The following is a 57,671-nucleotide window of genomic DNA, read 5'->3' on the forward strand; positions in this document are numbered from 1 at the left end:
AGAACATGTTCTGGAACAGCAGCGGTTAATTGAGCATGCCGCCAATTAATTACTTCCAGCGTCTCTTTTTCTGTATTATTTGCAATAAGATGTCCTCCATAATGGAGATTTCGTTCTTCAAATGGAATACCCCTATTTTTTACCCATATAAGCATATCTTTATAAGCATCAATTTGCTGACGTCTTAATGTGTCTCCATCAGAGCGTACATCATGACCATCAGCCTCCAGGATAGCCATAGTCTTCGCCGCCCCAAGTTGAAACAGTGAGGAGTGTTCAACCACTGGTCTAATTTGTCCGTTATGCTGAACATCATAGCAACCCGGTAGGGCTTCTACTTCAACTTTTGTTTCAGCATGAAATTTAGGAATGAACGCATCCCATCCAGCGGACCCTAAACCTTTTTCGTGTAAGGTCAGATGAGCTTGTTTAACTAAATCACAATCACTCAGATCATGAACCATATTCGCTGTAATTAAATTGCCGCCAATTGCTGTAGACCAACGAAAATTACGCGGGACCAGCTCGTGCAAATCTACAGTAATACGAACTCGCGCTCTTAACTCAGGGGTTGCTTGAATTTTTTTAATTGCTAATAAGACAGAAAAACAGCCATGTGAATGCGCAATAAAATTAATTTGGATATTTTCTGTACTATCCAAAGATTCAATTTCTTTTTTTAAGTCGGTGATAAATGCATCAGCCTGACTTTGTATTCCAATCGCAAATAGTCCTCCGTGACTCTGGCAGCCATCATAAGCCAGTAAGGTTGTCTTACTTACATTAACGTTAGAACGAAGGCTCTCATAGAGCTTATCATTTTTGCGAATATAATCCGTACCACAAAAAAAACCGATTATTATTTTCGTCATAAATAATGCTACCGTGCTGGAAATCTATATCCGTTTTAATCAAGGTAGCGTATGCTAACCTTTACGCGATAAATTTTCACCTTTCTTTAATACATTCATGGAATTAATAGGTCTGTTCCATTCTAATATCACCCAAAATGATTTTGTTTTTCTCGTTTTGTCCCCCGAACAGTCCAACTGAAACACTTTATGTCACTGCACAAAATCCCACATTTGGTATGAAGATAATAATTTGTCAATCAATAACGAGATAAGAACAAAAACAGGAAAAAATTCTGGTTGCAACTTCAATGCGATTGGGTATAGTTAGTACATTTACAAAAATTATAGGAAGTCACCTATGTATACTGGGCCAAACTACCAATTAGGCGAAACGTATGATCTTTTACGCGACAGCGTTCGTCAATTTGCACGTACTGAAATAGCTCCCTTAGCTGCAGAAATCGATGCAAGTAATACTTTTCCTAATCATTTATGGCGAAAATTAGGTGATATGGGCTTATTGGGTATTACTGTCGGTGAAGAGTTCGACGGCGCCAATATGGGCTACCTTGCTCATGCCATTGCCATGGAAGAAATTTCTCGCGCCTCAGCCTCAGTCGGCTTAAGTTATGGTGCTCACTCCAATTTATGTGTCAATCAGATTTATTTAAACGGCAATACTACGCAAAAAGAGAAATATTTGCCTAAACTTATTAGCGGGGAATTTGTTGGCGCTCTAGCAATGAGTGAATCCAATTCAGGCTCTGATGTAGTCAGTATGCAATTACACGCTCAAGCTTCCGGCGACAAATTCATTCTCAATGGTACCAAGATGTGGATTACCAATGGCCCTGATGCCAATGTTTTAGTTGTTTATGCTAAAACAGACAAGCAGGCAGGCAGTAAAGGCATCACCGCTTTTTTAATTGAAAAAGGAATGCCTGGATTTAAAACCGCTCAAAAACTGGATAAGCTAGGAATGCGTGGCTCAAACACCTGTGAATTAGTATTTGAACAATGCGAAGTTCCTGTCGAACAAGTTTTAGGCGAAATAAATCAGGGTGTTAAAGTACTGATGAGTGGCCTTGACTACGAACGTACTATTCTTGCAGCAGGCTCCGTAGGCATTATGCAGGCTTGTATGGATGTTGTTCTACCTTATGTGCATGAACGTAAACAGTTTGAACAACCTATCGGTGAATTTCAATTTATCCAAGGCAAATTAGCGGATATGTATACAGATTTAAATGCAAGTAGAGCTTATTTATATGCAATTGCTAAAGCCTGTGATTGTGGGAACGTCAGCCGTAAAGATGCTGCAAGTGTGATTTTGTATGCTTCGGAAAAAGCAACACAAATGGCATTACAGGCAATTCAAATTCTAGGTGGCAATGGATACATTAATGAGTATCCAACGGGTCGTCTATTACGTGATGCTAAGCTGTATGAGATTGGGGCTGGCACTTCTGAAATCAGAAGAATGCTTATTGGACGTGAACTTTTTAAAGAAACAGCATAAGGAATAGTGACATGGATCAGAATGACATAGTAATTGTTGCAGCTAAAAGAACGCCTATGGGAGGTTTATTAGGCACTCTTTCTGCGCTAAGCGCACCAGAATTAAATGCAATTGCTCATAAAGCAGCTTTAGAGCAATCAGGCATTAATCCTGCTGAAATTGAAGAAGTAATTAGTGGTTGCGTACTCCAGGCGGGTATAGGCCAAGCTCCAGCAAGACAAGCTGCAATCAAAGCGGGTGTTCCTGATTCAGCAGGTGCAACTACCCTCAATAAAATGTGTGGTTCTGGGATGAAAGCAGTAATGCTAGCCCATGACTTAATTAAAGCCGGTTCAGCAAATATTGTTTTAGCTGGTGGTATGGAAAGCATGACTAATGCGCCCTACTTATTACCTAAAGCGCGTGCAGGATATCGCCTAGGACATGGAGAAGTTAAAGACCATATGTTTCTTGATGGGCTCGAAGATGCCTATGCTCGTGGCCAACTTATGGGATGTTTTGCAGAAGAAACAGCTACTCATTTCAAATTCACCCGTGAGCAACAAGATGAATATGCAGCTCAATCAATGAGCAAAGCATTAAAAGCAATTGAAAGTGGGGCTTTTGCTGAGGAAATTGCTGCCGTAACCATCAATACGCGCAAAGGGGATGTCAGTGTGGCCACTGATGAAGGTCCGGATGCGGCAAAACTGTCTAAAATTGCGCAATTAAAACCCGCATTTAAAGCAGATGGTACCGTCACGGCAGCAAACTCAAGCTCAATTTCTGATGGCGCAGCTAGCTTAATCCTAATGACTGCCGCTCAAGCAGAAAAGCGTGGTATTCGTCCGTTAGCTCGCATTGTAGCTCATGCAACCCATGCACAAGCTCCACAATGGTTTACTACAGCACCAATCGATGCCATTCGCAAAGTAATGAATAAAGCAAATTGGAAGCAAAATGATGTAGACTTGTACGAAATTAATGAAGCATTTGCAGTAGTTGCGATGGCAGCGATCCAACAACTTGAATTAAATCCAGAACAGGTTAATATTCACGGCGGAGCGTGCGCTTTAGGCCATCCAATCGGTGCTTCTGGTGCCCGTGTTTTAGTTACCCTACTTTATGCACTGAAGCATCAAGGTAAAAAACGTGGTATCGCTGCATTATGTATTGGTGGTGGTGAAGCAACAGCAATGGCGATTGAATTAGTGTAAAGCCACGAAACAGGCTTCTCGCGACTTGGCAGTTAAATTACCCCTATTTTTTAGTTGACAAACACTGCTTTCGAATTACCGAGGCTTGCCCCCCGGTAATTCGGTCTCTAAAAACTCAAGTGAGGCTTAGGGCTAATTGAAAGGCTTGTCCGCATGAAGTTAGCACATGAGCTGGACCGTTAATAAAAATAATAACATTTGAAGGAAGTACATGCTAAGACAAAGTCTTATCTACCTGGGGCTTAGTATCCTGGTAGTCATATTTGCAAAATACGCCCATCTTGTCGTCGTTTATGTTGATATGTTTTTTACTTACGTGAACGTAAAGCTAACACCCATTTTCAGTCAAACTGGCTGGGGACTGGTGATTCGTAAAATACTGGTATTAGTGCTACTACCTGTTACGCTAACAGCCATTCCAGCACTCTTATACAAAGCAATTAAAGGCAAAGAAATGCCTCACTTTATTGCAATCACATGGACCATTTGGACGGTAATCGTTTTAAGCGATATTTTGGTACGTTAAGGACTAATATGGCAAAATTAATCAGTCAAATTAATACGAGCAGTCAAGAGTTCAGAGAAAATCAAACCGCGATGCAAGCATTAGTTGATGACCTGCAAAATCACATTCAACGTATAGTACTTGGTGGTGATGAAAAGGCTCGTGTCCGACATTTAAAACATGGCAAATTATTGCCTCGAGAACGCTTACAACAATTGCTTGATCCAGGAAGCCCTTTTCTAGAGCTTTCTCAGCTAGCAGCTTATCAAGTATACGATGATGCAGTACCTGCGGCAGGAATCATTACCGGTATTGGTTGGGTTTCAGGCGTGGAATGTGTGATTGTCGTTAACGATGCAACGGTTAAAGGCGGTACCTATTATCCCCTCACCGTTAAAAAGCATTTACGTGCACAAGAAATTGCGCAGATGAATAACCTGCCTTGTATTTATTTGGTTGACTCTGGTGGCGCCTTTTTACCCCACCAAGATGAAGTATTTCCGGATAGGGACCATTTTGGCCGCATCTTTTTTAATCAAGCACAAATGTCGGCACAAAACATCCCTCAAATTGCTGTAGTAATGGGTTCCTGTACAGCGGGAGGTGCTTATGTGCCAGCAATGGCTGACGAATCAATTATGGTAAAAAATCAAGCCACCATTTTTCTTGGCGGACCACCTTTAGTAAAAGCAGCGACCGGGGAAGTAATTAGTGCAGAAGAATTAGGCGGCGCTGAAGTCCATTGCCGACATTCAGGAGTATCCGACCATTATGCAGAAGATGATGCACATGCATTGCATCTAGCACGGGTTGCCGTTACGAATTTAAATCGAAAAAAAGAAATACCTATTAAACGTATTGAAACCATTGAGCCCCTGTATGACAGTAAAGAGCTTATGGGGATCGTTCCCTCCGACCCAAGAAAACCTTTTGAAATTCGAGAAATTATTGCACGTATTGTTGATGGTTCTGAGTTTGACGAATTCAAAGCACTTTTTGGTACCACCCTGGTTTGTGGTTTTGCTCATTTATATGGCTATCCAGTAGGAATTATCGCCAATAATGGCATCCTCTTTAGTGAAAGTGCGCTTAAAGGAAGTCATTTTATTGAATTATGTTGCCAACGAAAAATCCCTTTAATCTTCTTGCAGAACATTACCGGCTTTATGGTTGGCTCTAAATATGAAGCCTCAGGTATTGCCAAGCATGGAGCCAAAATGGTGACTGCAGTTGCCAACGCAAGTGTGCCTAAATTTACCGTTATTGTTGGCGGAAGTTTTGGGGCAGGAAATTATGCCATGTGCGGGCGTGCCTATTCACCCAATTTTATTTGGTCCTGGCCCAACTCACGAATTTCAGTAATGGGTGGTGAACAAGCAGCTAATGTTCTAGCTCAGGTCAATCATGATAAGCTAACGAAACTAGGTCATGAATGGTCTACCGAAGAAGAAGAGCTATTTAAGAAACAACTGCGCTCACAGTATGAAACTCAAGGTCATCCCTACTATGCGAGTGCACGTTTGTGGGATGATGGTGTGATTGCGCCCCAAGATACCCGTAAAATATTAGGCTTGGGCTTGTCTGCAACATTAAATGCACCGATTAAACCAACACGCTTTGGCGTATTTCGCATGTAAGGGATAACACGTGAGTGACCTATTATTTGAAATTCAAGATCATCTTTGTTTACTGACATTAAATCGCGTAAGCAAGCATAATGCTTTTGATAATTCCGTGCTGGCAGAAATGCAAAGCAAACTTGATGCAGCAGTAGCCTCCCCACAAGTGCGCGTTATTATCATTAAAGCAAATGGCAAACATTTTTCTGCCGGTGCCGATCTCAGCTGGATGCAGGACATGGCGCTTTATAGTGAAGAAGAAAACCTAAACGATGCCATGGTCCTCGCCCGGTTGATGTATACCTTAAATCAAAGCCCAAAACCAACCTTAGCCATGGTGCATGGCGCCGCATTTGGTGGTGGTGCAGGCCTTGCTGCAGCCTGTGATATAGCCATTGCCGCAACATCTGCGCGCTTTTGTTTCTCGGAAGTGAAATTAGGATTAATTCCTGCCGTAATTAGCCCCTATGTGGTGAAGGCGATTGGCGAACGCAACGCGAAAACTTTATTCATGAGTGCTGAGATTTTTGATGCCAGTAAAGCCCTGGCTTTGGGTTTAGTACAACACTGTGTTGCCGAGGAAGAATTATTAGAATTCACCTTAAATTATGCCCAACAAATTAGTAATAATGCTCCAGACGCAGTGAAGGCCTCTAAAAACTTGGCAGCGCAGGTGGCTAATCAGCCAATTAACGAAGCGCTACTTTATTATACCGCTTCATTGATTGCTAAAAAAAGAGTATCACCGGAAGGACAACAGGGTCTTAATGCATTTTTAAATAAAAAAACACCTAACTGGAATTAGAGGCTTGCATGTTTAATAAAATTCTTATTGCTAACCGCGGTGAAATCGCCTGCAGAATCATCAAAACAGCACGCTCCATGGGCATTCATACTATAGCGATCTATTCTTCTATGGATAAAGACAGCCTGCATGTACGTAGTGCTGACAGCGCTTATTATATTGGTGAAGCGACAGCAAAAGAAAGCTACTTAAATAGTGCAGCCATTATTCGTGTTGCGAAAGAAAGTGGGGCTCAAGCTATTCACCCAGGGTATGGTTTTTTATCTGAAAATCCTGAGTTTGCCCAAGCATGTGGGGAAGCAGGCATTGTATTTATTGGCCCATCCGTAGCAGCCATGGAAGCCATGGCGTCCAAACAATTGGCCAAACAACTTCTGGAAAAGTCCACTGTCCCCCTAACTCCAGGTTATCACGGCAGTGAACAATCAGAAGAGCATTTGCTTAGCCAAGCCCAAAAAATTGGCTTCCCCGTTTTAATCAAAGCAGCAAATGGCGGTGGCGGTAAGGGCATGCGCACGGTTCATTCTGAAGAGGAGTTTAGTGCCGCATTAGCTGGAGCAAAACGTGAATCGATGGCAAGTTTTTCTGATGATACAATGATTATCGAGAAACTGGTTTTACATCCACGCCATGTTGAATTGCAAATTATGGCAGATAACCATGGTAATGTAGTCCATATTTTTGAACGTGATTGTTCCATTCAGCGCCGACATCAAAAAATTATTGAAGAAGCCCCTGCTCCGAACCTCTCCCCCGCTTTACGGAAAAAGCTAGCCGATGCAGCGTGTGAGGTTGCCCGTTCAATACAATACCGTGGGGCTGGCACTGTGGAGTTTTTGGTTGATTCCCAGGAACAATTCTACTTCATGGAAATGAATACTCGATTGCAGGTTGAGCATCCCGTGACAGAAATGATTACTGGACTAGATTTGGTCTCCTGGCAATTAAAAATTGCTGCCGGCGAGCCCCTGCCACTTAGCCAAGAAGAAATTAAATCCCAGGGTCATTCTATTGAATGCCGTATTTATGCTGAAGACCCTTATCATGAATTTATTCCTTCCATAGGCCAGATTCACTTTTTAAAAGAGCCGAGCGGTGAAGGCATTCGCATAGATACCGGGGTTGAACGTCTCTCTCAAATTACTATGTATTACGACCCTATGATAGCAAAACTCGTTACCTGGGGAGCAAATCGAGAAGAGGCTTTACAACGTTTAGAACAGGCATTAAATCATTATTATATTGGCGGCTTAAAAACGAATATTCCCTTTCTTAAAGCAATCTGCCAGCACCCCAAATTTAGGCGTGCAGAACTGAGTACCGATTTTTTGGCTAAAGAATTGATTGAATTAACCAATCCAAACCAAGAAATCGCACAGCTGATGGCAGTAAGTTTTGATTATTTAAATACCATCAATGAAATTGGTGATCCCTTGTTACGCGATGCCTTTTCTTGGCAATCTCATGCATTGGGAAGTTGGGTATATCGTTATCAAGATGCTGAAACACGAATTGATGCCGTAATTACTCCCATTAATCCCAGTCAATTTAAGGTAAAAATTAAGGAGCAAGAACATAGTCTTCGCGTATCATTAAATGAAATACAACTGACTATTGAAATGGATCACAGAAAATACACTGCTCTAGTAGAAAATACAAAAGAAGCCTTAACCTTATATACCACTGAGGGGCAAATTACACTTGAGCGATTTAATTGGAATACCCTAGGTGCGCAATCATCCGCACATAAAGGTCAATTAACCGCGCCCATGCCCGCCACTGTAGTAGCTATACTAAAAAATATAGGTGAGCAAGTTAAAGCGGGGGATCGCCTCATAGTGCTAGAGGCCATGAAAATGGAACATACCATTCATGCCCCAAGTGATGGCATTCTCGCCGAGATTTTTTATGCAGTGGGCGCACAAGTTAATGAAGGTGAAGAACTATTATCTTTAAGCGACCCTAATTAATTCCTGGATTACGGCAGCCCCTAATCCAGGCTACAACAGCGAACACAAAGAGATAAATATGGACTATCCGCAGCGCGTGACAATTATAGAAGTAGGACCACGTGATGGACTACAAAATGAATCTGCTTTTGTGTCCAGTAAACATAAAATTGAGCTAATCAATGCATTGAGTCAAACCGGCTTAGAATACATTGAAGTCACCAGTTTTGTTTCTGCAAAAGCCATTCCTCAGCTAGCAGATAATGAGGAGGTTTTCCGTGCAATCAATAAAGCACCATCCATACATTATTCAACATTAGTTCCTAATGAAAGAGGAATGCAAAAAGCATTAGAAGTCGGGGTTAAGGAAATTGCGATATTCACCGCAGCCAGTGAAGCATTTAATGAGCGCAACATTAATTGTTCTATTGATGAAAGCATCAAGCGTTTTAAACCCGTGCTTACATTGGCCAAAGAACAAAACATCAAGGTGCGTGCTTACATTTCTTGTGCTTTAGGATGTCCTTATGAAGGAAGCATCTCCCCTGAGCAAGTAGTCAATGTAGCGAAAAAACTCTGTGATTTAGGTATAGACGAAGTCTCTTTAGGAGATACAATTGGTGTGGGTACACCTAAGCAAACTCAATTACTCTTAGATGAGATACTTAAAATCTTACCCATAGACCAATTGGCAATGCATTTTCATGATACTTATGGTCAGGCAATTGCAAATATTTATGCCTCATTACAACATGGAGTACATCGTTTTGATAGTTCCGTTGCAGGCCTTGGTGGTTGCCCTTATGCTTTGGGTGCTACTGGTAATGTGGCAACGGAAGACGTTTTATATTTAATGCACGGCTTAGGAATAGAGACCGGCGTTGACGTATTTAAAATTGTGGCTGTGGGTGATCTCATTTGCAAGATTCTCGGCCGCAAAAATCAATCAAAAGTTGCCAATGCCTTATTGGCAAATCCTTGTAACTAAATGGGACTATTTAAATTTCTACTCTCTTGGCTAAAATGGCATAATTTTCTGTGCTTCGATGCTCAGATATATGCTGCCCTTCGATACTCGAAAATTAAGCCATGGTGACTCAAGTTAGCGAAATGTAAACCATCCCTAAAAATAGAGAATTAAGCATGAGTGAGCTCGTATGGAAACCAAAGAATCCACAAACCACTAGAATGTGGCAATTTATGGATTTTGCTGCGGAAAAGCATTGCCAAGTATTTGAAAGTTATCAGGATTTGCATACCTGGTCCATCAAACATCCAGACTCATTTTGGTCTACATTATGTGATTTCTTTCACTTAAAGTTTGATACCCCAGCCCATCAAATTTTAAATTATTACAGTGAAATGATGGAGGCTCGTTGGTTTTCTGGAGCCAAATTCAATTTTGCACAAAAACTCTTATCTCGGCGAGATGATCACGTTGCATTAATTAGCAGGAATGAAAATAATGGGCGGCATGTGATGACTTATGCAGAATTATATGCTGCAGTAGCACAATGTGCTGCGGGCTTACAAGCTGCCGGAGTCATTACCGGGGATCGTGTTGTCGCCTTAATGCCGAATACCCATTACACCATTATCGCCATGTTAGCTGCGACATCGCTGGGTGCAATATGGTCTTCATGTTCCCCTGACTTCGGCACCCAAGCCGCAATGGATCGATTAGGACAAGTTGATCCTAAAGTCTTGTTCATTTGTGATGGTCATCAATACAATGGCAAAAAATTTAGTGGTGCTGAAAAAATTAAACAACTTAGTACCTCCATTAGCTCACTAAAACATACCGTCATCTGCCCTAATATTAATGAACGAATAGATTTAGCCGACTTACCTAAGGCTAATTTCTGGGATGATTTCCTAAAACCTGCAAAAGAATGTGAATTTGCCTCTGTCCCCTTCGAGCACCCAGTTTATATCATGTTTTCCTCAGGTACTACCGGAAAGCCTAAATGCATCGTTCATGGAGCTGGCGGGACATTAATTCAACATATTAAAGAATTAGGATTGCATACTGATCTACAAGCCAAAGACAATTTATGTTTTTATACGACCTGTGGCTGGATGATGTGGAACTGGACCATCTCGGCCTTAGCATTAGGGGTTACTCTAACCTTATATGAAGGTTCCCCAACCTACCCCGAAAGTAATCGTCTATTCAAACTGCTTGAAGAAGAAAAAGTTACTGTTTTTGGCACCAGTGCTAAATTTATTTCTAGCGTTGAAAAAGCAGGAGTCAAACCGAAAGAAGAGTTTGATTTAAGCGCATTGCGTTGCATTCTTTCCACCGGCTCACCTTTGCTTCCGAAAAACTATGATTATGTGTACGAACAAATAAAAAGTGATCTTCAACTGAGTTCTATTTCCGGCGGTACCGATATTATTTCATGTTTTGCGTTAGGCAATCCGATGTTGCCCGTTTATCGCGGTGAATTACAATGCTTAGGTTTAGGGATGGCGGTAGAAGTCTTTGATGATGAGGGAAACTCAATTCAAGGAGAGCGCGGCGAATTAGTGTGTACTATGCCCTTCCCCTCCATGCCCGTAAGTTTTTGGAATGATAAGAATCGCGAATTGTATCATCGCGCCTATTTCAACCATTTCCCAGAGGTTTGGGCTCATGGCGATTTTGCAGAAATAACCTCCCACCACGGTCTAATTATCTACGGGCGCTCCGATGCAATATTAAACCCTGGTGGAGTCCGCATAGGCACAGCAGAAATCTATCGCCAAGTCGAAAAAATTGATGAAGTACTTGACAGCATTGTCATTGGCCAAGACTGGGAAGATGATGTTCGTGTTGTTCTATTTGTTAAATTACGAGAAAAAATTAATTTGAATGAAGAATTAATGAGTAAAATACGCTCCATTATTCGCCAAAACGCATCCCCCCGCCATGTCCCAAGTAAAATAGTGCAAGTAACAGATATTCCCCGCACCATTAGTGGAAAAATAGTCGAGGTGGCTGTTCGACAAGTGGTTCATGGCCAACCCGTAAATAACTTGCAATCATTAGCAAATCCTCAAGCACTAGAGGACTTCAAAAATCGCGAAGAGCTGATGAATTAACCGCACTCTGATAGCACGTTCCCGAATGACTGAGGTATCCAAATTCATCTGGATACCTACTCTGAACTTATGAATACCGAGGTCAAGCCGCGGTAAATCGGAAGCATTCTTTTTGACAAGAAACTAAAGTAACACCCTGGACTGACTAAACAGTAACCGTGCACACGAACGCATTCGCGTAATTATCGCCTGTTTTAACCGTGTTAAGTATTTGGTCATTATTAGTATTGAACTTCCCTTGCCCTAAATAGAAAAAGCGATATCCACACTCTAAAGGAATACTATCTGGTGCATTCATAAAACGAAGGCTTGCACCCACTGTTGCAGAGAAAGTAGTGTTATTTCGACCGGAAAAAGCTCGATCAGGAATAACGTAAGAAGCTAGCGCCTGCTCTTTGTAATGACTCGCACTCATGAAATTTGGACCAATACCGGCATCAAAAGCCAGTTTCAGTTTTTCTACTCTAGTATCAAGTACTGTTTTTGCAACAAAATAAAGAGGGATGTGTTGCACTTTATAGCGGTAAGTAAGATTGACAAATTCATCTTCTTGAATGATATTACCGCGAACGGAAGTCTGGCCTAAGAAAAAGGCATTTATTCCATAGGAAATTGGAAATTTTCCCCGAATTACTGGTCCATCAACCAAATACCCCAATCCAACCAGACCATTCCCCTGATTGTGAGTAGTTACTGTATACCGATTGCCTATTAGGTTTTCGGCTATATGGATTGTTTGCGCTTTTCCTTGAATTGCCGAATAACCGCCAATTTGAGCAAGAAAGTGACCTTTAAAAGCCGAGCTTACAGGCCCCATTGAGCCGGCAAATGATGCGGAACAACTTAAAGTCGATAATAAGGCTACGAAAGCTGTACTGTACTTCGTGTTACAAAAATACATGGAACATCCTTGTGAAAAAAGGAAAAATCATACAATGTAGCGAACTATTCTGGCAATAGATTTATATACAATAGACGTAGTTTTTAAAATCCGCGCCCTTGTAACTGCCAAAATAATCCTTTGTGTAAGCAGGTAGTTTGTGTATAATTCTAAGCATGGCGTCGATTTGAAATTCAGCTTGCGGACGCTCAAAAAAGATTTCTTTTTTGAAAATACGGCTAAAGCGGGTAGTGTACACCATTCCCTCCCAGCTCTCCCGCAAGCATAAATACACAATCTCAGGTTATAACAATGATTGAATTAGTGGGGTTAAACAAATCCTTTTCTGGTAAACCTGTTTTACAGGATATTAACTTATTCATCCAAGAAGGTGAGATTTTCGGTATCATTGGTAAAAGTGGTGCAGGAAAATCTACTTTATTAAGATGCATGAATCTATTAGAGCGACCTGATCAAGGTGATGTCATCATTGATGGCCAATACTTGACCACTCTTTCACGCAAAGATTTAGCGCAAGCGCGCCATAAGATGGCGATGATCTTCCAACAATTTAACTTGCTCAGCTCAAAAACAGTCTATGATAATATTGCCCTGCCCATGCGTATCCAAGGCATAGATGAAGAAGCCATTCGCATTAAAATAGAAGAGCTGCTGCCTATAGTTGAATTGTCTGATAAAAAATTTGCTTATCCAAATCAATTAAGTGGTGGTCAAAAACAACGTGTCGCAATTGCACGCGCATTAAGCTGCTCACCTAAAATTTTACTTTGTGATGAAGCAACATCGGCCTTAGATCCGGAAACTACCGATTCAATTTTGGCGTTATTGAAAAAAATTAATGGCCTCTATGGAATTACCATTATTCTGATTACCCATGAAATGGATGTAGTAAAACGCATTTGCAAACGACTTACGGTTATTGAGCATGGCCGTCTGACCGAAACTACGTCCTTAGCCAATGTATTTAACAAGAAAGACAGCTTAGCCCGAAGTATGCTCTATGCTCAATTGAGTCCAGAACTTCCAGAATGCTTAACCAGTAGACTCGCATCTTATATTACCGAGAAACCTTTACTGCGTTTATTTTTTCAAGGTAAAGAGGCTACTGTTCCATTCATTAGCCAAACCAGCCGTGAATTAAACCTAGATATCAATATACTGCTTGCGAATATCGATCGTTTTGATACGGTAACTTGTGGTGTCGTAATCGTTGAATTAACGGCCCACCCATTATTACTCGAAGCATTCATTGAGCGCTGTGAGCAAGCAAAACTAACTGTGGAGGTTTTAGGTTATGTCCTTCCCAATGGCATATGATTTATTAATTGCAACTGCTGAAACGCTCTATATGGTCGTCACCAGTACTGTATTTGCAGTATTGCTCGGACTCCCCTTGGGTACCTTATTGTATTCATCGAATCATATAAAGCACATGCCAAAACTACATAAATCCTTATCTGTTTTTATTAATATGGCACGTTCTATACCCTTTATTATTTTATTAGTGGCAATCATTCCGTTTACTCGCCTCATCGTGGGTACCTCCATTGGCATGAATGCAGCAATCGTTCCCTTAACTTTAGGTGCCATCCCCTTCTTTGCTAGGCTTGTTGATAATGTCTACCAAAGTTTACCAAATGGACTTATAGAAACGGGTTATGCGATGGGTGCAAATACGAAACAGATTATTTTTTATATCTTACTTCCCGAAGCAAAACCAGCCTTAGTTCATGCGATCACCGTTACTGCAATTACATTGGTAAATTACTCAGCAATGGCAGGAACAGTAGGTGCTGGAGGACTAGGTACTTTGGCCATAAATTACGGTTATCAACGTTTCGACGCAGGGGTTATGCTCGCAACTGTAGTCGTATTAATTATCATGGTGCAATTAATTCAAATGCTTGGTGATTATTTAGCAAAACGTTTTGTACATAATTAATTATTGGAGTTGTAAATGCGGATTTTAACTTATGTTGTTTTATTGTTTAGCTTGGTTGCATGCAATAAGCCCTCCCCCAATACTCTGGTCGTAGGAGCAATTGCTGGGCCTGAAACAGAACTCATCGAAACAGCAAGAGAAGTTGCAAAAAATAAATATGGCATTGATGTTAAAATTGTTTCTTTTAACGATTACAACTTACCTAATGAAGCCTTACAAGATGGTAGCCTGGATGCAAACGTTTATCAGCACTTGCCTTATCTTCAAGCTGCAGTCAAAGCACACCATTATAATCTCGAGGCAATTGGTCGTACCTTCGTTTACCCTGTTGGGATTTATTCTAAGAAGTTCAAAAACCTAAATGATTTTCCTGAAAAAGCCGTGATTGCAGTACCCAATGATCCAAGTAATGAGCTACGCGCATTACAATTATTAGAAAAAGCGCATTTAATTACTTTAAAAAATAATGACAGCAGTGGATTAAAAGACATAGCCACGAATCCTCATAACTTTCAATTCAAAGAAATGGATGCAGCGCAATTGCCAAGAGTCCTTCCTGATGTTGACGCTGCGGTTATCAATACCACCTTTGCACTACCTGCGGGTTTAACGCCATCCCGTGATGCGCTCTTTACTGAAGATAAAGATTCACCTTATGCCAATATCATTGTAATTCGCAGTGATAGCCCCAAAAAGACTCAGTTGGAATTATTTGTGAAAGCATTAAATTCAGATGAAGTGAAAGAAAAAGCTAAAACTCTATTCGGTGATGCAGCGATTCCTGCATGGTAGAACAGACATTAATGGCACTTACTTAGTCTACTATTTGAGGAAGATAAGTTGTCACTTAGAACACCCCGAATTACCACCGTAATTCGGGTAAGTGCCATTAGTTATTTACCACCAGCCTACATCAAATTAAATCATGTCTATATAAGCATCTAACCCCATAATTTCTAAACTATCTTAATCCTACCTTAATAAAAAAAGTGTTATACTTAGTTTAATATCATGTATAGAGGTATCAGATTATGGCTACTGGTTTTTTCAATCGTGTCGCAAATGCTCTACGAGACAAGCTAACTCCATCAGCCCCTTTGATTGGTGGCCCCGACCAAAACCCTGTAAAACCTGAAGACCGTGGTCTATTAAATAAAATTATTGGTGATCGCATCGCCTATCCAAGATTTAGCCCTCAGTCAATGGAAGAAGTTTCCAAAGAATATCTAGGTTATTTACCCAGCATTGGCCTGGGAACAAAGGCTAAGCTCGCAACAGATGCTGTTGATAAATTTGTTGCTAATCGGGTTGATGATATTCTGAAGTTAAAAGAAGCAAAAACCCCAGATGGTGCCCTAATTCATGAAAAATTAAGCGCTAACGATGCAGATAAAAAAGATGCGATTAAAGCAGTCAAACAAGAGCTTAATAAAATATTAGACGGTAAGGCTCTTGAGGAAGGCGTTCAAAAAGAATATAAAGAATCGATAGCTGCATTCCAACAATTATTAGCTGGTCCCAAAAAATTCCATGTACAAGAGGTACAAGGACTTTTGGAAGAAATTACTAATAACACCCGCACTGCCATTGAAGCGCAACAAAAAAATGAAATTGATCAGCTAGAAACACTCTTTAAGAATGAAGCTTTTCAAGCTCATCTGACAACAGCACTCGCTCTTCCTGATGATAAAGAAGAAAAAGCTAAGGCCTTAAATGCTGTTAAAGAGAGCATGCGCAAAGATTTAGAAAATGCTCATGAAAAACAATTAAAAGAGTTCAACAACGAAATTGATAATACTAAAATTACGTTGCATAAGGCTGCGGAACAACAGCTAAAAGCATTCTTATTTATGGCAGACTTAAACAAGAATGATCCTAAAATGCAAGCCATGATCGAACGTCTTGCGGAAGAGAATCGTGCAACCGCGACGAATGTTTCAGTAGATATCTCGGAAGATAGAGCCGATATAAGCTGCGTTAACCTTGATCAGTTGACATTCATTCAACGGTTGGGTGGGGGAAAAATAGAAACCCATAAAGATAAAGAGGGTAAACTCTCCTATACCTTAGATATGGGGATGAAGTTTACTAATCCTCGCTACTATTTTAATGATCATCACAAAAAAGACATGGAGACAATGGCACAAGCGATACGCGCTTCTGGTGCACAATCCATTACTATGTCCCTTAACTTTGAAAATGAAAAAATTGCCCAAGAACGAGGACGTCAAGCTTTTGAAGCCTGTTTAAGAAGTGGTTTTCCCCCTGAGGAAATTGATATCAAAGTCAATGGTGTTCTTTATACCTATAAACCTGAAGAAAAAGAGGGTAAACCAGTGAATCAAGCCATTTCAAGCCTCTATTATGACGATAAAGATCAAGATAAAAGTAAAAAAGCCAAATATGAGACCGTTGTACATCAGTCAACGAAAACTCGCGCAGATTTAGATGAGATAATTAAAAAAGGAGTTGAAAAGAAACTTAATGACTCCCCAGGAGATCTCGAATCAATTAAAGGCGAGTTACAAGATTTAAAACGTAAAGCCAGAGAAGTTGAGGTGGGAGTTAACCCAATATCTGAACACGATGATACTCGAACTTTGAGTCAATAGAAGCTGTCCAAAAAATTCCACTGTTCCTTCAGTCTTAATTCTGTTATTTTATAGGCGAAAATAACGGGTTAAGGCTAAAGGAGATGGCTATGAGTGCTCGTGGTTTTGATGAAGAAGAAAATGAACAGGAAGATTATAGCGCCAGCGCTACAATCGCTACTGAAGCAAATCCCTCTACAAAGTTAGAGCGGCGACGTAAAATAGAGGAGTTACAGGAAGAAAAACTCTTAAGAGAAGAACTAGCAGAATTCGGCTAATTTTAAACCTGAGTTAGGCTAAGTAGTTTAACTCGGGTTTCTATCCAGTGCCTCCCCTAAGGCGTATAAATATCAAACCGTACTGTTTTTCCTTCTATACTCGCATTAGCAGGTAACAAAGGCTTTATCTTTTGCGGCCATTTCACCACTACTCTTTGTTTGACACGAGTAACGGCTGTTTCAATTAGTTCGACTGCATCCTCATCGGCGCCTATCATTTGCTGTAAGACTTGCATGTCTTTTTTGACTAAAGCAGATTTACTGCGTTCGGGATGCATCGGGTCAATATAAATAACATCAGGATACTCCGTTGCGGACAACTGCTTTAAAAAAGTTATCGTATCGCATGCCTGCAGGGATAATTGTAATTGCTGCTTATCTAGGGTCTCTTGACGTAATAAGGCATCTGCCAGCAAAGCAGCCATAACAGGATGCCGTTCTAACATCAGCACTTCGGCACCAAAACTGGCTAAAACAGCAGCATCACGTCCCCAACCGGCAGTAGCATCGATAATCTTTAAACCATGGGTAGGCTTGCATGCCCGTACTAATCCCTGCTTTTTCCCTTCTTGTCGGCGTTTCATCCAATGAGTCGCGTGGAAGTCAGGAGAAAGCAAAGAAAAACGATGCATTTTTAAAGCAAGGCCTGCTTCACTAAGTAAAAGACAAGGATTCGCATCTTTGTCTAAATCAAAGTGCAACTGTTCTGCCAATACCAAAGCGTGCTCATGCAAGCTGTCATCAGCATAACCAACAGCAGAAACTGTAATCATGCGAGCTGTAATAAAGAAATGTCTGCTACACCCTGCAGTAACGTTTGTAAGCTAGCCAATAATGCCAAACGATTCGCTTTCATCGCTTCATCGTCGACCATCACCATCACTTTATCAAAAAACGCATCTACAGGCTCTTTCAGACTTGCCAGTAACTTCAACAGCGCACCATAATCGGCAGACACATACAAAGGCTCTACAGCATGTTTAACTTGATTGATATGGCTAAACAAAGACTGTTCTGCACCCTCTTCCAGTAAAGATTCGTTGATCGCTGCCAGTGTATTGTCTCCAGCATGATTTAATAAGTTATTTACACGCTTACATGCCGCTGACAGTGAAGCTGCTTCAGGAAGAGTAATAAACGTTTGTAATGCATGTAAACGCTTATCCAAATCATACAACCAATCATCTTGGCGAGCACATACTGCATGAACTAAATCCACACCTAAGCCCTGAGCTTGATAATACGATTGTAAACGCTCAAGAATAAAGGTCTTTAGCTCATGAATTAAATTCGGCTCGATGCTTATCACATTCCCATAATGCACCACGGCTTGCTCAATTAGGGTATTCAAGCTTAAATGAGCAGAAGTTGCCATTAATAAACGCACCACAGCTAAAGCATGGCGTCTTAATTTAAATGGATCTTTAGCCCCAGAAGGTTTTTGTCCAATGGCAAAAATCCCCACTAAGGTATCAATACGATCGGCTAAAGATAAAGCCATACCTAAATTAGACTCAGGTAAAGCATCCGCCGCAAAACGAGGCATGTACTGTTCATTTAGGGCTTGAGCTACCGCTGAGCTTTCACCATCATGCAACGCATAATAGTATCCCATTAACCCTTGTAACTCGGGAAATTCACCTACCATTCCCGTTAATAAATCACATTTACTCAATTCCGCCGCACGTTCAGCCTGATCTAAAGATAAATCCAATGCGGGACTTAAATAACTCATCATCAATTTAACACGCAATGCCTTATCCTGAAGACTGCCCAGTTTAGCCTGAAACACAACCTGCTCAGTAGCTGCGATATGAGTACTTAGTGGTTGCTTTTTATCTTGTCTAAAGAAAAACGCGGCGTCACTTAAACGGGCACGCATTACTTTTTCATTACCTAAAATAACTTGCTGTGGATTCGTGCTCGCAATGTTTGAAACAGTAATAAAATGAGGTAATAATTTCCCTTGCTGATCTTTTAACGCAAAACACTTCTGATGCGATTGCATAGAAGCAATTAATGATTCCGCAGGGACCTCCAGAAACTCATCCTCAAAATTAGCCATTAAAGCCTGTGGCCATTCAACAATAGATGTAACCTCATCCAATAAATCATCAGGCATTACCACCGTAGCTTGTCGACTAGCAGCCAGTTTTTCAATTTGTTCTTTGATTACTTGTTTTCTAAGTGAGAAATCCGCAAGAACCAATCCCTCTTTCATTTGCGCTTCATAGCTTTGTGCTGAGGCAATTTCTATTGGCTGAGGATGGTGAAAACGATGTCCTCTACTGTGACGCCCCGTCTTAATACCTAATAGTTGATGATCAATTACCTCATCACCATAAAGCATAACAGCCCAATGCACAGGTCGAGCAAATTCCTCATCGCCATCCCCCCAACGCATAGGTTTTGCAATAGGCAATGCTGCCAAAGCCTGGCTTATTAAGCCTGGCAATAATTCTGTTGTCTTTTTTCCATCGCTCATGCTTTCATAGATAATCCAATCGCCTTTATCCGTAGCGATACGAGAAAGTTGCTCTAACTCAACACCACATGATTTAGCAAAACCAAGTAAAGCTGGGGCTGGCTTCCCTTCTTTGTCGTAAGCAGCAACCACTGCTGGGCCACGCCGAACGACTAGTTGGCTTTGTTGTTCTGCTTGTAATTCACGGATAACCAGAGCGATACGTCTAGGAGTAGCAAAACGCTTTACTTGTCCATAACTTAATTGCGCTTTATCTAAAGCCGCTAATAACTGATTTGCAAACTCGTCTGCCAAAGGCCAAACGGATCCAGAAGGTAGCTCTTCACAACCTAATTCAAATATAAAATCATTGACCATTACACACCTTTTGCCATAGGAAAGCCCAATGCTTCGCGTGCTTCATAATAAGCTTGCGCCACTGCTCTTGATAATTGTCGTACACGTAAGATATAACGCTGTCTCTCCGTAACAGAAATCGCTTTACGTGCATCAAGAAGATTAAATGAGTGAGATGCCTTAATCACCATTTCATATGCTGGAAGTGGTAATTGCAATGCAATCAACTTTTGTGCCTCACCTTCATAATAATCGAATTGCTTGAATAACTCATCCACATTGGCATGTTCAAAATTGTAAGCAGACATTTCTACCTCGTTTTGATGGAACACATTCCCATAGGTCACCATGCCATTTGCCGTATTACTCCATGGCAAATCAAATAAATTATCCACGCCAAGAATATACATTGCCAGGCGCTCAAGACCATAGGTCAACTCACCGGTTACAGGCTTACAAGGCAAACCACCTGCTTGTTGGAAATAAGTAAATTGAGATACTTCCATACCATTTTGCCATACTTCCCAGCCTAAGCCCCAGGCACCTAAAGTAGGGGATTCCCAGTTGTCTTCAACAAAACGGATATCATCGGCTAAAGGATCCACACCCAATGCGCGCAAAGAATCCAAATATTTTTCTTGGATATCTAAAGGTGATGGCTTTAGTACAACCTGAAATTGGTAGTAATGCTGTACCCTATTAGGATTATCTCCATAACGACCATCTGTAGGTCTTCTTGATGGCTGAACATATGCAGCATACCAAGGCTCTGGCCCTATTGCGCGTAAAAACGTTGCCGGATGAAAAGTACCCGCCCCTACCTCCATATCAAAGGGTTGCAATATAACGCATCCTTGAGCCGCCCAATATTGTTGCAGGGTGAGAATAATATCCTGAAATGTAGTTGGTTTTGTCATGAAAATCTCAAAAAAAAGCGATGGTGATTATTTTAACGCAGAATATACGAAATATGAACTGTATCCCAGCCTATGTAAGAATGACAGATACTGAGAACCACTGCTATCAAGTTAGAGAGAAGAAACCCAGGGGCACGGAGCACGAACTCTGGGTTGCTGCACTCCGTTCGTAATAACGACACTCCCTGACTTAACGCGATGGCACTGAGGCCACACCCGGATTACGGCTTCGCCTAATCCGGACTACAGTTCATACAATTCAATAAGAAATTATATATTTAGGCTTAATTGCCAGCTGCTTTCTTAATTAACTCTTGTAATGATTCTTCGCTCGCAGCACCGGGAATGAATGAAGGCTCAGTGCCTACTTTAAATTGGCCATCTGGAGTAGAGGCAACGATAAAGGCAGGAGTTCCCATTAAATGTAATTTTTCAGCTAATGCACGGTTTGCTTCTAATACTTGAGCAACTTCTTTGCCATCCATATCGGTTTTAAATTTCTTCATATCTAAACCAATTGACTTAGCAGCATCCATAACCATCTTGTCATTTAAGCGCTTATCAATACTGATTAATGCATGGTGCATTTGTTGGTACTTACCTTGCATACCAGCTGCTAATGCTGCTTTTGAGGCTAATTCTGAGCTCTTACCAAAAATTGGGAACTCTTTGTAAATAACTCTTAAGTCGCTGTCTTTTTTGAGTAGGTTGCTAATAACAGGTGCCATTTTTTTGCAATGAATGCATTGGTAGTCAAAAAACTCAACAATAGTTACATTACCTTTTGGATTACCAACAATTGTCGTTTTACCCATGAATAATTGATCGGTATTTTCCTTAATTGCCGATTGAGCTTGTTGCTGCATGTTTTGTTGTTGTTTTTGTTGCAGCGCTTGTGAGGCTTCCAATAAAACTTCTGGATTAGCTACTAAATAATCATGCACAACTTTTTCAACTTCTTTTTTTTGTGCATCAGACATAGCTGGAGCAGTATTATCATCTGCCATTACTGCAGGTGATACTAAAGATGCTGTTAGCGCTCCAACTGTTAATAGATTTGTAAATTTCACACAATTCCCCTTATTTAATAGTTATATACTTCCAACCGGCACCCTAGCATTCACTTAGGAAAAATTCAATAGCTAGGGTATTTTAAACCTGATGCCCGCCTAGGCTTCGACGACCAAATTTGCATATGCTAATACAAGCCACTTGACCCCATGCTCTCTAAATTTAACCTGAACTCGAGTATGCGCCCCGCTTCCTTCAACTGCCAGGACAACCCCTTGACCAAATTTTGCATGTGATACACTTTGTCCCAAAGGTAAACCTGCATCTTGAGCTTGGGTTTTCGCAATCATCGGCTCTTTATTTCGAGGAGCAAAACTCGTAGAAGCAGGCGATTGGAAACGTGCTTTAACTCGCACCTCGTCCAACAATTCTTGTGGCAATTCCCGTAAAAAGCGAGAGGGGCGATGATATTCTTCACGTCCATACTGTCGTCGTACCTCAGCGTAAGACAAAATTAATTTCTTCATTGCCCTCGTCATTCCGACATAACATAAGCGACGTTCTTCTTCTAAACGCCCAGGCTCCTCCATGGATTGTTTTCCTGGAAATACCCCCTCCTCCAAACCTACTAAAAATACGATAGGAAACTCCAAACCTTTAGCTGCATGCAAGGTCATTAAATGGACTGAACGTTCATAATCATCTGCCTGCATTTCACCCGCCTCTAGAGAAGCATGTGCTAAAAAGGCATTAACTAGAGGTAGTTCCTCATTTTCCTCTTGCTCATAGCGAAATTGCTTCCCGGCATTGATCAATTCTTGCAGGTTATCAAGACGAGACTCTGATTTATCTCCTTTGATCTTACTAAAGTGTGCATGTAAGCCACTCATCTGAATTACTGAGGATAATTGTTCATCCAACTCCATGTCAGCTGTATTGCGTTGTAACTCTTCGATGAGCTCAATAAACTTACCCAATGAGGAACCCGCACGTTGAGGTAAAGCCCCAGATTGGAGTAAATCTTTAGCCGCATGCCATAAAGAAGATTCCTTTGTTTTCGCATGAAGGCGTACATCGTCCAAGGTTTTTTCGCCAATACCGCGCGTTGGGAAATTCACCACCCGTTCAAATGCAGTATCATCCCCGGGATTAACCAACAAACGTAAATAGGCTAAAGTATCTTTAACCTCTGCTCGATCAAAGAAGCGCAAACCGCCATAGATGCGATAAGCAATACCAGCCCGCAAGAGTGCCTCTTCAATTACCCGTGACTGAGCGTTGGAACGATATAAAATAGCGATTTCATCAGCACTAGCGCCTTGATTAATTTCCATCATAATGCGTTCGCTAACGAAGCGCGCCTCTTCCAACTCGTTAAACGCGCTGAATACTAAAATCTTTTCGCCCGCACCACCTGCCGTCCATAAATCTTTCCCCATTCGCGAATTGTTATGGGTAATTAAAGCATTGGCTGCATCCAGAATAGTCGAGGTCGAACGATAGTTTTGTTCGAGGCGAATAACTTGGGTCCCTTTAAAATCACGAGCAAATTGCTGAATATTTTCAACCTTTGCACCACGCCAACCATAAATAGACTGATCATCATCACCCACAGCAAGTACTGCAGTATCTTCTCCGGCTAAAAGGCGTATCCATGCATATTGAATGGTATTGGTATCCTGAAACTCATCAACCAAGATTGCCTGAAAACGCTGTCGGTAATGCGCCAAAATATCTGGATTATCACGCAACAATTCATGCGTGCGGAGTAATAATTCGGCAAAATCAATAACCCCAGCAGTCTGGCAAGCTTGTTCATAGGCTGTATAAATCGCGAGTAAGGTTCTATCAGGGCCATAACTTAGAACGCGCACATGCTGTGGTCGAATGCCTTCGTCTTTGCGGTGATTAATATAGGATTGAGCTTGTTTAACTGGCCATTGCTCCGAATCTAAATTTAACGCAGCAATAACCCGTTTGATTACTCGAGCCTGATCTTCAGAATCCAGAATATGGAATTGCTCAGGTAAATTCGCTTCTTTATAATGACGACGTAACAAGCGATGACATAAGCCATGAAACGTACCAACCCATAAACCCAATACCGGAGTTGCTAGCATGTTATTAAGGCGCGCCCGCATTTCACCTGCTGCTTTATTCGTGAACGTTACCGCAAGAATACCATGGGGTGAAAGCTGTTCCTTCTCAATCAGCCAGGCGATACGGCTAACTAAAACTTTCGTCTTACCACTACCTGCGCCAGCCAAAACCAAAGTATTACCAAGCGGTGCCGAAACCGCTTCGCGTTGTCGCTCATTTAAGCCATTGAGAAGTGCAGCAATACTCATACATTTATTCCAACAAAAAACTGTGGGCGTATTATCATCAATTTAGTATATAAAAACTATAAAAATATTGACTTTTGTCGGTTGAACCAAAGGCCTAATAGCGCTTTCTTATGGAAAAATTATAGCGTAAGGCCTAGGCTGGGCCTGAGGGAGGCCACCAACTTGGCCGAATTTTCGCGCCGTGACCACACGCACCAACACGCTCATCGTACTTATAGATTACCACGGTAAAAGACGGGGGAAGTCGGAGCGTGTTTGGGACATCATTTGATGTTTTCCTTAGCCCCTTGCATTCTGGCCGCTCCCAGAGCAGAATAAAGGACATTAAACTTATTGATTCTTTAAAGGATTAAGATGCATTCTCTCTACCCAGCCATCAAACCGTATAAGCAATATGAGTTGAAAGTCAGCGATTTGCATACACTATACATTGAAGAAACAGGAAATCCAGAAGGACTCCCTGTAATTGTTTTGCATCAGGGACCTGGCGGCTGTTCTGCTGAAGGGTATCTGCGTCGCTTTTTTGATCCCCAGCATTATCGCATTATATTATTCGATCAACGCGGTTGTGGCCGTTCTACCCCACATTTAGAAACAAGAGAAAATACGACTCCTTTATTATTGGATGATATCGATGCTATTAGAGATTTTCTAGGCTTATCCGAATTTGTACTTTCTGGTGGTGGCTGGGGCTCATTGCTTGCTCTACTTTATGCACAAAAATTTCCTCAGCAGATTAAAGCATTATTACTACACCAAATCTTTTTAGGACGCCGGCAAGATGACGACTGGTTCTACCGCGAAGGCGCTAGCCTGGTTTATCCTGATTATTGGCAAGAGTTCATTAGCTGTGTCCCACAACATATGCGCGATGCAATCCCGCAATATTATTCACAATGCTTGCAGGGTGCTAATGATTTAGCCCGCATGAGTGCTGCAAAAAATTGGGCTCTTTGGGAAGCACGTTGCAGTAGCTTACAACCTCATTTATATGTAATTGATCAGTACAGTGACCCACACTTTGCTTTAGCCCTAGCAACACTTGAAACGCATTACATCACGAATAACTACTTTATTGAAGAAAATCAGGTGCTCGAAAATGTCCATAAAATAAGACATATTCCTACCTATATTGTCCATGGTCGATTTGACCTCATATCGCCACTTGCAGCAGCTTATGAATTACATCAGGCGATCCCAGCATCCAATTTGAGAATTGTACGTGATGCGGGCCATTCGGATCGCGAATCAGGGATTATTGATGCAATTATTTATGCGAGTAAAGAAATCTCCAAACAAGGGCCTGATGCATGCTAATTGTAATCCAACGAGTCAGCGAAGCTCGCGTTGATATTGATAATGAAACCGTGGGTCAAATAAACCAAGGACTGATGATACTCTGCGGTTTTGAACCTAATGATAGTTTGCAAACGATCGAAAAGATGCTGCAAAAATGCATCAGCTATCGCATCTTTGATGATGCTCAGGGAAAGATGAATTTAAGCTTGAAAGAGATTAATGGGGGGTTATTACTAGTCCCCCAATTCACCTTAATGGCAGATACTCAAAAAGGACTACGCCCAAGCTTTTCAAACGCTGCCCCTCCCGAACTTGGTCGTCAATTATTTGATCATTTATTGACTCGTGCGGCACAGCTCTATCCAGAAACCCAAAGCGGTTGTTTTGGTGCGAACATGCAAGTTCATTTGTGCAATGATGGGCCGGTTACCTTTTTAATGCAATTTTAAATCTACTCGTTTGCAAGAGCGATAAACTCGTGTAACATCGTTCCTAGGTTGGTTTAATAAGTTATAAAAATCATGCGATTAAAATTAATAAGCATCAGTTTGGCAGGAAGCCTTGCATTAGCGGGCTGTGTAAGTAAAGGAACAAACCCCGCGGATCCTTATGAATCATTTAACCGCAAAGTCTATAAGTTCAATTCGGCACTTGATAAAGTGGTTTTAAAGCCATCAGCCAAAGTATACCGAGCGGTACTTCCAGCCTTTGTTCGTAAAGGTGTAAATAATTTTTACAGTAACTTAGATCTAATCCCTACTGTGGGTAACGACGTATTACAAGCCGAAGGTAAGTGGGCCATTAGAGATACCTGGCGTTTCCTCATTAACTCGACCCTCGGGGTAGGTGGTATTTTGGATGTAGCCCAAGAGTTTGGCCTGCAACCACACTCTAATGATTTAGGACTCACCCTGGCGAAATGGGGCGATAAAAACTCACCTTATTTGGTTCTTCCCTTCTTGGGCCCAAGCACCATTCGAGATGGAGCTGGATGGCTATTCCAATTTGCCCTATACAGCCCTTATGTTTATATTAATGAAGATGCTGTAGTTTACAGCTTACTGGCATTGCGTTATGTTGATTTACGTGCTCAGTTGCTGACTACCGATCGCATTATGGATGAAGCTTTAGATAAATATGCATTCATGCGAGATGCTTATCTACAACACCGTAACTACCTAATTTCCGGTACTAAGCAGGATAATGGCGAACTGTATGTTGATGACGTCGAAGCAGATAAGACTGCGGCAGCAGCTACAACAAATGCAGGTAACGATTACGTGGATGAATAAGTTAATTAATATAGGCTGGGCATGTAAAGCTCAGCATTGTGACTCTGCCTCAAGCTAGGTTTGCTGGGCTTACAGCCCAGCCTGCTGTGCCCTTACCCCAAACAAATACTCTTAAGACTTTGCAAGAAATCACCTGCAATATCCAATCCTGTTTCCGCACTGATTTCCCGTAGGCATGTAGGACTGGTTACATTAATTTCAGTTAAATAATCGCCAATAACATCGATGCCAACAAAGTACAAACCTTTAGCTTTCAATGTAGGGCCAATTTGCTGGCAAATCCAGCGATCACGCTCATTAATTGCAACTACTTCTCCGCGTGCACCAGCGGCTAAATTTCCCCGTAACTCGCCTTGAGCAGGGATACGAGCTAAGGCATAGGGTACTGGTTCACCATTAATTACTAAAATACGCTTATCCCCTGCCGTCTTAATTTCAGGAATATAGCGTTGTGCAATAATAGTTCGTGTCTGGTGCTCAGTGAGCACTTCTAAAATGACAGATAAATTTCGTCCATGCTCATCTACATGAAAAACGGAACTCCCTCCCATTCCTTCCGCAGGTTTAAAAATAACTTCTTGATGCATTTCCCAAAAAGACCGAAGCTTTTTTATATCACGCGAAACCAATGTTGTTGGGCAACATTGCGGAAAATTTAGCGTAAAAAATTTCTCATTAGCATCACGTAAACTTTGAGGTCTATTTGCGACCAATACCCCTTCACGCTCAGCCAACTCGAGTAGGTAGGTTGTGTAAATATATTCGGTATTAAAAGGAGGATCCTTACGCATCAAAATAATATCAAAATCAGCTAGAGCTTTTTCCCCTAAATCATTGGTCTGAGCCCAATCACGGCTATACTCATCACCAATACTGATCTCATAAACATGAGCATAAGCACGCCCCTCACGACAAAATAGATCCTGCTGGGTAAAGTAAACACATGACCAACCCAGCTCTTGCGCTCTTTTAATCATGGCAATGGTCGTGTCTTTATATGGTTTTAAATGCTCTAATGGATCTATTAATACTGCTAATCTCATTTACTCGCCCCCAATTGCATCAATTTCTCGTGCCGCAGCAAGAGCAGCTAAACGAGCAATCACACCGTATACATAAAAGCGATTGGGACAATCAACTACTTCCAACTCATCCGAAGGTATATTACAGGCTTGAGCAAATGCTAATGGCTCAAAATGCATTCCAGGGGCATTCAGATTTTCATCAATACCTCGCTCCTGATGCACTCGATAAAAACCACCAACTACAAATTGCCCGATCATATACACAACCGGCTCGGCAACAGCTCCATTGGGCATGGTTTCAAAGGTGTAAACTCCCTCTTGAATAATCACGCGATCTACCTTTTGGCTGCCTTTAATGGCTGACATTTTAGTACGTTGCTTTCTATTTAATTGGCGCACCTGCTCCGCATTATGCACCATCATCACACTCATGCCATAAGTACCATTATCGGCTTTAATCACTACAAATGGTTTTTCTTTAATCCCATAGGTAGCATATTTATCTTGTATTGATTTAAGAAGTTTATCTACTTCTGTAGCCAGCTGCTCGATGCCTTCCTGGGCCATAAAATCAACCCCATCAATAGCACTGAAATAAGGATTAATGAGCCAAGAATCCATACCCACGAGCTCAGAAAATTCAGCCGCAACCTCATCAAAAAAACTAAAATGGCTAGACTTTAATCGTGAGGACCATCCTAATTTTTCTGTAGGTCTGATTTTTTGTTGCAGCCCTTGTAAAATTTCAGGAATCCCTTGGGATAAGTCATTATTCAACATTAAGAAGCAAGGATTAAAATCCGATAAACCAACACGATCGCCCTGTCTTTGTATTGGCTCAATTAATAAAGTGTCACCACTTTCAAGCGCTATTTCTGTTGGTTCTGTAAGTTCCGGATCCAAACTACCAATACGTACAACAAAGCCCGCTTTACTAAAAATCGTGCGCAATACATGCAAGCTTTGCATGTAAAATTTATTGCGAGTATGGCTTTCTGGAAGCAATAAAATCCGCGTGCAATAAGGCACATAATCAGCCAAAACAGATTGGGCTGCTTGAATACACAAAGGAAGAAAATCGGGATTTAAATTATTAAACCCAGCTGGAAATAAATTAGTATCCACGGGCGCCAATTTGAAACCTGCCTGACGCAAATCAACAGAGGAAGTTAACGGTGGAGGAGTTTGTTTCCATTGTTTCCTAAACCAAGACTCGATTGCAGCAACTTGATTTAAAACAACTTTTTCAACGTGATACAATGGGCCAGGATTAGCTGTGGTTAAATGAGGAACAGGGACTTCAGAAGCGTTCATGTTTTCTCTCTTATTATTTTTATTCACAGCATGTTACCGAGGTTAGCAAAGAAATAAAAGATCTGCGTCATTTTCTGTTATCATATTACGACTTGATTTCTATAGAGAAGGAAGACAACAAGTGATCTCTGAACTGGCAAAACTGTTTACTACTCAAATTCAAACTTTTTTTTATCTGATTATGATAATCAATGGTATTTTGCATTTAGTTTTCGCAGGAGCCGTTGCTCGTGATGCTGGCAGTATGAATCGACTGGGACAAAAAACAGTCCTTGTATCTGCATCAACCTGGGCATTTGCAACTTTGATTGGAGGTGTATTAACCGCAACCATTTACTGGTTATTACACCACTCAACGTTAACAAGACCACCAATAAGAGAAGTACGTTATGACAAACCCTAATATTAAAACAATTGATGTGCATGAGTTGAAAAATAAAATGGAGCAAAATCCTCAATTATGCCTAATTGATGTTCGTGAACAAGAGGAATGGCAATCGGTACGCATACCCAATGCTATTCATATCCCTAAAGACAAAATTACTGCTAATATTGAAGCTCATATGGCGGATAAAAATAACCCTATTTATCTTCACTGCAAAGGCGGTGTACGTTCTTTATATGCTGCTCAGTGTTTGATGGACTTAGGGTACCAAGAAGTTTATTCCGTAGACGGTGGCATCATGGAATGGGCCATGTTTGGTTATCCCATAGAGAGATAATTTGTGCGTATTTAACTGCATCCTAAACACAACGAAGGATCTCCTTAATGAGGTATACTTGTTGGTATAAGTACAATGCCACATCAGCCGATCCTTCGTCGTCAACTCCGCAAGATACCGAAGTATCCTAATCTACTGCATACAATAAACAAATAAGTTATGTTCTTTTTCAGGAGCACTATGACTCTCAGCCTCGCTGGCAATTTGCCCCTTTTCTTCAGAAACAGTTTCGGAGCCAAACATACCTAACTTGCTTACCTCCACTTTAATTTGGCATTCTTTTTTTGCAGAGTCCATGACTTTTTGTTCGAGCGTGGCAATGCGAGCAATTAATTCGCCGATAAAGTCTTCTACAATAAATCCTTCTATTCGTGCACTGGAAAAGACTATGGAAGGCATCATGGTTTTCGAGACTTGAGGCTCTGAATGCTTATCAACCACTAAATATCCTTGTTCGGGATTATGAGGATCTTCATATGTCTGGCTCAAAATAAACTGTTTTAAACAAGTGTACATTGTTGATGCTTCATTATTCGTAGGTTGATTATTACGATTAAAAAGTAGCGCCGACCCCAAAAGGTTATAGAATTTACTATTATCGACGGAAGTGACAAAGGATGCCCAATAATTATTCCAAGAAGCTTTAGCATCATAAGATTGATTAATAATATCGCGAATATAGCATGCAGCAGCATTAAGTAAATATTCACAATTTTCTAAAGCATCAGGTCTGGCTAAAATTTGCTCATCTAAACAACGAATAACCGTTAATAAAAAAGCTACTTGTGAACGTCTTATTGCGGAAATTTTACTGTATTTTTGTTCCCATGTGGTGGGATCTACAGATTTGTCGGTTAAGTACGCATTAATGAGGTCTGTTGCGTCATAATACTTGTAATGCCTTGCTAAAGACTTAATACTATTAATAATATTTTGTTTTAGTAATCCATATTTAACTAATGTAAAAGCCATTTCATTCCTCCGTAAACTTCATAAACTTCTAAACACAGCCATCCTCTACAAAGTACTCTTAACATGCACAGTAGAAAACAACCGCACTCGCTAAGATTTATACCCTAAGGTATCGATAAAAATTGCATTGTCATGAATTCTAAACTAATTAATGTGAGTTCGATATAAAAAATAATGCTATTTTTTATATCAAACCTAATCTATTTTGATCGCCTCCCACTCTTACTTTTGGTTGCATTAGCCTAGTACATTAAGTTAAGTTACACATTCCCCCCAATGGAGGTGTAGTCTTATGAAAAAATATATATGCTCTGCTCTATTAGCCTTGAGTTGTTTCAATACCCAAGCTGAAACAAATCAGCCTAAATTGGTTGTACAAATAGTAGTTGATCAATTACGTGGCGACTTGATTCATAAATATCAACAACAATTCGGTAGCTCAGGATTTAATTCCTTATTAAAGCATTCTATCAATTATAGCAATGCACATCATCCTCATGCGAATACCACTACTTGTGCAGGGCATGCCACAATTTCAACTGGTAGTTACCCTGCAATGCATGGCATTATCAATAATGAGTGGTACGACAGAAAATCCAAGAAAACGATCTATTGCATGGAAGATTTGAAAACGCAAGTTTTGCCCACGCAACATACGAAAACAAGTATTCCCGGACGTTCACCAAGAAATTTATACGCCTCAACTTTAAGTGATGAAGTAATCCTAGCCCAAAAAGGACGCGCCTTTGGGGTTTCATTTAAAGATCGTTCGGCAATAACGCTTACAGGGCACGCTGGTAAAGCTTTTTGGTTTGATACGACTAACGGAGGTTTTGTAACCAGTAACTATTATGCTCGGGAATATCCGAACTGGGTAAAAAATTGGAACCAAGCCTACCAATCCACCAACTTTGACTGGAATTTAAGTAAGCCTAAAACAGAATATCAAAATGCAAATTCCCCTATCTTCCCCCAAGCAGACCAAGCGTTTGGACAGCACTTTCCGCACCATGTGCGACATGAGGAAGATCAAGACTATTTCAAGGCTCTGTCTAAAACCCCAAGAGCAGATCAGTTAACAGCAAGTTTTGCAGAACAATTATTAGCGGAGGAGAAACTAGGATTAAGTGCGAATCAAACCGATTATTTAGCCATTAGTTTTTCCGGAGTTGATGCGATTGGACATCAATTTGGTCCTAATAGCCTGGAAGCCGAAGACAATTTGTTAGAGTTAGATAAAACCTTAGCGCATCTTCTGGAGGCGATTGATAAACAGGTTGGATTAAACAATACCCTGATTGTCCTTACGGCAGACCATGGCGTAAATGATGGTCCGACTTATCTCAAAGCACATAACATTATTGAAATTAAACCTATCAAAATTGCGGAGATGGAACAATTCATTCATAAGGCATTGAAAAAACACTATAAACTCCCTAAAAAAGCCCTCATGTCAGTAATGCCTCCTTATATTTACCTTAACCATCACGTAATAAAAAAACATCACTTAAGCCCTCGTAAAGTAAGTAATTATCTTGCCCAACAATTAACGCTCAAACCTAGAATATTTAAAGCCTACCCCCTTCCAGTTACCCAAATTGAAAAAGATTGGCTTAGCGCAAAAGTGAATAAAATGTATTATCCTTATCGAGCAGGAGACGTCTATATCGTACAACCACCTAATCAATCTAATGGAGCCAAAGGCATTTATCGTATCTCACATGGCAGCCCGTGGAATTATGATAGCTATGTTCCTTTATTATTTGTACACCCAAGCTTTAAAGCACAGCATATTTTCCGTAAAGTTTATACAACAGATATTGCAACGACTTTATCTGCTTTGCTGATGATCAAGGCACCTTCTGCAGCGGTTGGACAACCTTTAGAAGAGGTATTGGCTGCCTTTAATGAAAACACCCAAAATATTTAGCCGTATTAAACGAAGGGAAAATACGGGGCGTTGTTAGCGCAACTCCCTGTATTTCCCCCGAGAATACGAGCCACATTAGCCCACTCCGCAATTAAAGATTGAATTTGATACAAAAAACAATTACCATTTGTACCAAAATTTAAGCGATATCATCATGAACAAAGAAGTCATTATTATTGGGATTTCAGGCCCATCTGCGTCAGGTAAAAGTCTTTTTGCAAATACTATCGTTAACGAGTTAGGCTCCGAGCATGTTGTAGTTATCTCTGAAGATGCGTACTACAAAGATAATGGACATTTGCCTTTCGCTGATCGAGAAAAAATAAATTATGATCATCCCGATTCGTTTGATCATGCGCTTTTATGTGAGCATTTACGCCAGCTCAGAGAAGGTAAACCTGTTGAGATTCCCATTTACTCACATTCAAAGCACCTCCGTTTGCCAGAAACTAGAACTATCGGCAAGCATGCTATTATTATTTTGGAAGGTATTTTACTTTTTAGTGATAAAGAATTACGTGACATTATGGACATTCGAATTTTTATGTCTACCCCTCTTGATGTCTGTCTGACACGACGTTTAAAAAGGGATGTTGTAGAACGCCATAGAACATTTGAATCTGTAGTTCACCAATACGAAACAACCGTACGTCCTATGTACTTGCAGTTTATTGAACCATCAAGCCGTTATGCAGACATTATTGTACCTCGTGGCGGTGAAAATAGGATTGCTATCGAAATGATTCAAGCAAAAATGCGAGAATTATTGGCTTCACATACTAATACCAAATAGTGATAGGAGAATAACTGTGGGTTTTTTAGCTGGTAAAAAAGCACTGATCATTGGTCTTGCGAGCAATCGATCTATTGCTTACGGAATTGCCAAAGCTTTTCATGAGCAAGGCGCTGAATTAGCATTCACCTACCAAAACGACCGCTTAAAGGAGCGTGTTGAGTCAATGGCTGCTGAGTTTAATTCAAAGCTTGTCTTCCCCTGTGATGTTGCTCATGATGAAGAAATTAAAACTCTGTTTGCTAATTTAGGACAACATTGGGATAAATTAGATAACTTAGTTCATTCTGTAGCTTATGCACCTGCAGATCAAATAAGTGGGGATTTTGTGACTTCCTGTACTCGTGAGGGATTTAAAATTGCTCATGATATCAGCGCGTACAGCTTGGTTGGTTTAGCCCAAGCAGCCCTCCCAATGATGGAAGGAACTGAAGGTTCTATCATTACTCTTAGTTATTATGGGGCCGAAAAAGCGGTACCTAATTATAATGTGATGGGTATTGCAAAGGCGAGCTTAGAAGCGTCAGTACGTTATTTGGCATCAAGTTTGGGACAACGCGGTTTACGTGTAAATGCCATCTCGGCAGGCCCAATTAAGACTTTAGCTGCAGCAGGAATTAAAGATTTTCGTAAGATTCAATCTGCTTATGCGAGCATTACACCCCTACATAGAAACGTGACAATTGAAGAAGTAGGTAACACTGCTGCGTTTTTATGTTCAAGCTTAGCATCAGGGATTACTGGCGAGGTAGTACATGTTGACGCTGGCTATCATGCGGTTTCTACTATGAGTGATTTAGCTTAAAGTACTCATCAAATAGGGGTAGCCTTGTTACTTGAAACCGGGCTGCCCTAAGCTTATTATATCTAATATTATTTCAATCGCGCTAAAGTAATTAAATTTGTAATGTTGCCTGAGAGTTTCCAGTAAAGTTAGGCTCTCCCCCCACAGAAAAACTACATTTTAGCTCACGCTCAACAATGATTGGCATTGATTTAATTGATTCCACGGATTGTAGTTGTTGAGAATTATACAGTTCATCAAAGCTATTTATATCAACGGATACTTTTACCCTAAGCCAATGCTTTACCTTTACTGCATTAGGTGTATTTTTCTTTGCTGCATTTTCAGTCAGATATAATTTTCTCTCAGGATACACAGCATGGGGAAAAAATTGTGGGATTTTTTTTTCATAAAAAGGAGCATAGAGAGCAAACTCTCTAACATGCTGCTTAGAAAAAAGTAAGTCTTTTAACTGCCCTATATTTCTTTCTTGAAGACTCGCGTATAAAGATTCTGCGTCAATTTCTCTGTTTAATAGCTCCTTTTCAAGCATAGCAGCACGCACTAGAGGTTGACATAGAGGTTCCGTAAAACACCTTTTAATCCACTGCAATTGCTCTGTAGAAACAGTATAAATAAAACGCGAGACATAACTCACTGTTGCTAATGATTTAGCATCTAAAAACTCTAATATATACCCTATCATTTCTGTAGGTAAGTCATCCATATCTTGTTCATATTTTTAATAAATGAATTATTTATTATACATTGAAACTTCCTTATCATTCAATATTTTTGCCTCGGGATTTAATAATACAGAATTATAACTTTCAACATTTAATGCAGTAATTGACGGAGTAACTACACCCTCGTTGATATTTAGTTCAATTTTACTTTTAATTTTCATTAAAGGAGGAACGGAGTAATTGCCAGATTTTCCTTTAATGTTTTCAGGATTGTCTTCAATTACCAATTGGCCTTTACCATTATTCACTCTTATATCCCCTTCCATATTAATCGAGTAAATAACAGCCTCATAGGAAAACACAACATTACCATTTTCAATGCTCCATCCTTGCTCCAGGCTTGCTGTATTTACCAAAGCAGCAGGATATGGCGTAAACTCACCACTGACCAATAATAGATCTAGAAATCGGTTCATCTCCTGTCCACCATTAGATTGTAACCATTGTTTGATAACTTTTTGGTCTTCTAATGAATAAGAACTACTTTTCACCAAATACTCTAGTAAGTCATCCACTTCTTGATCCGTTTTAGCGGTAATTCCACGGATATATATATCACGCTTAAAGTCTGTATAAGCTTTTGTAGGGTCAGATTTCATTAGTGAGTGATGTGCCTGCCATTCTCCTATGCTTTGATTCATCACCTCACCTAACTCATCATCGAGTGGATAATTATAATTCCACTTTAAAGGAGCTTTTTTAATCTTTTCCTGTTTTTCTTCATTTTTTAAAAACTGATAACGAGCGGAAAGCAAGTCAACCAAAGCATGATGTACCGCACCAAAATACTTTTCAGCCTTGGCTGGAACGGGGCCGGGAGAAGGAGTTCCAATAATCGCTTTTTGTGCTCGCTCATGAATAGGTAGAATGCACTCACCCTTTTCGACCATTTTATCAGCCATAGACATGACTGTTGTACTTGATCGTGAAAAGAATGAAGATTGAGTTCGGATTTTTATGGTTTCAATGTAATGAATCGCTTCGTAAAGCTTAGCAATATTAATTTCATTGCTACTATCTCCAGAAAAACTTTGTTTTAATAAAGATTTAATATAGATAAAGTGCCTGTTAACCGCTTCATCTGGATTTGGAAAATTCTCTTCAATATATGCAATAATTTTATTTACACGGTTATGAACCTCATCAACATTATCTTGCATTATAATTACCATTTAGTAAAACTATATGCATAGCTTAGCTCAGGAAATATTAACTCAATATTAAATAAAGTAGATTAAACACCTCGTTTACACTTTTTTTTCACTTTGACATCAAATTGATTAAAGTTATTAAATTTTTACCATAAAGAATCTTTAAAAGAATCAAAAAGAAAATAAAAAAAGCATTTCATAATATTCTCTTAAGCTCCATTTGTTATTATGAATCATTATATTTGCCTTTAGAAAGTACAGAGAAATGACAGATAAAAAAATAGAAATTGTTGCATCCAGTATTGAGCAGGATCAACAAACCGTAGCTAACCAGTGGGCTAAAACTTTTTTACACAATAATCCCAACGATTTGGGCACGCAAATCATGCAATTATTAGGTGCCTGTGTTGCTGCCGGTGATTTTAAAACTCGTTCTGCCTTTGCTTCATCTGATGAATTACAAGCGCCAAATGATCAATTGACAATCGCTGATTATTTATCGCACGCCAGCCGTATTATTCTCGACCATCAAGGGCTTTCTGCAACTCATAGAGCAGAATTATTAAGCTATTTCCCAGATCCCGACGCACTAAACGCTGTCATTTCTCGCTCAGCCACTCATAGTGTATACCGCAACAAAGAAACTATTGTTGAAGGGAAAGGGCTAATTATCGGTTTAATCGGACAATTACCTACAGTGTTAAATACACCTCGAGATTTTGGGGTCAATATCGCTATGGGTGGTCAAGGCCAACAGAATTTCTATGGTAAAACAATTTCTGACAATGGATTTAGTGGTCATGTTTATTTCCACAAAAATGACGCTGATAATTTGTTAATGGTGGGCCTAGAGCAAAGTGCACCTGCTGCATCTATTTTCGAATTATTCGCTGGACATCAAACGTACAACGAAGAGTTACAACAGAATAAGGACCAATTTGGCCAAGGGCATTCATTAACTGGAGCCTCCGACGTATATACTGCAGCTGCCTCATTATATTTTAGTGATCCAGTGTATCAAGCTAAATTGGTGCTAGAAAAAGGATGTTTCCCCCCTGAAAAATACGGTGCGATGCAAGTTACTTTGACTGATGATAATTGGCCTACTATTAAATGCTTCTTAGATGCACTCAAGCAAGCAACAACCAAAAAATCAGAAGAAGAGCTCCTGCAACATCTTTTGAAAAAACCTGCAACTGCTAGCCCCATAAAACAAAAATGCGTAAGCTACATCGCCCTTGATTTTAAAATTTATTTACAGCGTGTTTATACTGCGTTCATCAAAAACAGCAGTTTAATCCCAGAACAGCAACTGGAATTTCAATTATTACAAAATGAGTTATTAGAACTTATTAAAAAACTCCAGAAAGGCGAGGTTGGCTGTTATGAACACTTTATGAATCTCATCGAACAAATCAAAAAAACTGAATCACTACCTACTCAATATAAAGAAGCTATTGCGCGTATTGATGAACTGTTTAAGTTACAACTTAATCTTGATAGTGGGCTAAATGCTACGCACCAAGAATTAATGTTAAAAGCTCGGTATGAAGCGTTGCAGGAAGAGCGAAATGTGCTTGTGCAAAAAATGGTGGCTGTTAAACAGTACTTTGAATCAGATTATATTAATAAAGATCCAGGGATTTCAAATTTTCTTTTGGAGTTAGAGCATCAAATGTCCTCATTGCTCCAACCCCAGGATTCATTATTCATAACTGAAAATGATTTAGGGCAAAGCATAATCGTAGTCAAACCTGTAGCTAAGGTTAGTGAAGGAAAAGTTAGAGAATTAGATCAGCAAATTAAACAAGGTCGTATCCTCTTAAGCCAAACACCTAAATTGCATTCACAAGCTGCAATGGATGAGCAACAAACATTATTGGTGCAAGAAAAAGAGAGCAGAAGACAACTTGAACAAGAGTTTACAGACTATAAGTTACGTGTGGAAGAAACTCAACAACAACAGCAACAAATGTATTTAGATATGCAACAGCAGCTTCAAGTTGAAATTCAAAAAGCACAACAACAATATGAGCAATTACTAAGACAAGGAAAACTAACGCAAGCACGTATGGCGAGAATTGCTCCGATTCTAAGCGATATTGAGAGCCTGAAGGATCTGAAGGATGACTTCGTGAAGAAAAAACTAGACGGTGCAGAGCTCGAAGCTGGGGAGCTAATTTCTGCTCTTCAGAAGATTATTACTCAATATTGCAATAATCCAGCTGAAGATGAAGATGAGGTCCTTGCTGATTTTAAAAACGAGTGTATCGATGAGTTATTAAAACCCAGAGCAGAATTAGAAAAGCATGAAAGCTATAGGCATATCATTTCAAATATATTATTGGCTATTTCTTTATTAATTGTTGGCTATATCGTAGCCGCCAGTGTGAATCGTGTAGCAACTGGTCGTTATACATTTTTTAATGAAACTGATACTGCATCGACTATAAGAAAGAATGTTGCTAGTTTAGCCATAAAGCGGGAACCGCAAGCGAGTCAGGAGCAAGAGCTAGAGCAAGAGCCAGAAATCGATCCTTTGGTACACTCTATAAAATAGTAATGAGCCTCTTGAAACAAACCTGGTTGCTCGCAACCAGGTTTTCTCAACAGCAGCAAATCAAAGTAGGCCTTCCCGAGGAAGGTAATCTTTTCGTTGCCAGGTAAGGTACGTAAGTGACGAAAGCAATTCAGAAGTGCGAAGCATGCTTCGCTTCGTTCGCAATGAGGAAATTTTTTATTTAATTTAAACTCCATGATCGCTTACAAATTAGATTGTAAGCAACCAAGTCACATTTGTTACAGAATCTCACCTGTCTGCTTAAATACCGCATCAATAGCCATTAAGGACTCTAACAATGGCTTCATCTTATCTAAAGGCCAACTGTTAGGACCATCACTTAAAGCCTGATCTGGATTAGGATGAGTTTCCATAAAAATACCCGAAATACCTGCCGCCACTGCAGCACGGGCAAGAACAGGCACAAACTCTCTTTGTCCACCTGAAACCCCATTATTTCCGCCAGGAAGCTGAACGGAATGAGTTGCGTCATAAACTACTGGACAGCCAGTTTCACGCATAATTGCCAACGAGCGCATATCAGAAACTAAATTATTGTAACCGAAACTTACTCCACGCTCACAAGCCATAATTTGATCATTGCCGCCGGCCTTAGCCTTGGTAATAACATGCTGCATTTCCCAAGGTGCTAGAAACTGGCCTTTTTTAATGTTTACCGGCTTATTCATAGCAGCTACTTTTTGAATGAAATTCGTTTGTCGGCATAAAAATGCGGGAGTCTGCAAAACATCAACGACACTAGATACTTCCACCAAAGGCGTATCTTCATGAACATCGGTTAATACAGGCACCCCAATTTGTGCCTTTACCTTTTCCAAAATCGCTAGGCCCTTTTCAAAACCAGGGCCACGATAACTGGATAAAGACGAGCGATTTGCTTTATCAAAAGAGGATTTATAAATAAAAGGAATATTGAGCTGGCTACATAACTCTTTTAAATAACCCGCTGTTTCCAATGCCAAACCTTCGCTTTCAATAACACAGGGACCTGCGATTAAGAATAAAGGTTTATCTAAGCCTACCTCGAATCCACATAATTTCATGCGTTATCCTTGTTTTGATGTTTAGTCCGCGCAGCAAGTACAAATTGTTTAAACAATGGATGACTGCCCCGTGGGGTTGACGTAAATTCTGGATGAAATTGGCATGCCAAAAACCAAGGATGATCCGCTAGCTCAACCATTTCCACTAAAGTGTTATCTGCGGAGCGGCCTGAAATAACCATTCCATGCTCGACTAAGCTTTCCACAAATTTATTATTCACTTCATATCGGTGGCGATGACGCTCAATAATTTGGGGCTTTTCATAAACTTTGCGCGCTAAAGTACCCTCTTCCAATTGGCATAACTGAGCGCCTAAACGCATAGTACCACCTAAATCGGTATGCTCATCACGTAATTGCTTTGAACCATCGGAATCCATCCACTCATTGATTAATCCAAGCACAGGATAAGGAGTATTCTTATCAAATTCCGTAGAATTTGCTCCAGTTAAACCAACAACATGTCGCGCAAACTCAATTACCGCTGTTTGCATTCCTAAACAAATTCCTAAGAATGGTACTTTACGCTCACGAGCATATTGAATGGCTTTAATTTTACCCTCAATACCACGCTCGCCAAAACCACCAGGAACTAAAATCGCATCCACAGTGTCGAGTAACTCGGTACCGTGCTTTTCAATTAGCTCAGCATCGACATAAACAATTTCTACTTTAGTTTGCGTATGAATTCCAGCATGCAATAACGCCTCATTAATAGATTTGTAGGCATCGTTTAATTCAATATACTTACCAACCATCGCTACTTTAACCGTCATGGTTCGTATCTTTTGCATGTCGACAACGCGTTGCCATTCACTTAGATCTGCTGGTTTAGCATTTAGAGCCAATTTTTTAATAACTATCTCATCCAAGCCTTGTTCATGCAAAATCATTGGAATTTGATAAATACTCGGCGCATCCTCTAATGGGATTACCCCCTCTTTATCTACGTTCGTAAACAATGCAATTTTAGCACGATCAGCCATTGATAGCGCTTTTTCAGAACGGCAAATTAAAATATCTGGTTGAATACCAATAGAGCGTAATTCTTTTACAGAATGCTGAGTAGGTTTGGTTTTCGTCTCACCTGAAGTAGCAATATAAGGCACCAAGGTTAAGTGAATAAAAATCGCCCTTTGTGAACCCAATTCGATACGTAGCTGACGAATTGCTTCTAAGAAAGGCAAGGATTCAATATCCCCAACGGTTCCACCGATTTCAACCATAGCCACATCAAAACCATCAGCACCTAATTTAATGCATCGTTTTATTTCATTAGTGATGTGAGGAATAACCTGGACCGTCCCCCCTAAATAATCCCCGCGTCGCTCTTTTTTAATTACGTTTTCGTAAATTTTCCCCGAAGTAAAATTATTACGTTTTGTCATAATGGTATTTACAAAACGCTCATAATGCCCCAAGTCCAGATCAGTTTCAGCACCATCATTGGTTACGAAAACCTCTCCATGTTGAAAAGGACTCATTGTACCAGGGTCGACGTTAATGTATGGATCAAGTTTGATTAATGTAACACTAAGACCGCGTGCCTCAAGAATGGCAGCTAAAGATGCAGCAGCTATACCCTTCCCTAAAGAAGAAACAACACCGCCAGTAATAAAAATAAAGTTTGTCATATTGACCCCGTTCAAAATGCTGAATCCATTAGGGCCTGTGCCCCTAAATACATGAAAATTACATTCGCATGTAAACGGGATTTAATTCTATCAAAATGCGGATAAAAATGACACCTATTTCTTATCCTATAATTAGATTAATTGCTTTTGAGTAAAAATACCCTGGCTAAACAGAATACTTATAGACATTTTAAAACAGCAAGGAACAGAAACTATACTGCTTTTGAAAATCATTTAGGATTCCTAGCAGGGATGCCGCGGTCAAACCGCGGTAATTAGTGAGGATGATTTAACAAGAAAAAACTTAAAGCGGATGGAATAGCACTATTGAACGAAAATAATTATAAATTTAAAGCCTATTAACTAATTTCCAAAAGATGTCCCATTTTTTCCTTTTTAGTTTTTAAATACCCCTGACTCTCTCTCGTCGGATCAATCTCTAAAGGAATACGCTGTGTTACCGTAACACCAAAATTTTCAATGGCGGCAATTTTAAGTGGGTTATTGGTTAATAATCTTATGTTATCAATTCCAAAATGCTTTAATATTTGATAAGCAATAGTGTAATCACGATTATCCACTGGGAGACCTAACTTACAATTTGCATCCACCGTATCCAGACCTTGGTCTTGCAATGCGTAGGCCTTTAACTTATTAGCTAAACCAATACCCCTCCCTTCTTGGCGCAAATAAATTAATATACCTCCTTCTTCAGCAATCTGTGCTAATGACTGGTCAAGTTGCTTGCCGCAATCACACTTACACGAACCAAAAATATCGCCGGTAATGCATTCAGAATGAATACGCACCAGAGGCACGCGATTTGCATGCTGCGCAGGTTTCACTAAAGCAAAATGTTCCTTTAAATCCAACTCATTAGCAAATACGGTCATATAAAAGTCCCCCAGATCCTGTAAGGGAATACGTGCGGATGCTGCTTCACTCACCAACATTTCATGACGGATTCTGTAGTCGATTAAGTCTTTAACCGTAACTAAAGGAATATTATGCTGTTGTGAAAAACGTACTAAATCATCAAAACGGCTCATGGTGCCATCTTCATTAATAATTTCACAAATCACCGCCGCAGGAGTTAACCCTGCAAGTTTCGCTAAATCAACACTGCCTTCAGTTTGGCCTTGTCGTTCTAGGACTCCTTTTTTTCGAGCACGTAAAGGAAAGACATGCCCAGGAGAAATAATATCTTCAGCAGTGCTGGCCGAATTAATGGCGACTTGAATTGTATGAGATCTATCTTTTGCTGAAATCCCAGTCGAAACGCCCTCTGCTGCTTCAATAGAAACAGTAAAAGCCGTGCCATAAGGCGATTTATTCTTTTGAGCCATCATGGGTAGCTGCAATTTGTCTATGAGCTCTTCTGCCATTGACAAACAAATTAAGCCACAACCATAACGCGACATAAAATTGATTGCTTCAGGAGTAGCATGCTCTGCGGCGATGATTAAATCACCTTCATTCTCTCTATCTTCATCATCGATTAGGATGATCATGTTACCGGCTTTTAGTGTTTCCACTGCCTGCTCTATTGTTGCGAGTAAATACTTCATAAACGCGACCTCATTTAATGCAGAGTAGATTGGCCTTCTTGCCAATCGATACATGCGATCATATTATCCCCCATAGCCTTCCATGAGACAGTATGTGGACGATTAAATATCTCTTTTTGCTGGTATGCAGAAATTGCATTTGGCTCCAAAATGGTTGGAACGAGATATAAATAAGTTCGATGAACTAATCCTTCATGATGTAAAGCGCTAAAAATAGCACCACCGGCCTCGACCCAAACATCATGATATCCCAATTCACCTAAGTGCTGAATTACCGCAGCTAAATTCATCCCACCCTCCATCATAGGCATTAAATGCATACTACTGTTTGGATAAGTAACTTGCCGCTCGTCACAATGATAAATGTGACAATGAGCAGCTGTTGAGAAAATGCTTGCTTCTTTATTAAGTGTTAATTGCCTATCAATAATGGCTATAGGCTTTGCTCTTTCTTCATTTCCTAAGCGCACATTCAACTTAGGATTATCTAGATGAATTGTGCGTGCACTAGTCAGAATTACATCTGCTTCTGCACGCTTTTGATGGGTAAACTCCCCACAGAGTGAATTCGATAACATTACCCGTGCGCCAACTGATCGACCAATTTTACCATTTAGGGTATGCGCCATTTTAACTGTTATTCGTGGCTTTCGGGTTAAAATCCAATGAGTATAACTTTTATAAAACTCAGTAATTTCATCTACTGGGTAATAAGTTACCTTAATTCCTTGAGCACGTAACTTTTCAGACGAATTATTTTGAGTCACAATGGGATTAGGATCAGAATAAGCAAAAATAACATGCTCAATTCCCCCATGATTGATAATTGCATCAACACAGGGAGGAGTTCGTCCCCAGTGGTTGCAAGGCTCAAGAGAAATATAAAGACTAATTCCTGGTGTTTTAGGTGGAATCTGTGCTAACAATAATGGTTCAGCATGTGGAGTTCCTGCTCCACGATGGCTTGCCTGTGCTATAATATTTCCATTTTGCACAGCTACAGCTCCAACACAGGGATTGGGGGCGCAAAAACCTAGCCCAAGTCGGGCTTGTTCGAGTGCTGCGAGCAAAAATTTTTTATGCATTGATGTACGGTAACTTTAAACGCTGTGCGAATGATAACAAATTATTCAATTTTTGAGTAGCCTAATGATTAGATTGAAAATTAAAAACTATGTTTTGGGGATGCTTCTGGCAAGCACTTTAATTCAACCTGTCGCGGCGCAAGGGTTGTCCCCCTATTCCACAAGTGAGCTGGAACAATTAGAAAAAGAATTTGTTCAGCAAATTAATCAATCAGATAGCGTAGAACGTAATCCTTTAGCCACTCAATACGTGAATCATATAGGAAAAAGCTTAGCAACTCATGGACGCATTAAGACGCCTGACTTTTTTATTGTGAAATCACATGAAATTAATGCCTTTGCTGGTCCTGGAGGACATATAGGAATTAACTCGCAGCTCATTTTAATTACCCATAATGAAAGCGAATTAGCTGGGGTAATGGCTCATGAGATTGCTCACGTGCGCTTACATCACTTGTATAGTGCCATCGAGCATCAGAAACAAATGCGTATCCCTATGCTTGCATCCTTACTTGCTTCCGCAGCTTTAGGTGTGATTAATCCTACAGTGGGAATGGGCGCGATGATGGGTTCCTTATCTGGTTTTAATCAGGAAAATATTAATTTTACGCGCTCAAAAGAAAAAGAAGCAGACCGAATTGGTATTGATATGCTGATTAAAGCAGGCTATAACCCTCACAGCATGGCTGCCTTTTTTAAAAAAATGCAGGAAAACTCACGTTATTATTATACTGCCAATGTGCCAGCTATCCTGCGTACCCACCCTATAGATTCAGACCGTATTGCCGAAGCGGAGAGTCGCACTACTCAATTTACCAAGAAGAGCTATCCGAGTTCTACTGATTACGCTTTTGTTAAAGAAATCATTCGCAATGCAGTGGCCTCTGATCCTAAATTATTATTTGAATACTATACCTATCAATGCCCCAAAGTGAGTCCCATGAATGCTTGCCAATACGGGAAAGTACTGGCGCTATTAAATACAAATCAATTTACTCAAGCGCAAGCTTTACTGGCTCCGCTATTAATCCAAAATAATAATCTTTATTTTCAAATTGCCATGAGTCAGGCAGAAACAGGATTATCCCAGCATCAAGCAGCCGTAAGCCGCATGGCCGAAATGCAAAATAATTACCCGAATAGCTATGCCGTACTTATGGCCCATGCCCAAGCCTTATTGGCAGCAAATCAAAATGCAAAAGCAACCAGCATATTACTGAAAGGCAGTCGGCAGTACAAACACGACCTCCCTCTTTGCCGAGAGCTGGCTCGGGCACAGGCCAAAACAAACCAAAAAGGTTATGCTTATTTTACGCAAGCACAGTGTTTGTTACTTGAGGGACAAAAACGAGCGGCAGTGGCACAATTGAAAGTAGCTCGTAGCCTGGCCAAGAATGATGAATATTTGCAGGCGAGAATTACAGCTAAGATTGATGAAATTGTTAATTAAGCCGTAGATTGGGCCCGAGGCCCAACCTACAATAGGGAAAGAGTATTACGTACTTAATCCCGAAAATTCTCATACTGCATTGGCAACTTAATTTCCGACTTTTTCAACAAAGCAATTGCTTCTTGAAGATCGTCACGTTTCTTACCTGTCACGCGCACCTTATCACCCTGAATAGAACTTTGTACTTTTAACTTAGCTTCTTTCAAATACTTCACAATTTCTTTGGCTGTAGGCTGATCAATCCCCTGCTTAAAAGTCATATTCAAAGAATAAAATTTACCACTATGTACCGGCTTATCTTCCATATCTACGCCTGACGCATCCAAATTACGTTTGCTGCAATGATTACGGAACAAATCTTCCAATTGACGCACTTGGAAATCCGATTCAGCACGTAAAGTGACGGTAAGCTCTTTCAGCTCAATGCTTGATTCAACCCCACGAAAATCAAAACGGGTTCCCATTTCACGCACTGCGTTATCTACAGCATTGCGTAGTTCTACCTCATTGGTTTCTGAAACGATATCAAAAGATGGCATAAGATTCTCATTCGAATTAAAAAAGGTAATTTAACAAAAAAAGCGTTACGGCACCATATTAAATCCCTTGAAGATGGTGCACTTAACTAAAGCAGGTATGGATACCTGCAAAGTGCGGTGGTTGAAAAATGAGTAATCGGCATGGTAATTCTTCCACAAAACGTCTCTACCTAAATAATAGTTCAACAGCAGGTTATTTGTTGTTCAAATTATTGACAACTTGACGTAAGTGAATCTAAACTTAGAATAGAGAGTAGCCTTACCTAAAAGGTCCCAACATGAATGAGCAATACACCGCATCTATATACTGTGGCGAAGAACAGATTGCTAACCAGGCTGGGAATGACATTGATGCGCTTTATACATGGATGCTCACCCAAGGAAGCACGCACATAGGAAACATTCATGGGGAAATAGTTGATAACCAAACCCAAAAAGTTATCCGTACCTTCCGTAAATCCGCGATAGAATAGACTCTATTGACTAAAAATCATAAGCACTTAAAATGCCCGCTATACTCACCGTGGTTTATTTAAACCCATAAAAATAAAGTGTCTTATGTCGCATCAATCTATCTCTTCATTTAAACTCATTTGGTTATTAAGTTACATTTCTATTGCCTCTGTATCCGCAACAATTATTACCCCTGCCCTTCCTCTAATTCAGCAGTACTATGCATTGAACCCCGGAGCTGTAGAATGGTTGGTTTCGGCATTTTTGATTGGGTATACCATTGGACAGCTGCTTTATGCTCCGCTTGCTAATCGTTATGGTAGTTTAAAAGCTTTGCGGTTAGGACTAATAATTAATTTATTAGGAACGCTTGTTTGCCTAATAGCTCTTTCACTTAATAATTATTGGCTGTTAGTCCTTGGACGCTTAATTACTGCTTTAGGGGCTGCCAGTGGATTAGCCTGCACATTCATGCTGATCAATGCGTGGTTACCGGAAGAGCAACGCAAAACAGCCATGGCATATTCTGTACTTTCCTTTGCTCTAGGCCTAGGAGTTGCCGTAGTTTTAGGCGGTATAATTACTGACTTTTGGCAGTGGCAAGGATGCTTTTGGTTTTTATTAATTCACGCTATTGTGGTTTTGTGCGGCACTTATGTTTTCCAAGAAGCAGCTTTTGTCTCCAAACCAATTCACGTTCTGACAATTATTAAGGATTATATGGCCGCCTTATCCTCACCCAAGCTGGTTGTTTTTTCCCTAGTTGTAGGGAGCTCCACTGCAATCTCTTATTGTTTTTCGGCGGCTGGCCCCCAAATAGCTAAAGATTTATTGGCCTTATCTCCTGCGGAATATGGGTACTGGAATGGAGTTAACATTATTGGTATGCTGGCAGGTGGCCTCATTGTAAAGCAACTTTTAGCACGCTTCTCAGCAATTCAAGTTATTGCTATTGGTTTTCTTGGCATTGCCTTAGGCATTATGAATTTATTTTTCATGTGGACAATAAACAGTCACTCATCCTTATGGTTTTTCCTAATCGCCTCCAGCTTTTATTTATTTAATGGTCTATTATTTTCCAGTGGCTCATTCATTGCCTCAAATGCCCTGGATGACAAAGCAAGTGCAGCAGGAATGATGAGCTTCCTTAATATGAGTTTTGCAACACTCTGGGTGATTGTGATGGGCTATTTAGGTGTAAATCCTTTACTCAGTTTTGCAGAAACCTTAAGCTTAGTATGGTTACTTGTAGTTGTCTTAGTGTTAATCGAAAAACGAAATACAAAAGTGGGAAGTTATATCAGCGAGGAATCCTAAATCATGGCTACTTTTATAAGTCGGCCGTTGTTAGGTTTTATAACTTATACAGCCTTTCATGGGGAATAAGTGAATAACTGGGATTCCTTCGCTCAGGAAGAACATGCTAACGAACAACCCAAGAGGTCCGCAGCACGGACCTATGGATTGCTTTACCTTGTTCGCAATAACCTCTTCGGATTGAAGGAAGAAATCTTACGGAGTGACCCCCGTGCCTATTTGGTTTTCTTCCTCTGACTCCGAACTCGAATCTGTCCTTATATCGTTTATCTGAACTTTGAATTTATTCGTTATACTGCTTTGTTCTTCAAGTGAATTATTTTCTGACTTTATTTCAACTTCTTCAGATAGTACTTCTTCTTCACTATGTTCCTCAAACAAGCCAGCAATATCATCTATATCGTATTGCTCCTCATCGTCACTATCCAAATCATCAAAGTTAAAATCGCTAAGGTCAAAAACAATGTCAGGTATTCTGATCTTATCTAACAAGCTTTGTAGCTTATTACCAATTCGTACAACACTAGAAAAGTTCTCCTCACTCTCAAGTTTTTCCCTTTCAGCCTCAATGAATTTAGCATAGACCTTATATTGCTCTTCATCTGTCTCTTTCAAGTCAGATAATTGCTCCTCTAGCTCTTTAATAGTCTCCATACATTCATCTTTTTTCATCGTCAGTAACTGCTTTTCATCGTATTTTAATTGCTTTTTACCAAATAAGTCTTGGATATAATTAATGAGTAGATTTATTGTAGTAGAGAATGAGCGATACTGATCTTTCTCTTTGCTCTGAACAATTTCTTTTGCTTGTTCCGAGAAAGGCACCTCATGATACTGTAATACTCTTAGTACATCTAAGTTAGTTCGTTGAACAGACAACGGAGACATAGACACAAGTTTTAATACGTCCTCAGACATTTCAGGATTTGCGTCAATTAATTTCTTTAATGCATAAGGTTGATTATGTTCTATCGCTTTCAAGAAAAAATCCAGGAGCTGTTTTTCATCAAGCGGTTGCTTGTACTCACGTAATTGATCTAACAATACTTGAATACATTCTGTATTACCTTTCTCTATGGCCTGTTCCATTGCAACATGAGCGGCATCGACCATATTTTTCGTCATAAAAATGTGTAAGTAAATTTCTTTTGCTTCCTCCTTACTCATTTTTTCCGTAGACAATTTTCCATTCTCCATATTTTCGGTCACAAGTTGATCGATATATGCCTCCTGGGAAGGTTTAATCACATCTAAAACTCGCTCCAATATTTTCGGATTTCCTCCCTTTGCCGCGAGTACTATAAGATAACTGAGATTTTCTTTGGTGTAACATTCAGAGAAATATTTTTCAACTTGTTCATAAGCCTCTAAACGACCAGCCCCAATTGCAATTTCAATTAATAATTTTAATTTTTCAGCCGGTTTTGATTCCGCATTAATTTTATCTAATAAAGGACCTAGAGCATTATTATTATTATTTGAAACGGCATGTTTTGCAGCCGTAAAAATCGTTTCGGAACTAGCATTACTCTGAGTAATTAAGCCCTCTATAATTTGCGGATCTGTAACCACAGTGGAGGCAATAACAAGCGTATCAAATGTTTTAGAACCCAGTTTTGCAGTTGCTTTTTTGGATGGTAAATGATGCTTATAAAGCTCTTGAATATCCGGAAAAGGGACTTGTCTGGAAACGGCACCGGGATTTCGAATCACGTGCACTTCCATACCTAAGTTTCCTCGCCCGTAACCAAAAACTTCTTTATGTAACTCCTTGACTAAGGCTTCTTCTGATGCAAACTCTTTAAATCCCGTAGCATAATTAGGATCATAAACTCGATATTTATCGTTGACTTTACGTACTGAAATAGCATGGTTAATGCTTTGTACTATCATTACCTCATCGTTTTGAAGCCCTATTTTAGCAATAACTTTGCTCCATTCCTTATCCGCGGCCGCCAGAGCAAAATCAAATGAGGACTCCATTGATTCCCCATTAATTTTTAGCATCTCCATGCTTGTGGACTGAGTTTGGCTTAGATCGTACTTGCTTGGTTGATAAGCCAGCAATACTTGGCTTGCGAACAATAAAATGGAGCCCGGTTGCAATCCATATTTTTCTTCTTCATTCAGTTTTCCATCAGCAATTATTTTAAGTACTTTAAAAAATTCAGCCTCTTTTTCAGGTCCTTGCAATGCATATTGAGCATAAACCATAGCTAAACCGTTACACACCCCCCCCTCATTAAAATGAAATTGAGCAGGAAAACGTAATTTTTTAAATTCCCGATTTAAATTTTCTATTAATAAATCTTGGCCTAAATAACCCATAATGTAACCTCTCGAGAGCTTTGGACTTCAAATACCAACCATTCCGTATAATAATTATACTCCCAATGCCTAATAAATAACAATCCCCAACTCGACTTTAGAAAAAGAAATTTCCTTCGATAGCAGTTACAGTAGCTTCAATTGGCATTGCTGTAAAAAGTAATGTGCGGAGGAGTCATTAGGATTGGTGGAGAGTATTTGCTCGAAATAACTCATTGCATTGTGATACTGCTTTTCCTCATAGCATTTTAAAGCACTAGCAAAGACAGAGGCAGCATTTTCCTTCAGCTTTATTTCTGCAGGGCTATTGTTATTAAATACTTCATAAATAGCTACGGGTAAACTTTTCCCCTTAACCGAAGTTAATCCTAATGAACGCACATGATAGTTCTGGCGAAATTTAAGTTGTTGGTAGGTTTGTCCACTAATAAGTAAGTCGATATTAAAATCACGAGTTAAAGACTCAACGCGTGAAGCAATATTGACCGCATCACTGATCACACTGCAATCCATCCGCGCCTCAAAACCAACAGTTCCTACAATTAATGGGCCGGTATTAAGGCCTATTCCCACATTTACCGGAGGCAGGTTATGGCTAGCCCGCTCAACATTAAAGACATTTAAGGCATTTAACATATCCAACGCTGCATGTACGGCATCATCCGCATCGTCAAATAAAGCCATAATGGCATCGCCAATGTATTTATCAATAAAACCTGAATGTTTAACTATAACCGGGTCCATATAACTCATTAAGGTGTTGACCAGATTAAATATTTCAACTGAAGTTAATTGCTCAGAAAGGGCCGTAAATGATTTAATATCCATAAATAAAACCGTCATGACCTTCTCTACACAATCCCCCACCCTTATGTCTGCAATATTTTTGCGATTAAGCATTTTCAAGAAGTTCTGAGGAACAAAACGCGCCACAGCATCCGCATTTTGCTGTATTTCTATGAGTTTACTAATGAGTTCATCATTAAGGACGTGCACTTTTTTCTCAGCAATCTGCAACTCCTGAAAATAAAAACTAGTCCGCACCATATAACGCACACGATAACCAATTAAGTTTGCATTCAAAGGTTTCGTCGTGAAATCCGTAGCACCTGCCTCAAAGGCTTTGTTAATGGATTCATAATCTTCCAAGCCGGTAACCATCATAATTGGCGTATACTGATGATCTGCTAACTTGCGGATTTGTGCACAGACTTCAAAACCATTTAACCCTGGCATTTCCACATCCAATAAAATCGCATCAGGTTTGGTTGTATTTAGGAGCGATAAGGCTTGCTCACCATTTTCTGCCTGTATAATCGAGAAGCCTGTTTTAGCTAATGCATTACTGGTAAGCAAACGCATCGTAGCACTATCATCTACAATTAAAACCAACACATTTTCTTTGTCCATCGCGTCACACAGCCTTAGAGATACAAATGGTGGTTAAATAATTTGCGATGCTCTCTAATTCAATGACTTGATCTACAGCGTCTATTGACTGAGCAACTGCTCCCATTCCAAAAACTACAGCACTTCCTGGCCCTTGAATTAAAGTATGCCCATGAGCTTGTTTTAATGCCAATAAGCCTTCAGCACCGTCGTCACTCATGCCCGTTAAAAGTATTCCAATCGCTTTTTTACCCGAAACTTTAGCCACTGATTGTAATAAGGCAGTAATTGAAGGGCAAAAACCATCACTGGAATCTCCCTCAACAAGCTTACAAATCAACCGGTCATATTCTCGCCCAATTTGTAAATGTATTTTATCTGGTGCTATATAGACAGTTCCATTTTCTAATAGTTCGCCATTTATTGGGACTTTCACTTTAAGACTTACATTTTGCTCTAGCCATTGAACAAAGCCGCCGATAAATCCATTACTCATATGCTGAACAACGACAATAGGTAGAGGAAAGTTAGGGGAAAGATGGGATAAAATAGCTTTTAATGCCATAGGTCCCCCCACTGAAGCACCGATAGCGATTATTTCATAATTCCCTACTTTGACTTTATGCTCGTGCTTAGTTACTTTTCCTTTTTTATCGGTAAAAGATTCTTTCAATGGCTTTTTAGTAACTCGAATTTCTGAAAGGCTACGCAAAGTATCAATAATATAGGCGCTTCGTTCTTTAAATGAAGGAGAAAATATATTAACTGGTTTTGCCAACGCGGTTAAAGCGCCCGCCTCAAGGATATGAAAGGTGGCATTAATCGATTCATCACTTACGGTTGAGCTAATAACAACAATGGGGGTTGGATAATGCGCCATAATAATACGCGTTGCCTCAAGCCCATCGATGACGGGCATTTGGATGTCCATGGTAATCAGATCTGGTTTTAATTTGGCGGTTAATTCTATTGCCTCTTTTCCATTCTTGGCAACGCCAACCACAATCATATCGTATGTAGACTCAATAATATGCTGAATTAAAGCAACTTCGGTCGGTGAGTCATCGACAATTAAAACTCTTATCATAGGCAATAGTTCACTTATATTTATAAATACACATCACCCCGAACCCACGACATCCTGAGGAGTTTACAACGAAGGAGCTTTAGAATGTGGCACTTTACTCCTCGTTACATCAGCACCACATTCAAGAGATCCTCACTGCGTTCTAGCTAGCGTGCCTAGTGTTAAAACAGTGCTTTTTTAATAAGTTCAGCTGAATTTAAAACAAAATTAATTTGGTTACTTCCGGATAAAGTAGCGCCGGTAACACAAGGTATATTGGTTAACGGTTCTTGAAGTGGCTTCAAGACAATTTCCCGTTCCCCAATAATTTCATCCACAAGTAAGGCAATTCGCTCTTGGTCCTTATGAATCACAACTACTGAAAAATACTCTTTTTCTTGTATTTTTTCATTAAGATGCAATACCTTAGATAATGAGCATAGCAAAATCGGTTGCTGATTGACAAGCACTGCTGGACTTCCCTCTACTTCAATAATATCTTGGCTTTTCAACAAAAATACGCAGTCCACCGCACGAGTGATAAGGACAAATAATTGATCACTACAGGAAATAATCAATCCTCGCTCAGTGACCAAAGTAATCGGTACTTGTAAACGAAAATGTGTTCCTTTGCCAAATTGACTTGTCACAGTGACTTGGCCTTTTAATTGCGCTAAATTAGAACGAACTACATCCAACCCCACACCACGACCAGAAATATCTGTGGCAATATCTCGCGTAGAAAAACCTGGTCGAAAGATTAAATCAAGAGCAGCTTCCGGATTCATCCCCTCTAGCTCAACTGGGCTAATGATATTTTTTTTCAATGCAGATAGGAGGAGCGCTTCCGGATTAATCCCTGCGCCATCATCTGAGATTTCAAAAATAATTTGGTGATCCTCCTGGCGCACTTCAATGAGGATGTTACCTTGTGCTGATTTACCTACAGCTTGGCGCGTCTCCGGCCGCTCAATCCCATGATCAATAGCATTACGTAACAAGTGCACTATTGGATCTTTTAAACCATCAAGAATCATTTTATCAATTTTGACATCATTGTTGATAATGTCGAAATTAACTTGTTTTTTTAATCCATGTGCTAAATCACGCACCACTCGCGGCAAGTAACGCAATTGCGCGTCAACCGGAATCAAACGAATTCGCCGAACCTCATCCTGTAGTGAGCCAAGTAAAGTAGATAATTCATTAATCGGTGTGCGCAACGCGCGTTGCATCGTATGCATGGAATTATTGATTTCAGTTAATTCAGTAACTGGTGTAGAAAATAAGGCATTAAAACGCTCGTCCTCATTAAACAGAGTTTTTACATTCGCTAAATTCTTTTTCCAGGCGTGCACAAAATAATCTATTTTATAATTTATTTTGATTAAATCAGAATAATACTCATCAATAATAATCTTAATTGCTTGAAGTTCTTCCATATCAGCAGAGATACGATCTAGATTTTGGAGGGAAACACGAATGGATTCAAATTCACCTGTTCTAAAGCGTGTATCTAATGTTTTTGTATTTTCTGCCAGAATTCCTTGAGGGGGCTCAATAACTGCTTGCGGCAATTCCGCTTGAGAATGTTCTGTATAGTATTTAAGTTGATTCAAATGGCCTTGCAGGTCAAAAGTTGAGGGTATATCTTCACTGTAGCAGCGCATTGCTTCATTCATGAAATCAATAGACTGTAAGCAAAGATCAATAATTTCAGGAGAAATTTCAATACGTTTCTGCTGGATTTCTGCAAATAAGGTTTCTATCTGATGAGCAATTTCCCCCACATCAATTGCCCCAATACTACGAGCAGAACCTTTAATGTTATGTGCTGCTCTAAAAATCACCGTAAATAAATGCTGACGATCGTCCTCACTGTTCTCCCTTTTTTCAAGCTGCAATAAACCATTAGTAATCGTCATTAAATTTTCTTGAAGTTCGCTTTTAAAGGTCTCAACAATTTTTTTTAAAAACTCCCGTTCGGAAGTGCTCTCAGAAAAAACAGGTACAGCTGATGCAACTTTCTCTTCAGCTACCTTTTCCTCTATATCAGCAATACGTGCTTGGTGTCGAAGTTGATGTATTAATTCACGCAGAGTAATCGACGCTTGTTTTTTCGCAATAAAATCTCCCAATGATTCACGCATCCCCTCTACTGCGTTGTGTGTTAAGGTCACAACTTCGGGTGAAATGGGCTCTGTAGGCATAAAAAGCTTTTCAATGCATTCAGCAATAGCGCCTAAATCATCAATGCCTATAGAAAGTGCTGAAACTTTAATATTACGCCCTGAACGTGAAATTTCGGCGGCGATTTGGTTTAACTCTGCCTCTGGCGTATTTTTTTGAATTTTTTGCAAATTATTAATAATTACTGAAATCAATGACTCAAGTTCGGAACTAAAGGTTTCTATAAGCTGTTTTAGTAATGAATCGTCTAGAGTCATAATAGTTCCTAAACTTTATAGATGTTTACATCGTCTTTAAGATGTTTGGCGATTTCATTTAACTTATGAATGAAATCCATCATTTCCGTTAACCCTCCAGAGAAAGTAGAGGTCGTTCGATTAATCTCATTCATACTTTCAACAATTTGCTCAATCCCAACTGCTTCCTGGCGGATGGCAACTTCAATATGCTGGCTTGAAATAGATGCTTCATTAATCATTTTACTTAAAGTTTGGATAACTTCCCCTGCTTTTTCAATCAACTGCATGCCAGATCCTAAAGATTTAGCCCCTTCTTCAGTTACCTCAACCGCTTTTTCAGTTGTCCGGCGTATATCTTCAAGAATTTTTTGTACCTGAACAGTGGATTGCTCTGATTGCTCGGCCAGATTTCTTACCTCTGTTGCTACCGCAGCAAAGCCTTTTCCGGCCTCTCCTGCCTTTGATGCTTCAATTGCCGCATTTAAAGCCAACATTTTAGATTGCTGAGCAAGTGTATTCACTACTGCCGTAATCTCGCCAATTTGTTGGGTGTGCGTACTTAAATCAAGAATCGTCTGAGCAATTAATTGCATTTTTTCTTCAGAAACTTTAATACCCTCAATACTTTGAGCAACCGACTCGCTCCCCCACTTTCCTTGTTCATACGTATTTTTTGCCACATCACGCAATGCTTGGGCTTTATTCATAGTTTGCTTAGAGCTTTTATCAATTTCCTCTAAAGAAGCACTGATTTCATTAATTGCTGAAGCTTGTGAATTAATACTTTCCGTCTGTTCATTTGCTGAAGTAAAAACCTTATCTGCCATGGCAACAATATCACCACTTACCTGAGTGATTTTTTTGGTAATTGATGCCAAACCATCGGTCATTAGATCTAAATCGTTCCCTAACTCATATAAAATGTCATCCTTATCTACACTTAGTCGTTCTCTAAGATCCCCTGCGGCGACTTTACTGCTGTACTCACTAAATTTTTTCGATGTATTCACTAATTGATCAAACAATTGCCGCGACTCCTCTTCCTGTTCACGGAGTTTTTCTTCATTTTCTTTAATTGCCTGTTGCATAGATTTAATCGAAAGCAACATACGACCTAGTCTATCCAAAGAAGGAATCTCAATTTCTATATCACGCTCACCCGCGGCAATCCTTTGAGCAATCTCAATCACGCGGTCAATGGGACCTGCTAAATAACTTAGCGTGCCAAGCGGGACAATAATGGTTAAAACAATTCCTAAAATTAATAACCCGTATGCAGAGCGGGTCAACGCATGTAAATTACGATTAATATACGTAGTATTTTTATCAATTTGAGCCACTAAGCTGTTGGTTAACCCCCCAACACGCTTGCCTAAATCTTCAGAGTAAACCCCATCAATTATATCAACCATTTGATTTTCAATGGGCCGAGTTACCTCGATGTGCTTTTTTAAAGCGCCAACAATATCTAAACTTCTAGGTGCATTAATTCCTGCCGACTGGGCTTCATATAAAGGTTCGTATAAATCTTTGAGCTGTCGCCATTCATCCAATATTTTCTCATTCCCCAAACGAGCTAGTCCCTCCTCCCAGCGTTGTTTTATTTCATTAATTTCACCCCATACATGGTTAAACTGAGCTCTATATTTCTGATCTCCGGTTACAATCCAGTCAACAACTAAATTTTGGGATTGAAAAACTCCAGTATCCAAAACCTGAGATAAATTCTCTTCATAAATTTCTTTGCTATAAAATACCACAGCATTAACTTTTGGTAGTAAGAGCATGATTAATAGCAACAACGGTAAACTCAGGGTTAAAAAGCCGATAATTATACGGGCACGGAGCGAAATAAAAAAACCCGAATTATTTACTTCCATGAACATCTCCTATCCTATATACGCTTTCTTTAATTGCTTGGTATAAACCGGGCATCAACACATTAATATTAAGAATGGCGGTCACTGATTGATGCAGTCCTAAGATGTATTCAGGATTTGCTACCTTTGTGGAAGACAATGGTGTACTTAATTGGTTAGGTTGATACATTAAACTCCCCTCAATGGAATAAGCAAGTATCCCTAGCATCATATCATTGACGCTCACAATAATAATAAACTCCCCAGCCTTTCCAGAATATTCTGGATGAAAAAATTTCATCAAATCAACAACCGTAATTAATGAACCGCGCCAGTTAATTACACCAACAACGAAATGAGGAATGCATGGAGGTTTTGAGACAGCGACATGATGTAAGATTTCACAAACATGCTGATAGGAAATTCCATAATGCTCATTTGGGCTCAGCTGAAACCGCACGTAGTCAATACCATATACATCTATTGCACTGACTTCTGGTTTGGCAAGTAATTCTGCGCGTGCTTTCAATATACGCAAAGCATCTGGGCTTTGAGGCATGAG

General features: G+C 40.0%; 48 protein-coding genes (2 of these 48 cut by a window edge). 25 read left to right on the forward strand and 23 right to left on the reverse strand.

Annotated elements, in window-relative coordinates:
• Positions 1–872: the 5' end (the start) of a hypothetical protein gene (locus tag E1P08_RS12360; RefSeq protein ID WP_133137319.1), read on the reverse strand. Its footprint begins 877 nt before the window's first position; only the first 872 of its 1,749 coding nucleotides appear in the window; the start codon lies at positions 870–872; the stop codon falls past the left edge of the window.
• Positions 873–1,212: 340 nt separating this feature from the next.
• On the opposite strand from E1P08_RS12360, the gene E1P08_RS12365 reads away from it, so the two are divergent.
• The 8 genes from E1P08_RS12365 to E1P08_RS12400 all read left to right on the forward strand — a co-directional run bounded on the left by E1P08_RS12365 (position 1,213) and on the right by E1P08_RS12400 (position 11,531).
• Positions 1,213–2,373: an isovaleryl-CoA dehydrogenase gene (locus E1P08_RS12365; RefSeq protein WP_133137320.1), complete on the forward strand. Its 1,161-nt coding sequence runs from the start codon at positions 1,213–1,215 to the stop codon at positions 2,371–2,373.
• A gap of 11 nt (positions 2,374–2,384) precedes the next feature.
• Positions 2,385–3,569 (forward strand): acetyl-CoA C-acyltransferase, encoded by a 1,185-nt coding sequence (locus E1P08_RS12370; protein ID WP_133137321.1) that lies wholly within the window; start codon positions 2,385–2,387, stop codon positions 3,567–3,569.
• A gap of 211 nt (positions 3,570–3,780) precedes the next feature.
• Entirely contained in the window at positions 3,781–4,095 is a 315-nt protein-coding gene (locus tag E1P08_RS12375) for a hypothetical protein (RefSeq protein ID WP_133137322.1), read from the forward strand.
• A gap of 8 nt (positions 4,096–4,103) precedes the next feature.
• The gene (locus tag E1P08_RS12380) at positions 4,104–5,711 is read left to right on the forward strand and encodes a carboxyl transferase domain-containing protein (protein ID WP_133137323.1); all 1,608 of its coding nucleotides are present in this window, start codon (positions 4,104–4,106) and stop codon (positions 5,709–5,711) included.
• Between the two features lie 10 nt (positions 5,712–5,721).
• Positions 5,722–6,498, forward strand: coding sequence for an enoyl-CoA hydratase-related protein (locus E1P08_RS12385; protein WP_133137324.1), 777 nt, complete (start codon positions 5,722–5,724; stop codon positions 6,496–6,498).
• Between the two features lie 8 nt (positions 6,499–6,506).
• The gene (locus tag E1P08_RS12390; protein WP_133137325.1) at positions 6,507–8,468 is read left to right on the forward strand and encodes an acetyl/propionyl/methylcrotonyl-CoA carboxylase subunit alpha; all 1,962 of its coding nucleotides are present in this window, start codon (positions 6,507–6,509) and stop codon (positions 8,466–8,468) included.
• Positions 8,469–8,526: 58 nt separating this feature from the next.
• On the forward strand, positions 8,527–9,435 hold the full coding sequence (locus tag E1P08_RS12395) for a hydroxymethylglutaryl-CoA lyase (RefSeq protein WP_133137326.1): 909 nt from the start codon (positions 8,527–8,529) through the stop codon (positions 9,433–9,435).
• Between the two features lie 155 nt (positions 9,436–9,590).
• Positions 9,591–11,531, forward strand: coding sequence for an acetoacetate--CoA ligase (locus E1P08_RS12400; protein WP_133137327.1), 1,941 nt, complete (start codon positions 9,591–9,593; stop codon positions 11,529–11,531).
• Between the two features lie 145 nt (positions 11,532–11,676).
• On the opposite strand, the gene E1P08_RS12405 is transcribed toward E1P08_RS12400, so the two are convergent.
• Complete coding sequence (locus E1P08_RS12405; protein WP_133137328.1) at positions 11,677–12,432, reverse strand: hypothetical protein; 756 nt, start codon at positions 12,430–12,432, stop codon at positions 11,677–11,679.
• A gap of 291 nt (positions 12,433–12,723) precedes the next feature.
• On the opposite strand from E1P08_RS12405, the gene E1P08_RS12410 reads away from it, so the two are divergent.
• The 5 genes from E1P08_RS12410 to E1P08_RS17205 all read left to right on the forward strand — a co-directional run bounded on the left by E1P08_RS12410 (position 12,724) and on the right by E1P08_RS17205 (position 17,243).
• Entirely contained in the window at positions 12,724–13,749 is a 1,026-nt protein-coding gene (locus E1P08_RS12410) for a methionine ABC transporter ATP-binding protein (protein WP_133137329.1), read from the forward strand.
• Positions 13,727–14,374 carry a methionine ABC transporter permease gene (locus E1P08_RS12415; protein WP_133137330.1) on the forward strand — a complete coding sequence of 216 codons (648 nt, stop codon included), beginning with the start codon at positions 13,727–13,729 and terminating at the stop codon, positions 14,372–14,374. The genes E1P08_RS12410 and E1P08_RS12415 overlap by 23 nt, the downstream gene beginning before the upstream one ends.
• Before the next feature lie 15 nt (positions 14,375–14,389).
• Positions 14,390–15,166 carry a MetQ/NlpA family ABC transporter substrate-binding protein gene (locus E1P08_RS12420; RefSeq protein WP_133137331.1) on the forward strand — a complete coding sequence of 259 codons (777 nt, stop codon included), beginning with the start codon at positions 14,390–14,392 and terminating at the stop codon, positions 15,164–15,166.
• Positions 15,167–15,405: 239 nt separating this feature from the next.
• Positions 15,406–16,986: a hypothetical protein gene (locus E1P08_RS12425; RefSeq protein WP_133137332.1), complete on the forward strand. Its 1,581-nt coding sequence runs from the start codon at positions 15,406–15,408 to the stop codon at positions 16,984–16,986.
• 89 nt (positions 16,987–17,075) lie between these two features.
• Positions 17,076–17,243 (forward strand): PA3496 family putative envelope integrity protein, encoded by a 168-nt coding sequence (locus E1P08_RS17205; protein ID WP_165485170.1) that lies wholly within the window; start codon positions 17,076–17,078, stop codon positions 17,241–17,243.
• A 56-nt stretch (positions 17,244–17,299) separates the two neighbouring features.
• Here the strand turns inward: E1P08_RS17205 and E1P08_RS12430 are convergent, their stop codons facing one another.
• The 5 genes from E1P08_RS12430 to uvrD form a co-directional block, all read right to left on the reverse strand.
• Positions 17,300–18,016 (reverse strand): class I SAM-dependent methyltransferase, encoded by a 717-nt coding sequence (locus tag E1P08_RS12430; protein ID WP_133137333.1) that lies wholly within the window; start codon positions 18,014–18,016, stop codon positions 17,300–17,302.
• Entirely contained in the window at positions 18,013–20,085 is a 2,073-nt protein-coding gene (gene glyS, locus E1P08_RS12435) for a glycine--tRNA ligase subunit beta (RefSeq protein WP_133137334.1), read from the reverse strand. The genes E1P08_RS12430 and glyS overlap by 4 nt, the downstream gene beginning before the upstream one ends.
• Positions 20,085–20,981, reverse strand: coding sequence for a glycine--tRNA ligase subunit alpha (glyQ, locus tag E1P08_RS12440; protein ID WP_058534785.1), 897 nt, complete (start codon positions 20,979–20,981; stop codon positions 20,085–20,087). Before glyQ ends, glyS begins: the two co-directional genes overlap by 1 nt.
• Before the next feature lie 284 nt (positions 20,982–21,265).
• The gene (locus E1P08_RS12445) at positions 21,266–22,051 is read right to left on the reverse strand and encodes a DsbA family protein (RefSeq protein WP_133137335.1); all 786 of its coding nucleotides are present in this window, start codon (positions 22,049–22,051) and stop codon (positions 21,266–21,268) included.
• A gap of 99 nt (positions 22,052–22,150) precedes the next feature.
• On the reverse strand, positions 22,151–24,340 hold the full coding sequence (gene uvrD, locus E1P08_RS12450; RefSeq protein ID WP_133137336.1) for a DNA helicase II: 2,190 nt from the start codon (positions 24,338–24,340) through the stop codon (positions 22,151–22,153).
• Positions 24,341–24,694: 354 nt separating this feature from the next.
• On the opposite strand from uvrD, the gene pip reads away from it, so the two are divergent.
• The 3 genes from pip to E1P08_RS12465 all read left to right on the forward strand — a co-directional run bounded on the left by pip (position 24,695) and on the right by E1P08_RS12465 (position 26,931).
• On the forward strand, positions 24,695–25,657 hold the full coding sequence (gene pip / locus E1P08_RS12455; protein ID WP_133137337.1) for a prolyl aminopeptidase: 963 nt from the start codon (positions 24,695–24,697) through the stop codon (positions 25,655–25,657).
• A complete protein-coding gene (gene dtd / locus E1P08_RS12460; RefSeq protein ID WP_133137338.1) occupies positions 25,651–26,088 on the forward strand; it encodes a D-aminoacyl-tRNA deacylase in 438 nt (145 codons plus the stop codon). Before pip ends, dtd begins: the two co-directional genes overlap by 7 nt.
• A 72-nt stretch (positions 26,089–26,160) precedes the next feature.
• Entirely contained in the window at positions 26,161–26,931 is a 771-nt protein-coding gene (locus tag E1P08_RS12465) for an MlaA family lipoprotein (protein ID WP_133137339.1), read from the forward strand.
• Between the two features lie 92 nt (positions 26,932–27,023).
• Here the strand turns inward: E1P08_RS12465 and gshB are convergent, their stop codons facing one another.
• Positions 27,024–27,974 carry a glutathione synthase gene (gshB, locus tag E1P08_RS12470; RefSeq protein ID WP_133137340.1) on the reverse strand — a complete coding sequence of 317 codons (951 nt, stop codon included), beginning with the start codon at positions 27,972–27,974 and terminating at the stop codon, positions 27,024–27,026.
• Positions 27,975–29,270 (reverse strand): glutamate--cysteine ligase, encoded by a 1,296-nt coding sequence (gene gshA, locus E1P08_RS12475; RefSeq protein WP_133137341.1) that lies wholly within the window; start codon positions 29,268–29,270, stop codon positions 27,975–27,977.
• A gap of 121 nt (positions 29,271–29,391) precedes the next feature.
• Between gshA and E1P08_RS12480 the strand changes: the two genes are divergently transcribed.
• Complete coding sequence (locus E1P08_RS12480; RefSeq protein ID WP_133137342.1) at positions 29,392–29,673, forward strand: hypothetical protein; 282 nt, start codon at positions 29,392–29,394, stop codon at positions 29,671–29,673.
• Positions 29,660–29,992, forward strand: coding sequence for a rhodanese-like domain-containing protein (locus E1P08_RS12485; protein ID WP_133137343.1), 333 nt, complete (start codon positions 29,660–29,662; stop codon positions 29,990–29,992). Before E1P08_RS12480 ends, E1P08_RS12485 begins: the two co-directional genes overlap by 14 nt.
• Positions 29,993–30,124: 132 nt before the next feature.
• On the opposite strand, the gene E1P08_RS12490 is transcribed toward E1P08_RS12485, so the two are convergent.
• Positions 30,125–30,964: a hypothetical protein gene (locus E1P08_RS12490; protein ID WP_133137344.1), complete on the reverse strand. Its 840-nt coding sequence runs from the start codon at positions 30,962–30,964 to the stop codon at positions 30,125–30,127.
• A 292-nt stretch (positions 30,965–31,256) separates the two neighbouring features.
• On the opposite strand from E1P08_RS12490, the gene E1P08_RS12495 reads away from it, so the two are divergent.
• From E1P08_RS12495 to E1P08_RS12505, 3 genes are all read left to right on the forward strand, one after another.
• The gene (locus tag E1P08_RS12495; protein ID WP_133137345.1) at positions 31,257–32,894 is read left to right on the forward strand and encodes an alkaline phosphatase family protein; all 1,638 of its coding nucleotides are present in this window, start codon (positions 31,257–31,259) and stop codon (positions 32,892–32,894) included.
• A 154-nt stretch (positions 32,895–33,048) separates the two neighbouring features.
• Entirely contained in the window at positions 33,049–33,687 is a 639-nt protein-coding gene (gene udk, locus E1P08_RS12500; RefSeq protein WP_133137346.1) for a uridine kinase, read from the forward strand.
• Between the two features lie 16 nt (positions 33,688–33,703).
• Positions 33,704–34,492 carry an enoyl-ACP reductase FabI gene (locus E1P08_RS12505; RefSeq protein WP_133137347.1) on the forward strand — a complete coding sequence of 263 codons (789 nt, stop codon included), beginning with the start codon at positions 33,704–33,706 and terminating at the stop codon, positions 34,490–34,492.
• Positions 34,493–34,583: 91 nt separating this feature from the next.
• On the opposite strand, the gene E1P08_RS12510 is transcribed toward E1P08_RS12505, so the two are convergent.
• Positions 34,584–35,198 carry an F-box-like domain-containing protein gene (locus E1P08_RS12510; RefSeq protein WP_133137348.1) on the reverse strand — a complete coding sequence of 205 codons (615 nt, stop codon included), beginning with the start codon at positions 35,196–35,198 and terminating at the stop codon, positions 34,584–34,586.
• A gap of 27 nt (positions 35,199–35,225) precedes the next feature.
• Complete coding sequence (locus E1P08_RS12515; RefSeq protein WP_133137349.1) at positions 35,226–36,377, reverse strand: hypothetical protein; 1,152 nt, start codon at positions 36,375–36,377, stop codon at positions 35,226–35,228.
• Between the two features lie 256 nt (positions 36,378–36,633).
• Between E1P08_RS12515 and E1P08_RS12520 the strand changes: the two genes are divergently transcribed.
• Positions 36,634–38,928 (forward strand): hypothetical protein, encoded by a 2,295-nt coding sequence (locus E1P08_RS12520; protein WP_133137350.1) that lies wholly within the window; start codon positions 36,634–36,636, stop codon positions 38,926–38,928.
• A 239-nt stretch (positions 38,929–39,167) separates the two neighbouring features.
• On the opposite strand, the gene kdsA is transcribed toward E1P08_RS12520, so the two are convergent.
• The 4 genes from kdsA to ribD all read right to left on the reverse strand — a co-directional run bounded on the left by kdsA (position 39,168) and on the right by ribD (position 44,279).
• The gene (kdsA, locus tag E1P08_RS12525; RefSeq protein WP_133137351.1) at positions 39,168–39,992 is read right to left on the reverse strand and encodes a 3-deoxy-8-phosphooctulonate synthase; all 825 of its coding nucleotides are present in this window, start codon (positions 39,990–39,992) and stop codon (positions 39,168–39,170) included.
• Positions 39,989–41,626 (reverse strand): CTP synthase, encoded by a 1,638-nt coding sequence (locus E1P08_RS12530; RefSeq protein WP_133137352.1) that lies wholly within the window; start codon positions 41,624–41,626, stop codon positions 39,989–39,991. The genes kdsA and E1P08_RS12530 overlap by 4 nt, the downstream gene beginning before the upstream one ends.
• A gap of 359 nt (positions 41,627–41,985) precedes the next feature.
• Positions 41,986–43,194: a 3,4-dihydroxy-2-butanone-4-phosphate synthase gene (gene ribB, locus E1P08_RS12535; RefSeq protein WP_133137353.1), complete on the reverse strand. Its 1,209-nt coding sequence runs from the start codon at positions 43,192–43,194 to the stop codon at positions 41,986–41,988.
• Positions 43,195–43,208: 14 nt separating this feature from the next.
• A complete protein-coding gene (ribD, locus tag E1P08_RS12540; RefSeq protein ID WP_133137354.1) occupies positions 43,209–44,279 on the reverse strand; it encodes a bifunctional diaminohydroxyphosphoribosylaminopyrimidine deaminase/5-amino-6-(5-phosphoribosylamino)uracil reductase RibD in 1,071 nt (356 codons plus the stop codon).
• Positions 44,280–44,379: 100 nt separating this feature from the next.
• On the opposite strand from ribD, the gene E1P08_RS12545 reads away from it, so the two are divergent.
• The gene (locus E1P08_RS12545; RefSeq protein ID WP_423202234.1) at positions 44,380–45,729 is read left to right on the forward strand and encodes a M48 family metalloprotease; all 1,350 of its coding nucleotides are present in this window, start codon (positions 44,380–44,382) and stop codon (positions 45,727–45,729) included.
• A 53-nt stretch (positions 45,730–45,782) separates the two neighbouring features.
• On the opposite strand, the gene E1P08_RS12550 is transcribed toward E1P08_RS12545, so the two are convergent.
• Entirely contained in the window at positions 45,783–46,268 is a 486-nt protein-coding gene (locus tag E1P08_RS12550) for a YajQ family cyclic di-GMP-binding protein (RefSeq protein WP_133137356.1), read from the reverse strand.
• Between the two features lie 278 nt (positions 46,269–46,546).
• Here E1P08_RS12550 and E1P08_RS12555 point away from each other — a divergent pair, with 278 nt between their 5' ends.
• Both E1P08_RS12555 and E1P08_RS12560 read left to right on the forward strand, forming a co-directional pair.
• Positions 46,547–46,741, forward strand: coding sequence for a hypothetical protein (locus E1P08_RS12555; protein WP_133137357.1), 195 nt, complete (start codon positions 46,547–46,549; stop codon positions 46,739–46,741).
• An 85-nt stretch (positions 46,742–46,826) separates the two neighbouring features.
• Entirely contained in the window at positions 46,827–48,038 is a 1,212-nt protein-coding gene (locus E1P08_RS12560; RefSeq protein WP_133137358.1) for an MFS transporter, read from the forward strand.
• Positions 48,039–48,233: 195 nt separating this feature from the next.
• Here E1P08_RS12560 and E1P08_RS12565 read toward each other — a convergent pair whose 3' ends face one another.
• The 6 genes from E1P08_RS12565 to E1P08_RS12590 all read right to left on the reverse strand — a co-directional run.
• Positions 48,234–50,366, reverse strand: a complete 2,133-nt coding sequence (locus E1P08_RS12565) for a hypothetical protein (RefSeq protein WP_133137359.1) — start codon at positions 50,364–50,366, stop codon at positions 48,234–48,236.
• Positions 50,367–50,492: 126 nt separating this feature from the next.
• Positions 50,493–51,776, reverse strand: a complete 1,284-nt coding sequence (locus E1P08_RS12570; RefSeq protein ID WP_133137360.1) for a response regulator — start codon at positions 51,774–51,776, stop codon at positions 50,493–50,495.
• A gap of 4 nt (positions 51,777–51,780) precedes the next feature.
• Entirely contained in the window at positions 51,781–52,842 is a 1,062-nt protein-coding gene (gene cheB / locus E1P08_RS12575) for a chemotaxis-specific protein-glutamate methyltransferase CheB (protein WP_133137361.1), read from the reverse strand.
• A gap of 161 nt (positions 52,843–53,003) precedes the next feature.
• Positions 53,004–55,268, reverse strand: a complete 2,265-nt coding sequence (locus E1P08_RS12580) for a chemotaxis protein CheA (protein WP_133137362.1) — start codon at positions 55,266–55,268, stop codon at positions 53,004–53,006.
• Between the two features lie 8 nt (positions 55,269–55,276).
• A complete protein-coding gene (locus E1P08_RS12585; RefSeq protein ID WP_423202228.1) occupies positions 55,277–57,136 on the reverse strand; it encodes a methyl-accepting chemotaxis protein in 1,860 nt (619 codons plus the stop codon).
• On the reverse strand, positions 57,117–57,671 hold the 3' portion of the coding sequence (locus E1P08_RS12590) for a chemotaxis protein CheW (RefSeq protein ID WP_133137364.1). Its footprint extends 33 nt past the window's final position; the window shows 555 of its 588 coding nt (coding positions 34–588); its start codon lies off the right edge, out of view; its stop codon occupies positions 57,117–57,119. The genes E1P08_RS12585 and E1P08_RS12590 overlap by 20 nt, the downstream gene beginning before the upstream one ends.

The organism is Legionella rowbothamii (assembly GCF_900639985.1).
Classification (GTDB): domain Bacteria; phylum Pseudomonadota; class Gammaproteobacteria; order Legionellales; family Legionellaceae; genus Legionella; species Legionella rowbothamii.

What these genes read in the sequence shown, in the direction of transcription:
- E1P08_RS12515 (WP_133137349.1), bottom strand. Translation starts at nt 36,377, where the DNA reads ATGCAAGATAATGTTGATGAGGTTCATAACCGTGTAAATAAAATTATT.
- E1P08_RS12415 (WP_133137330.1), top strand. Translation starts at nt 13,727, where the DNA reads ATGTCCTTCCCAATGGCATATGATTTATTAATTGCAACTGCTGAAACG.
- E1P08_RS12555 (WP_133137357.1), top strand. Translation starts at nt 46,547, where the DNA reads ATGAATGAGCAATACACCGCATCTATATACTGTGGCGAAGAACAGATT.
- E1P08_RS12390 (WP_133137325.1), top strand. Translation starts at nt 6,507, where the DNA reads ATGTTTAATAAAATTCTTATTGCTAACCGCGGTGAAATCGCCTGCAGA.
- gshB (WP_133137340.1), bottom strand. Translation starts at nt 27,974, where the DNA reads ATGAGATTAGCAGTATTAATAGATCCATTAGAGCATTTAAAACCATAT.
- E1P08_RS12380 (WP_133137323.1), top strand. Translation starts at nt 4,104, where the DNA reads ATGGCAAAATTAATCAGTCAAATTAATACGAGCAGTCAAGAGTTCAGA.
- E1P08_RS12510 (WP_133137348.1), bottom strand. Translation starts at nt 35,198, where the DNA reads ATGGATGACTTACCTACAGAAATGATAGGGTATATATTAGAGTTTTTA.
- E1P08_RS17205 (WP_165485170.1), top strand. Translation starts at nt 17,076, where the DNA reads ATGAGTGCTCGTGGTTTTGATGAAGAAGAAAATGAACAGGAAGATTAT.
- cheB (WP_133137361.1), bottom strand. Translation starts at nt 52,842, where the DNA reads ATGATAAGAGTTTTAATTGTCGATGACTCACCGACCGAAGTTGCTTTA.
- E1P08_RS12495 (WP_133137345.1), top strand. Translation starts at nt 31,257, where the DNA reads ATGAAAAAATATATATGCTCTGCTCTATTAGCCTTGAGTTGTTTCAAT.
- E1P08_RS12570 (WP_133137360.1), bottom strand. Translation starts at nt 51,776, where the DNA reads ATGGACAAAGAAAATGTGTTGGTTTTAATTGTAGATGATAGTGCTACG.
- E1P08_RS12405 (WP_133137328.1), bottom strand. Translation starts at nt 12,432, where the DNA reads ATGTATTTTTGTAACACGAAGTACAGTACAGCTTTCGTAGCCTTATTA.
- E1P08_RS12370 (WP_133137321.1), top strand. Translation starts at nt 2,385, where the DNA reads ATGGATCAGAATGACATAGTAATTGTTGCAGCTAAAAGAACGCCTATG.
- gshA (WP_133137341.1), bottom strand. Translation starts at nt 29,270, where the DNA reads ATGAACGCTTCTGAAGTCCCTGTTCCTCATTTAACCACAGCTAATCCT.
- udk (WP_133137346.1), top strand. Translation starts at nt 33,049, where the DNA reads ATGAACAAAGAAGTCATTATTATTGGGATTTCAGGCCCATCTGCGTCA.
- uvrD (WP_133137336.1), bottom strand. Translation starts at nt 24,340, where the DNA reads ATGAGTATTGCTGCACTTCTCAATGGCTTAAATGAGCGACAACGCGAA.
- glyQ (WP_058534785.1), bottom strand. Translation starts at nt 20,981, where the DNA reads ATGACAAAACCAACTACATTTCAGGATATTATTCTCACCCTGCAACAA.
- E1P08_RS12585 (WP_423202228.1), bottom strand. Translation starts at nt 57,136, where the DNA reads ATGTTCATGGAAGTAAATAATTCGGGTTTTTTTATTTCGCTCCGTGCC.
- E1P08_RS12545 (WP_423202234.1), top strand. Translation starts at nt 44,380, where the DNA reads ATGCTTCTGGCAAGCACTTTAATTCAACCTGTCGCGGCGCAAGGGTTG.
- E1P08_RS12410 (WP_133137329.1), top strand. Translation starts at nt 12,724, where the DNA reads ATGATTGAATTAGTGGGGTTAAACAAATCCTTTTCTGGTAAACCTGTT.
- ribB (WP_133137353.1), bottom strand. Translation starts at nt 43,194, where the DNA reads ATGAAGTATTTACTCGCAACAATAGAGCAGGCAGTGGAAACACTAAAA.
- E1P08_RS12560 (WP_133137358.1), top strand. Translation starts at nt 46,827, where the DNA reads ATGTCGCATCAATCTATCTCTTCATTTAAACTCATTTGGTTATTAAGT.
- E1P08_RS12365 (WP_133137320.1), top strand. Translation starts at nt 1,213, where the DNA reads ATGTATACTGGGCCAAACTACCAATTAGGCGAAACGTATGATCTTTTA.
- E1P08_RS12420 (WP_133137331.1), top strand. Translation starts at nt 14,390, where the DNA reads ATGCGGATTTTAACTTATGTTGTTTTATTGTTTAGCTTGGTTGCATGC.
- E1P08_RS12565 (WP_133137359.1), bottom strand. Translation starts at nt 50,366, where the DNA reads ATGGGTTATTTAGGCCAAGATTTATTAATAGAAAATTTAAATCGGGAA.
- E1P08_RS12490 (WP_133137344.1), bottom strand. Translation starts at nt 30,964, where the DNA reads ATGGCTTTTACATTAGTTAAATATGGATTACTAAAACAAAATATTATT.
- E1P08_RS12550 (WP_133137356.1), bottom strand. Translation starts at nt 46,268, where the DNA reads ATGCCATCTTTTGATATCGTTTCAGAAACCAATGAGGTAGAACTACGC.
- dtd (WP_133137338.1), top strand. Translation starts at nt 25,651, where the DNA reads ATGCTAATTGTAATCCAACGAGTCAGCGAAGCTCGCGTTGATATTGAT.
- E1P08_RS12580 (WP_133137362.1), bottom strand. Translation starts at nt 55,268, where the DNA reads ATGACTCTAGACGATTCATTACTAAAACAGCTTATAGAAACCTTTAGT.
- glyS (WP_133137334.1), bottom strand. Translation starts at nt 20,085, where the DNA reads ATGGTCAATGATTTTATATTTGAATTAGGTTGTGAAGAGCTACCTTCT.
- E1P08_RS12375 (WP_133137322.1), top strand. Translation starts at nt 3,781, where the DNA reads ATGCTAAGACAAAGTCTTATCTACCTGGGGCTTAGTATCCTGGTAGTC.
- E1P08_RS12430 (WP_133137333.1), bottom strand. Translation starts at nt 18,016, where the DNA reads ATGATTACAGTTTCTGCTGTTGGTTATGCTGATGACAGCTTGCATGAG.
- E1P08_RS12485 (WP_133137343.1), top strand. Translation starts at nt 29,660, where the DNA reads ATGACAAACCCTAATATTAAAACAATTGATGTGCATGAGTTGAAAAAT.
- E1P08_RS12425 (WP_133137332.1), top strand. Translation starts at nt 15,406, where the DNA reads ATGGCTACTGGTTTTTTCAATCGTGTCGCAAATGCTCTACGAGACAAG.
- E1P08_RS12465 (WP_133137339.1), top strand. Translation starts at nt 26,161, where the DNA reads ATGCGATTAAAATTAATAAGCATCAGTTTGGCAGGAAGCCTTGCATTA.
- ribD (WP_133137354.1), bottom strand. Translation starts at nt 44,279, where the DNA reads ATGCATAAAAAATTTTTGCTCGCAGCACTCGAACAAGCCCGACTTGGG.
- E1P08_RS12400 (WP_133137327.1), top strand. Translation starts at nt 9,591, where the DNA reads ATGAGTGAGCTCGTATGGAAACCAAAGAATCCACAAACCACTAGAATG.
- E1P08_RS12520 (WP_133137350.1), top strand. Translation starts at nt 36,634, where the DNA reads ATGACAGATAAAAAAATAGAAATTGTTGCATCCAGTATTGAGCAGGAT.
- E1P08_RS12530 (WP_133137352.1), bottom strand. Translation starts at nt 41,626, where the DNA reads ATGACAAACTTTATTTTTATTACTGGCGGTGTTGTTTCTTCTTTAGGG.
- kdsA (WP_133137351.1), bottom strand. Translation starts at nt 39,992, where the DNA reads ATGAAATTATGTGGATTCGAGGTAGGCTTAGATAAACCTTTATTCTTA.
- E1P08_RS12395 (WP_133137326.1), top strand. Translation starts at nt 8,527, where the DNA reads ATGGACTATCCGCAGCGCGTGACAATTATAGAAGTAGGACCACGTGAT.
- pip (WP_133137337.1), top strand. Translation starts at nt 24,695, where the DNA reads ATGCATTCTCTCTACCCAGCCATCAAACCGTATAAGCAATATGAGTTG.